Here is a 55,549-nt window from a genome sequence, read left to right as displayed (position 1 = left end):
CCGATCTGCTCGCCTGCTCCGATCCGGCGTCCCCATCGCGGGATTCGGCCATCTGCACCACAAACCGGACGATCCGCGCTCCTACCGCCTCTTCGACGTAGCGAGGGAGGCAAGTCCTCATCATCCTCACATGGACTTGCTGTTGGAACTATCGGCGGCAATCGACGACATCAAAGGCCGGCACGTGACGATCAACGCCACAGGTGCGATAGGCGCGTTGCTGCTCGACGCGGGCCTGCCTCTCCAGGCCATACGCTGCTTCTCGGTCGTCGCGCGCGCCGGCGGGCTCACGGCGCACCTCATCGAAGAAAAAACCAAACCCGCTGCACGCGCGCTGTGGCGGGCGGGCCGCGACGCCGTGCCCTACGTTCCTCCTGGAAAAGGAGAGCCATGATGACGGAAACCCGCGTCACCGTTAGCCTGCGCGGCCGCATTGCCGTGTTGACCATGCAGGATGCTCAACACCACAACGCCCTCGGACCCGAACAAGTCGATGCCCTGCTGCAGGGGCTGCGCCAGAGCGGAGACAAAGGCGCGCGGGCGATCGTAATCGTTTCCGCCGACAAGCACTTCTGCGCCGGCGCGGACATTCGCGCGCTGCTCAATGGCGACTTGCTCGACGCACGCCGCCCCCCTCCGCCCAATGCTCCCATGATGCTGTTCCGGGCGCTCGTGGACGATCCGCGGCCCGTGATTCTCGGCATAGACGGGCTCGCAATGGGAGGAGGCACAGAAATGACTTTGGTGGCCGATCTCGTGCTAGCGACTGAGCGGGCGCGCTTTCGCCTGCCCGAGCTTGGCTTGGGCGTCCTGCCTCGGACGGCACTCGCCCGACTACCCGAGATCGTCGGGCGCCGCAAAGCCATGGAGCTGATTCTCACGCGGCGGATGTTCGATGCGCACGAGGCGCATGCCATGGGCTTGGTTAACCGACTGGTTGCACCAGAAACACTGCTCGATACGGCGGTAGCCGTCGCGGAAGAAATCGTGGCGGCTCCGCCGGCAGCGCTGGCAGCAGCCAAGCAATCGCTGGGCCGCGTCGACCCCGCAGACTGGCAGGCCATGCACGAAATGCTCGGCCTCATGGACCCGGAAGAATGGCGGGAAGGATTTACCGCCTTCCTCGAGAAGCGCAATCCGGAGTACGACCGATTTTGGGCGGGACGGGACTGAACATCGCCCCCCGCCCCTTCGCGCTCGTCAGATCACATACAAATCCACATACTCGTGTACCGGCATCGCCTCGAGGGTCTTCTGGTCCAACGAGACGTCTAGGATCGCCTGTTGCTGCTTGGGCGGGAAGCGGCGCGCCAGGTTGGTCCGGAACTTGGCCTCTAGCAGAGGTATGCCTTCCTTGCGGCGGCGCTTGTGGCCGATCGGGTATTCGCAGACGATCTCTTTGAGTTTCTTGCCGTCTTTGAATTCCACGGTCAGCGCGTTGGCGATGGAGCGCTTGTCGGGATCGTGGTAGTCCTTGGTGAAGGCAGGATCCTCGACGCAGACGATCTTGTCGCGCAGCTGGTCGATGCGCGGGTCTTTGGCGACTTCGTCTTCGTAATCCGCCGCGGTCAACCGGCCGAAGAGAATGGGCACGGCGACCATGTATTGGATGCAGTGGTCGCGGTCGGCGGGATTGTTGAGCGGCCCCTTCTTGTCGATGATGCGGATGCAGGCCTCGTGCGTGCGGATGGTGATTTTCTTGATGTCCTCTGCGCTGCGGCCCTGCTTCTTGAGCTGTTTGTGGATTTCCATGGCGCACTCCACCGCGGTCTGGGCGTGGAATTCGGCCGGGTAGGAAATCTTGAACAGCACGTTTTCCATGACGTAGCTGCCGTAGGGGCGCTGGAATTTGAACGGCTGGCCCTTGAACAGCACGTCGTAAAAGCCCCAGGTCTTTGCGGTCAGCACCGACGGGTAGCCCATTTCCCCGGTACGGGCGATGAGCGCGAGCCGCACGGCCCGGCTGGTGGCATCGCCTGCGGCCCAGCTCTTGCGCGAGCCGGTGTTGGGCGCGTGGCGGTAGGTTCGCAGGCTGTGGCCGTCCACCCAAGCCAGCGACACCGCATTGATCAGTTCCTCGCGGTTCAGCCCGAGCAATTGGCCGACCACGGCGGTCGAGGCCACCTTGACCAGCACGACGTGATCCAGCCCCACTCGGTTGAAGGAGTTTTCCAGGGCGATGCAGCCCTGGATCTCGTGGGCCTTGATCATGGCTGTGAGCACGTCTTTCATCAGCAGCGGCCTCTTGCCTGCGGCCACGGCCTGGCGCGAGAGCCAGTCGGCCGTCGCCAGGATGCCCCCGAGGTTATCCGAGGGGTGGCCCCACTCGGCGGCCAGCCACGTGTCGTTGAAGTCCAGCCAGCGGATCATCGCGCCGATGTTGAAGGCGGCCTGGACCGGGTCGAGCTGGAACTGGGTGCCAGGTACTTTCGCGCCATTCGGCACCACGGTGCCGGGCACGATGGGGCCGAGCAGCTTGGTGCACGCCGGGTACTCGAGCGCCTCCAGGCCGCAGCCCAGCGTATCGATCAGGCAATTGCGCGCGGTCTCGTAGGCGAGCTTGCTGGTAATGCGTTTTTTCAGGACGTAGTCGACGATGTCGACGAGCACTTGGTCGGGTTTGGGTCGTTGGTTGCTTATCGCGGCAGACATGGAGTTTCCCCTGCGCATCGCGACGCCCGTGATAGCCTGCGATTCGGCGCCGCCGGTGCGCAGGCCCTGGGGTGCGCGATACGCGCATTGCGGGTAGGTTGACGGTAATTACTTGCGCTTGGCCAGCGGCACGAACTTGCGGTTTTCGGGGCCGACGTAGTTGGCGCTGGGGCGAATGATCTTGTTGTCAATGCGCTGTTCGATGATGTGCGCGGACCATCCCGCGGTGCGCGCGATCACGAACAGGGGCGTGAACATGGCAGTCGGCACCCCCATCAGGTGATAGCTCACGGCGCTGAACCAATCGAGGTTGGGGAACATCTTCTTGACGTCCCACATCACGGTCTCCAGGCGCTCGGCGATCTCGAACAGCTTGGTGTTCCCGGACTCTTTGGACAAGCGCCGGGCCACTTCCTTGATGACCTGGTTGCGCGGGTCGGACACCGTGTAGACGGGATGCCCGAAGCCGATGACGACTTCCTTGTTCTCGACCCGGCGCCGGATGTCCGCTTCAGCCTCGTCCGGGGTCTCGTAGCGGCTCTGCACCTCGAAGGCCACCTCGTTCGCGCCGCCGTGCTTGGGGCCGCGCAGTGCGCCGATGGCGCCGGTGATGGCCGAGTACATGTCGGACCCGGTGCCGGCGATCACGCGCGCCGTAAAGGTGGAGGCGTTGAACTCGTGCTCCGCGTACAGGTTCAGCGAGGTGTGCATCGCGCGCACCCACGACGCCGGGGCCGGTTTGCCGTGCAGCAGGTGCAGGAAGTGTGCCCCGATGCTGTCGTCGTCGGTTTCCACCTCGATGCGTTCACCGCGGTGGCTGTAGTGATACCAGTAAAGCAGCATGGAGCCGAGTGAGGCCATCAGGCGGTCGGCGATGTCGCGTGCCCCCGGCAGGTTGTGGTCGTCCTTTTCGGGAAGCACGCAGCCGAGCGCCGAGACCCCGGTGCGCATGACGTCCATGGGATGGCTGGCAGCCGGTAGCCATTCCAGCGCGGCCTTGACGTTGGCGGGCAGGCCTCGCCAAGCCTTGAGCTTGGCCTTGTAGGCTGCCAATTCGGTGCGGTTAGGCAGCTTGCCGTGCACCAGCAGGTAGGCGATCTCTTCGAATTCGCATTCGTCCGCGATGTCGAGAATGTCGTAGCCGCGATAGTGCAGGTCGTTGCCGCTGCGCCCGACGGTGCACAAGGCGGTGTTGCCCGCCATCACGCCTGACAGCGCCACCGACTTCTTTGGCTTGGGGCCGGAAGCAGGCTGGTCTTTCTGGTTGGATACCGTTGCGCTCATCGTCTCACTCGCTCCTTTCAGCAGTTATTCGTGCGGGGGACTCATCACTTCTTGCTCTTGAACAAGTCGTCCAGGTGTTGCTCGAACGCGTGGTAGCCGATGCGATCGTATAGCTCTTCCCGCGTCTGCATCATGTCGATCACGTTCCGCTGGTGCCCGTCGCGGCGGATTGCCGTGTACACCGTCTCGGCGGCTTTGTTCATGGCCCGGAACGCAGAGAGCGGGTACAGCACCATGGAGACGTCGGCGCTGCGCAGCTCGTCGACCGAGAACAGCGGCGTCTTGCCGAACTCGGTGATGTTGGCGAGCACGGGCACCTTCACGGCTTCGGCGAACTTGCGGTACGTCTCGAGGTCGTACGCCGCCTCGGGGAAGATGCCGTCGGCACCCGCTTCCACGCAGGCCAGCGCGCGCTCGATGGCGGCATCCAGGCCCTCGACGGCGATGGCATCGGTACGGGCGATGAGGAAAAAGTCCGGGTCCGTCTTGGCGTCGGCCGCCGCCTTCACGCGATCGACCATCTCCGCGGCCGAGACGATTTCTTTGCCGGGACGATGGCCGCACCGCTTGGCGCCGACCTGGTCTTCGATGTGGCACGCGGCCGCGCCGAACTTGATGAGGCTCTTGATCGTCCGGGCAATATTGAAGGCGGAGGGACCAAAACCGGTGTCGATGTCCACCATCAGGGGCAGGTCACAGACATCGGTGATGCGGCGCACGTCGGTCAGCACGTCATCCAACGTGTTGATGCCGAGGTCGGGTAGCCCCAGCGAACCGGCCGCCACGCCGCCGCCGGAAAGATAGATCGCACGGAAACCCGCGCGCTTGGCCAGCAGCGCATGGTTGGCATTGATGGTGCCGATGACTTGCAATGGATGCTCGTCTTGCAGCGCCTGCCGGAAGCGGGCGCCCGGGGAAGTCGGTTGGGCCATGATGAAACTCGTTTGGTGGAAATGCCAGCTTACTGCAAAGACTGTGCCACGCCACGCTCGTCTACCGCCGATGGCCTCGCACGGGCCGCAATTCCCGGGGCTCCTTGCGTTTGCCCCCCCGGGGCCGCCCTCCGCCACTGCGCTTGGCGCGCACCTAGCCATTTCAAATTTGAAATCCCTATAATCAAATCTGATACCAACTCCGCGATCCGACCATGCCCTCCGTCGCCGCCCTCCCCACCCGCTCTGCGCGTCCTACGATATGGGCCATGGGCATCAGCCGCGTGGCACGCGCCTTCGCCGAGCTCACGCCCGCCTACGCGAGCCAGGCCGATTTCCGCATCGTCGACGAAGGGTTCGAGCAGGCCGCCCGCTCCATCAACGAAGCGGCCAAGCGCGGACGGGTCGATGCCGTGGTGGCCGGAGGCTCGAACGGCGCCTACCTGCGACAGCACGTCGACGTCCCCGTGATCCTGATCAAGGTCACCGGCTTCGACGTCATGCATGCGCTGACCACTGCCAAGCAATTGTCGAATCGAATCGCTTTGGTCACGCACGCGTCCACCTTTCCCGAAACGGAGGCGTTCAAGCAGGCCTTCGGCCTGGACTTCCCCAGCCACAGCTACGTGACCGTGGAAGACGCCGCGGCCCAGGTCAAGGCGCTCAAGCGCGCCGGCATGGAGGTCATCGTCGGGCCGGGCCTGGTTTCGGACCTCGCCGAACAGCAGGGCCTGGCCGGCGTTTTCCTCTATTCCACCAACTCGATACGCGTGGCGCTGGAAGACGCCATCGAGGCCGCGCGGCTGGCCCGCATCGAACAGCGCCGGCGCGAGTACCTGAATACGGTGCTGTCACACCTGAACGAAGGCGTGGTGGCGGTCGATGCGGAAGGCCGGGTGCAATCCCTAAATCCGCCCATGGAGCGCCTCCTGGGCGTGCGGCAGGACCAAATCATCGGCCGCCTGCTGGAAGAGGAAGTGCCGGCCATCTCGCTCGATGGCCCACTGCGGCACGGCCAGAAGGAGCTGGAAACCATCCAGAAGGTCAATGACAAGGTCTTGATCCTCAACCGCATTCCCATCCAGAGCGGCGGCGAACTCCTGGGCGCCATCGTGACCGCCCAAGACGCGAAGGCCATCCAGCGGGTAGACCGCAACCTGCGCACGGGTGCCACGGTGCGCCCGGCCGGCACGCGCTACGAATTGGATGACCTACTGGGCAGCTCGCCCGCGATCCAGCGCGTACGCGAACTGGCCAGGCTGTATGCCGATGTGAGCTCGACGGTGCTGATCGAAGGCGAGAGCGGCACGGGCAAGGAAGTCCTCGCCCAGGGCATGCACCGTGCCAGCCCGCGGCGCGACTTCCCCTTCGTCGCCATCAACTGCGCAGCCTTTCCCGAGCCGCTGCTCGAAAGCGAATTGTTCGGGTATGAAGAAGGCGCGTTCAGCGGCGCGCGCAAGGGCGGCAAGACGGGTTTGTTCGAAGCTGCGCACAATGGCACCATTTTCCTCGACGAGATCGGCGACATGCCGCTCGCGTTGCAGGTCCGGCTGCTGCGCGTGCTGCAAGAGAAGCAGGTGCTGCCCATCGGTGCCTTGGAACCCGTTTCCGTCAACGTCCGGGTCATCGCGGCCACCCACCGCGACCTGCACGCCATGGTGCGCAACGGCGAATTCCGCCGCGACCTCTTCTACCGGCTCAACATCCTGCGCATCGCCATGCCGCCCCTGCGCGAACGAGAGGGCGACATCGAAGAATTGGCGGAAGTCCTCTACCAGCGGGCGCAGCGGCGCCTCGGCATCGCGCGACCCGTGCGCCTCCCCGCCTTCGTCAAGGCGCTGTGCATGAAGTACGACTGGCCCGGCAACCTGCGCGAGATGGAAAACGTGCTCGAGCGCGTGGCTGTCTCGCACGCAGGCCGCAAGGTCAGCCGCAAGGAACTGGAGCTGGAATTGGAAATCACGGTCCCGGAGCTCTACGGTGCGAGAAACCGCGAGGCCGGGCCTGCACAAGAGGCGACTTTCGCGCCGCTCGAGGAAGTCGCCCGTGCCAGCGAGGCGGCGCATATCCGGCGCGTCTTGCAGGCTTGCAACGGCGACCGGGCAGCAGCTTGCCGGATTTTGGGCATCAGCCCCGCGACGCTGTGGCGCAAGCTCAAGGGCGGGGACGAGGCGGAACGCGCGAGCCGCTCCTGACTTCGCCCCGCCGCACGACGATCAGCAGAACGCCTGGATGCCCGTCTGCGCGCGCCCCAGGATCAGGGCGTGGATGTCGTGCGTGCCCTCGTAGGTGTTGACCACCTCAAGGTTGACCAGGTGGCGGATGACACCGAACTCGTCGGAGATGCCGTTGCCCCCGAGCATGTCGCGGGCCAGCCGGGCGACGTCCAGCGCCTTGCCGCAGGAGTTGCGCTTCATGATGGAAGTAATTTCCACGGCGGCGGTGCCTTCGTCCTTCATGCGGCCCAGGCGCAGGCAGCCTTGCAGGCCGAGCGTGATTTCCGTCTGCATGTCAGCCAGCTTCTTCTGGATCAATTGGTTAGCGGCCAGCGGACGGCCGAACTGCTTGCGATCCAGCACGTACTGGCGGGCGGTGTGCCAGCAGTACTCGGCGGCACCCAGCGCGCCCCAGGCGATCCCATAGCGGGCGGAGTTCAGGCAAGTAAACGGGCCGCGCAGCCCCTTCACGTTAGGCAACAGGTTCTCTTCGGGCACGAAGACCTCGTCCATGACGATTTCGCCGGTAATGGACGTACGCAGCCCCACCTTGCCGTGGATCGCGGGTGCCGACAGCCCTTTCCAGCCCTTTTCGAGGATGAAGCCGCGGATATTGTCTTGGCCGTCTTCTTCCTTGAGCTTGGCCCAGACGACGAACACGTCGGCGATCGGGGAATTGGTGATCCACATCTTGCTGCCCGTCAGGCGGTAGCCGCCGTCGACCTTGGTGGCACGCGTGACCATGGAGCCGGGGTCAGAGCCGTGGTTGGGTTCGGTCAGGCCAAAGCAGCCGATCAACTCGCCCGTCGCGAGCTTGGGCAGGTATTTCTGTTTTTGCGCTTCGGTGCCGAACTCGTAGATGGGCACCATGACGAGCGACGACTGCACGCTCATCATCGAACGATAGCCAGAGTCGACGCGTTCGACTTCCCGCGCGATCAGTCCATAGCTCACGTAGTTCAGCCCCGGTCCGCCGTATTGCTCCGGAATCGTCGGCCCGAGCAAGCCGAGCTCGCCCATTTCGCGGAAGATGGCCGGGTCGGTTTTCTCATGGCGGAAGGATTCCAGCACGCGCGGCATGAGCTTGTCCTGGCAGTACGCGGCGGCGGCTTCCTTGACCATGCGCTCTTCGTCGGTGAGCTGCTGGTCGAGCAACAGGGGATCGGCCCAGTTGAAAGAGGCGGGCTTGTGCATAAGTTTCATGTCTCGCAAGAAGTTGTCGGAACAGGAGAGAGCCGCGGGCAACGAAACCTGGCCATCCAGGCCTCAACCCATGCGCAATACACGCACGATAAACGCAATCGGCGTCGGCGCCAAACGAGTTCTTTTCATCAACCTGTGCGTTTTCTGCACTTGGTAAAGTACGGGCATGGAATATCCGCGAGACCGATGATGCGCCGCAAACTTCCCAGCACGGCCGCGCTGGTCGCCTTCGAGGCGGCCGCGCGTCACCAGAGTTTCACCAAGGCGGCGGCGGAGCTGTCGCTGACCCAAAGCGCCATATGCCGGCAGATCGCCGGGCTCGAGTCCTTCCTCGGGCTGAAACTGTTCCGCCGGACCAAGCGAGGCGTGGCGCTGACCCAGGCCGGCCAGACCTATGGGGAGGTCGTCGCGCGCAGGCTGGACGAAGTCGAGCGCGACACCCTGGACATCATGGCCCGGCGCGGCGAGGGCGGCGTGCTGGAGCTGGCATCCGTCCCCACCTTTGCCACGCGCTGGCTGGTGCCCCGGCTGGGGGACTTCGAGCGCCAGGCACCGAACATCGTGATCAACATCACGCCCCAGAGTCGCCCTTTCCTGTTCGAAGGCACGCCCTTCGACGCTGCCATCTACGCGGGCGACGGCCCGTGGCCCGGCACGGAAGCCGTTTTCCTGATGCCGGAAAAACTGGTGCCGGTTTGCTCTCCCAAGCTGCTTGGGGTGCGCAAGCGCATCATGCCCGAGCAATTCTCGGCCTATCGCCTGCTGCAGCAGAGCACCCGGCCGTACGCATGGCGCCAATGGTTCGCCGCCCAGAACGTCAGCCACCCGCACGACTTGAGCGGACCGAAATACGAGCTGTTCTCCATGCTGGTCGAGGCGGCCATCCACGGGCAAGGCATTGCGCTGGTGCCGCGCCTGATCGTGGAGCAGGAGCTCGCCTCCGGGCGCCTGATCATCGCCTGCGAGCGCGAATCCGTGCGGGACAAGAATTACTACCTGGTATTGCCGGAATGGAAGACCGACCACGAGCCGCTGCGCCTGTTCGCCCAATGGGTAGCCGACCAGGCCGCCCGTTATCGTGAACAGCATGGATTGGAAGGCGAAACGCCTCCGAGCCCGCGCCGCCGGGCGGGAGCCGCCGCGGCATGAACGCCCGCCGCAGCGCGCCCACGAAAAAGCCCCCCGGCCTTGCGGCGCGGGGGGCTTGGAGGCGTCGCCTAGGCGCGGACGAAGCTCATTGCCCTTCGAGGAAGCTCTTGAGCTTGTCGGCCCGGCTCGGGTGACGCAGCTTGCGCAGGGCCTTGGCTTCGATCTGGCGGATGCGCTCGCGCGTCACGTCGAACTGCTTGCCCACTTCCTCCAGCGTCTGGTCGGTGCTCATTTCGATGCCGAACCGCATGCGCAGCACCTTGGCTTCGCGCGGCGTCAGCGAATCCAGCACTTCCTTCACGACGCTGCGCATGGATTCGTGCAGCGCGGCGTCCGACGGCGCCAGGGTGGTGGTGTCTTCGATGAAGTCGCCCAGGTGCGAATCGTCGTCGTCGCCGATGGGCGTTTCCATCGAGATCGGCTCCTTGGCGATCTTGAGGATCTTCCGGATTTTGTCTTCCGGCATGTCCATCTTTTGCGCCAACGTCGCCGGATCGGGTTCCGCGCCGGTTTCCTGCAAGATCTGGCGGCTGATCCGGTTCATCTTGTTGATCGTCTCGATCATGTGCACCGGAATGCGGATGGTGCGCGCTTGGTCGGCGATCGAACGCGTGATGGCCTGCCGGATCCACCAGGTCGCATAGGTCGAGAACTTGTAGCCGCGGCGGTATTCGAATTTGTCCACCGCCTTCATCAAGCCGATGTTGCCTTCCTGGATCAGGTCCAGGAACTGCAGGCCCCGGTTGGTGTACTTCTTGGCGATGGAAATCACCAGCCGCAGGTTGGCCTCCGTCATTTCGCGCTTGGCCTTGCGGGCCTTGGCCTCGCCGGTGGCCATCTGCTTGTTGACCTCCTTCAGGTCCTTGAGCGGCAGCACCACGCGGGCCTGCAGGTCGATCAGCTTCTGCTGCAGCTCCTGGATGGCCGGGACCTGGCGCGACAAGGTCTCGGAGTACTCGTGGCCGGCGTTGACTTCGTCGATGACCCACTGCAGGTTGGTCTCGTTGCCCGGGAAGGCCTTGATGAAGTGGCTGCGCGGCATGCCGGCGCGATCCACGCAGATCTGCATGATCGCGCGTTCGAGCTGGCGCACCTCTTCGACCTGCCCGCGCAGGGTGTCGGCCAGGCGCTCGACCATCTTGGCCGTAAAGCGTATGCCCATGAGTTCCTGCAGGATGGTTTCCTGCGCGGCGACATAGGCTTCCGACTTATAGCCGTCGCGCTCGTACGCCTCCCGCATTTTCTCGAACCAGCGCTTGACGTTGTCGAACTTCTCCAGCGACTTGACGCGCAGCTCTTCGACCTGCTTGCTGCTCATGCCACCCGCAGGGGCATCGTCATCCTCGTCGTCGTCGCTCGAGCTCACGCCCGAACCGGCATATTCCTCGCCGTCGTTCGGATCGATCAGCCCATCGACGATTTCATCGATCTGGATCTCGGAATTGCGCACGCGCTCGGCATGCTCGAGGATTTCGTTGATCGTGGTCGGACACGCGGAGATCGCCATCACCATGTGCTTGAGGCCGTCCTCGATGCGCTTGGCGATCTCGATTTCCCCTTCACGGGTCAGCAGCTCGACCGACCCCATTTCACGCATGTACATGCGCACCGGATCGGTGGTGCGGCCGAAATCGGAATCCACCGTGGAGAGCGCCGCCTCGGCCTCTTCCTCGGCGTCGTCGTCGGACGAAGCCACGGGAGCATTTTCGTTCAGCAACAGGGTTTCGGCATCGGGCGCTTGGTCGTAGACCGAAATCCCCATGTCGTTGAACGTGCTGATGATGCCGTCGATGGCTTCGGCGTCGACCAGGTCATCCGGCAGGTGGTCGTTGATTTCGCCGTAGGTGAGGTAGCCGCGGTCCTTGCCGAGCTTGATCAGCTGCTTCAACCGGTTGCGGCGCGCCTCGTATTCTTCGGGCGAAACCGGGCCACGGGCGATGAGGTCCTTGGGATCTGCCTTGCCACGCTTGCCGCGCCCCTTGGGAATCTTGATTTCCGGGATGGGCTCGACATCGACGTCGTCGGTCACGTCGTCGAAATCGGCATCGGCAGGCTCGGCCTGCTTGGATTCTTTGGGCGGACGGCCCGGGCGGCGGCCTGCGGGCTTGGCCAGCATGTCGGTGAGTTTCTTCTCCGCGGCCTTCTTCTCGGCAGCAGAGGCAGCCTTCGCGGTCTTGGCGGCCTTCTTGGCTGCCTTCGCGGCCGGCTTGGCCTTCTCGGCCGGCGCCGCTGCTTCGACCGGCTCGACCACGGGCTCGAAATCAGTGTCGACCGTCCGGGCAACAGCCTTGGCGTCCAGCACCTTGGTGCGCGCCCGGCCTGCCGACCTGACCGTTACCTTGACGCCACCTGTTTCCCCGGCCTTGGACGCCGCCTTTTCCTTGGCCTTGTCTTGCCCTTCGGCTTTGGATTTGTTCACAGTCAGCGTCTTGCCTGTCGTCTTCGCCATGGTCGGTCAACCACTCCTAATATTTCATCTGGAGGCCGGCTCACCCGGCCTCCACCCTGATCCGGCGCTGCTACGCGCCGCTATCGGCCGCCGCCCGGGGGAAGCGGCGGCTAGCCAGCCGCCCGGACGCATGCCTTGCGCTGCCTAGGGGCGTGCCATCCCCGCCCCTGGCACGGCCGGCCCGACCCCATGGAGCGCCCTTCGCGGGCGCGCCCATGCGATGGATCGGGCCATCGTTTCAAACCTATACCAGAAAAACGGGGGAAAAGGTCTGCCAAGAGACCTGCGGTAAACCCTCTATTCTAGCACCCTCGGTTTCTTCAACTCCAGGATTCTTTCTGTCAAGGCAAGATATCTTGCCTTGTCCTGCGCATCTTTCAGGCCTGAAGCGGCCAGCTGCTGCTGTTCTGCGCTCAACACGTGCAGTTCCACCGCGCGCAACGCATCCCGCAATTCCCCGTCGGGATCGGGCAGCTCTTCTTCATAAATGGTGGCTGTCGAAGCCATTACAAGGGTTTGCGCCAAATCCGTGGCCTCGGCGGCCTGCAGCAACGCGCCCGCATGCTGGGCGCCGGAGCTGCGCGCCAGCGCCACCAACCCCAGCACCGCCTCATACTCGGGACTTGCCCGGAGCAGCCGCTCGGCCTCTTCGTCGATGTGCCGCACCAATGCGGGATAGGCCAAGAGCAACTGGAGCAGGCGCGCGGCAATAGGCGTCACCCTGGGGCGCGGGCCAGCATAACCTTGGGGACGATCGTCTCCATAACGACCATTGCGGTCGCGAAACCGCCCTCCACTCCTGAACCGGCCAGGCCGGAAACCGCCGGCCGCAGCCCCTCCCGGTCGCGGGTGAAACTCCGGCGACGGCTCGTAGAAATCGCCATCGGGTGGCTCGAGGTCGGGAACCCAGCCCGCGTCTTCCGGGCCGCCCTGCGCCGAGGCGCCTCTTACCTCAGAGCGCGCCGCAGCCGGCGAAGTTCCCCGCACCTGCGCCGGTGTCTGCACCAGCGGACCACTCGGGACGTCCTGCAAAGGCACGAGCTGGGCGAGCTCTTCCGTGGTCAGCCGGGTGAGTTGCGCCAACTCCCGCTGCACCTGCAGGCGCAGCGCACACGCCGGCATGGCCTGCAACAGGGGCCGGGCTTCGTGCACGCAGCGCGCCCTGCCCTCGGCCTCCCCCAGCTCATGGCGCTCGGCCAGCTCGCCCAACATGAATTGCGACAAAGGCATGGCTTCACGCAAAGCCTTCCGAAACCGCTCCGCCCCGAACTCGCGCACGTACGAATCGGGATCGTGGTCGTCGGGCAAGAACAGGAAGCGGATCGAGACGTCGTCGCGCAACAGCGGCAGGCAGGCCTCGAGCGCGCGCCACGCGGCCTTGCGGCCGGCCTTGTCGCCATCGAAGCTGAAAATCACGCTGTCGCTCGCCCGCAGCAGCTTTTGCACGTGGGTCGGCGTGGTGGACGTTCCAAGCGTGGCGACGGCGCATTCCACGCCGTGCTGCGCCAACGCCACCACGTCCATGTAGCCCTCCACGACCACCACCATCCCCTCCTTGCGGATGGCGTGCCGGGCTTCCCACAAGCCGTACAGCTCCGAGCCCTTGGAGAAGATCGGGGTTTCGGGGGAGTTGAGATACTTGGGCTCGCCCTTGCCGATGATGCGCCCGCCGAACCCGATCAAATGGCCGCGCGCATTGCGGATGGGAAAGGTCACGCGCTCCCGGAAGCGGTCGTAGCGTCGCCCATCCTCGCTCTGGATCACGAGTCCCGCTTCGACCAACAGCGGATCGTCGTATTCGGGCAACACTGCAGCCAGCCCCTGGCGCTCGGGCCCCGCCCAGCCCAACCCGAAGCGCGCGGCGATTTCCCCCGAAACCCCGCGGCCTTTCAGGTAGGCGATCGCCGCCTGCGCCGAGCGCAACTGCTGCCGGTACCAATTGTTGGCCACCTCCAGCACCTGGCTGTGCCGCGAAACCATGGCCTCGCGCTGTTGCCGGGCTGCCCTCTGGCGGGGGCTGCGATCCTCCTCGGGCACCTGCATGCCCACCATGCCGGCAAGGCTCCGGACGGCATCGGGGAACGAGGCGCCGGTGTGTTCCATCAGGAAACGGATGGCCGTTCCATGCGCGCCACAGCCGAAACAGTGATAGAACTGCTTGCTCGGGCTAACCGTAAAAGACGGGGTTTTTTCGCTGTGAAAGGGGCACAACCCCAATAAATTGGCCCCAGCCTTGCGCAACTGGACGTGCTGGCCCACCACGTCGACGATGTCGACCCGGGCCAGCAGGTCCTGGATGAATGACTCTGGGATCATGCGCGCAAGGCGGGCGTTCGGGGAACCGCCTCGCGGCTCAGCCCAGGCGCGCCTTGATCAGCTTCGACACCTCGGCCATGTCGGCGCGGCCGGCGAGCTTGGGCTTGACCAGCCCCATGATCTTGCCCATGGCCGCGCCACCGCTGATTCCCTGGGCCGAAACTTCAGCCACTGCGGCGTCGATGACAGCCGCCACTTCTTCTTCGGAAGCCGCTTGCGGCAGGAATTCCTGCAATACCGCCATCTCGGCACGCTCCTGGGCGGCCGAATCCGCGCGGCCTGCCTGCTCAAACGATGCAATGGACTCGCGCCGCTGCTTCACCTGCTTCTCGACGATGGCGATGATCTCGGCATCCCCCAGCTCCCGGCGCTCGTCGACCTCCTTCTGTTTGATCGCGGCCGCCAGCAGGCGCAGGGTGCCGAGGCGCTCGGTGGCCTTGGCGCGCATGGCGTTCTTGATTTCGTCGGACAAGCGGGCTTTGAGGGTATCTGCAGTCATGGAGATTCCGCGAGGGTGAAGAGTTTCGAGCGTCTCGGGTGGACACCGAAAAATAACAACAAGAACGCCAAAAGCCGCCCGGCTGGCGCCGTAGCGGCTTTGATAAATCTGCGAAACTACCGGAAAGCTTACCTGCGCTCCGTGCGCAGCAGCAATCAGTACAAGCGCTTGGGCAGCTGTTGGCTGCGGATACGCTTGTAGTGGCGCTTGACGGCGGCGGCGTGCTTGCGCTTGCGCTCTGCCGTGGGCTTTTCGTAAAACTCGCGCGAGCGCAGTTCGGTCAGCAGGCCAGTCTTTTCAATGGTGCGCTTGAAACGACGCAGGGCGACCTCAAACGGCTCATTTTCTTTAACGCGAATTGTCGGCATGTAACGATTGCCTCGGGGCTGCTAAGGGTTGATCGAGCCTGCCACTATAGCAGATTTTTCTGCCGCTTGCCAAATGCTCGTGCTGCCCGGGTGCTACACTGCGGCCTAGGGTTAACTCGCAACCATCGCGTCCCGCGGCTTTACATGATCGTTCTCGGCTTCGAAAGTTCCTGCGACGAAACCGGCGTGGCCGTCGTCAGCACCGAACGCGGGCTCCTCGCCCACGCCCTGCATTCCCAGGTCGACATGCACCAGGAATACGGCGGCGTCGTCCCGGAACTGGCTTCCCGCGATCATGTGCGACGCGTGCTGCCGCTCACCCGGCAGGCGCTCGACGCCGCGAACCTGACGCTCGACGACATCGACGCCATCGCCTATACCGCAGGCCCTGGCCTGGCCGGGGCGCTGCTAGTCGGTGCCAGCGTGGCACAGGCGATCGCTTGGGCGCGCAACCTCCCCTCCATTCCCATCCATCATCTCGAAGGGCACTTACTCTCCCCCTTGCTCGCCTCGCCGCGCCCGGCATTCCCGTTCGTGGCGCTGCTGGTGTCGGGCGGACACACCCAGCTGATGCGGGTCGACGGCATCGGCCGCTACGAGCTGCTCGGCGAGACCCTGGACGATGCGGCGGGCGAGGCGTTCGACAAGACCGCAAAACTGCTCGGCCTCGGGTACCCCGGCGGCCCGGCGCTCTCCAAGCTGGCTGAATCCGGAAACCCTGAGCGATTCGACCTGCCCCGCCCCAAGCTGCACAGCCCCGACCTCGATTTCAGCTTCAGCGGACTCAAGACGGCTGTGCTGACGCGCATGAAAACCCTGGACCCGGACGACGCCCAGGCACGGGCCGACTTGGCCGCGGCCACGCAAGACGCCATCGTCTCCGTGCTGGTGGCGAAATCGGTCAAGGCGCTTGAGGCGACCGGGCTGAAACGACTCGTGATCGCAGGCGGGGTCGGCGCCAACAAGCTACTACGCCAGCGGCTCGCGGCACGGCTGGAACGGCTGAAGGCCCAGGCATTTTTCCCGCCGCTGGAGTTGTGCACCGACAATGGCGCCATGATCGCGTTTGCCGCCGCGCTGCGCCTACAGGCCGGCCTGGCCGACCCGAACGCGCGCCACAGCGGGTTCACGGTCCAGCCGCGCTGGGATCTCGGCTCGGGCTGAGCGAGGTCGCCCGCATCGGGGAGCCCCGGACTCAGGGCGCGGGAACGGGGCCAGTGCCCCCAACGGAACGAGCCGTGGCACGCGGAAGGCGCGCCAGCACTCGATCAAACCGACTTTTTCTCGCCTATGCGCCGCTCTTTGCCTGCCAGCAGGTTGGCAATGTTCTTTTGGTGGCGGTAGATCAGCAACAGCGCCATCACGCCGATGGCCGTGCCGATGCGGGCGTCGGCCGTCCACGCGACCCCATGGCCGAACACGTAATAAATGGGCGCGAAGACGGCGGCCACGATGGCGGCAAGCGAGGAATAGCGGAAGAAGAAGGCAACGATCAGCCAGGTTGCGAAGGTCGCGGCGCCCAGCCAGGGCTCGATGCCAATCAGCACGCCCAGGGCGGTTGCCACGCCCTTGCCACCCTGGAAGCGGAAGAACACCGGGTACAGGTGGCCGATGAACACCGCCAGCACCACGAGGGCGATCGTCGTTTCCCCGATGCCCAGGCGCGGCGCATAGGCCTGCGCCAGCCACACTGCGAGCCAGCCCTTGAACGCATCCCCGGCGAGCGTAAGTGCCGCGGCAGCCTTGTTGCCCGAACGCAGGACGTTGGTGGCCCCGGGATTCTTGGAACCATAGGTGCGCGGATCGGCCAACCCCATGACGCGGCTGATGATGACCGCGAACGATACGGACCCAATCAAGTAGGCAATTGCGACGGCGGCGATGGTGATCATGGGAAACGGATCCTCGGGCCGGGACGGCCCCGATGCAGTGACAAAAGCATGACAGGCGGCGATTCTACCGGTTGGCCCTCGCGCTGTCCCGTTGCAGTGCGGACGCTCGCACCTAGCCGGGCCCGTCCTCCCGCGACCGCATCACAGCGCCGCCGAGACGGGGACGGCATCCAGCAAGCGCACCAGCTCGCGCGGATCGATGCCCACGAGATAGCCGCGCCGCCCGCCATTGATGAGGATGCGCGGTAATTCGAGCACGGTGGCCTCGACATACACCGGCATGGACTTGCGGGTACCGAACGGCGAGGTCCCACCGACCAGGTAGCCGGAATGGCGCTGGGCGACCTCGGGCTTGCACGGCGCCACTTTCTTGACGCCGATTTGCCGGGCCAGGTTCTTGGTGGACACTTCCCTGTCGCCGTGCATGAGGATCACCAGCGGCTTGGCGTCTTCGTCCTCCATGATCAGAGTCTTGATCACGGCATGTTCGTCCACACCCAATTGGCGCGCGGATTCGGCCGTGCCGCCGTGCTCTACGTATTCGTAAGGGTGTTCGGTGAACGCAACGCCATGCTTGCGCAGGAACTGGGTGGCGGGCGTCTCGGAAACGTGCTTGGATTTACTCATTGGGTCAGCCGGCCTCGCCGGCACGGTGAATAGGGCGCTAACCGCGAGGATGGTGGCGGGCGTGCAAGAGTTTAAGCCGCTCGCGCGCGATGTGCGTGTAGATCTGAGTGGTCGAGATATCTGCGTGGCCCAGCAGCATTTGCACCACGCGCAGGTCCGCGCCATGGTTGAGCAGATGTGTGGCGAAGGCGTGGCGCAGCACGTGCGGCGACAAGGCCGCGCGTATGCCTGCGCGGACGGCGTACTTCTTGACGATGAGCCAGAAGCTCTGGCGCGTCATGGGCTCTGCCCTCGCCGTGACGAAGAGCGCATCGCTGCTGCGCCCGGCCAGTAGCGCCGGCCGCGCCTGCCCCAAGTAGCGCTCGATCCAGTGCGCCGCCTCGGCCCCCAGGGGCACCAGGCGGTCTTTGCCGCCCTTGCCCATGACGACGCGCACCACCCCATCGTTGAGCCCCACGTCGAGCGACTTGAGCGCAACCAGCTCGGACACGCGCAGCCCCGTGGCATACAGGGTCTCCAGCATGGCGCGGTCGCGCAGCCCCAACTCGGTGTTTACGTCCGGCGCAGCCAGCAGGGCTTCCACCTGGGCCTCGGACAAGGTTTTCGGCAAGCGCGGCGGCTGCTTGGCGGCGCGCAGGGTCAGGCACGGATCGGCCTCGACGCGGTGTTCCCGCAGCGCCCATTGGAAATAACGCCGTAAAGTCGCCAGCCTTCGATTGGCGGTGGTGGCCTTGCTATGAGGATGAACCGCCGCGAACCAGGCCTCGATGTCATGGCCCAGGGCGCGATCGAGCGCCGAGCCGCGCGTTTCCCTGAGCCATGCGTCGAAGGCCATCAGGTCTTGCCGGTAGGCGCGCAGGGTATTGTCGGACAGCCCATCCTCCAGCCACATCGCCTCGATGAAGGCAGCAATGCCGGGATCATCCCCGGGCCGCACCACCCCTTGCCGGCCCTTGGGCTTGTCGCGCGCGGCGCTCATGCCCTGCCTCCGCGCCGAGCCGTGGCGCCGCCGCCCGCTGGCGCGAGGAGTGCCACTTCCAATATCGCAAGGACTTCATCACCTTCGGTCGACGCGTAGGCGGCGGCCGACCGCTCCCGGCGCGCCCCGTCCAACCGGCCTTCCAGCAACAAGGTAGCAAAGCCATGCACCGCGGACCAAGCCAGCACCAGGCGGCGCTCGAAGTCGGCACCCTCCGCGCGCACGCCCCGCTCGGCCAACGCGGCCGAGAGTGCACCAGCCAAGTGCCCGGCCGCCTCGCGCCCGGCTTCTCCGAGTTCGGAGTCCCCAGGCGATAGGCGATCGTGGCGGAACATCAACTGGAACTGGGCGCGGTGGGCAATGGCGAAGTCGATATAGGCCCGGCCCACCGCCCGCAATTGCGATTGGGCGCCGGGCGGCGCGGCATCGCGATAGGCCTGCATGAGCGCAGACAACCGACGGAATCCGGCGGTGGCGAACGCCGTGAGCAGCCCGGATGCGTCGCCGAAATGATGGGCCGGCGCGGCATGGGAGACGCCGGCTCGCCGCGCGCACTCACGCAGGGTAAACCCTTCGAGGCCGCGCTCCTCGAGCAAGGATTGCGCCGCATCCAGCAAGGCCTGTCGGAGATCGCCGTGGTGATATGTGCGGGTACGGGAAGAGGAGGCACGCCCGCGACCGTGCTGAGAGGAATCGACTGCCATGACCCATCTTCGCAAACAAATTTTTACGGCGTCAAATTGGAGAACGACTTGACACTGTAAACATTAATGGTATCGTGGATCTACTCAATCTAGACAGTGTCAACACCATGACTATCGATTCCGTGCTCGCGTGGCTACACCATCTCTGTTTTCTCGGCATGGCGGCGGCACTGGCCATGCAGTGGGCGCTGCTGGCCCCCTCCCGTCCCGGCCTGCCCCTGGCGATGCTCGGCCGCACCGACGCCTGGTACGGCGGCCTGGCCGGGCTGCTGCTGGTCATCGGCATCGCGCGGGTCGTGTGGGGCGCCAAAGGGCCGGATTTCTACCTGGCCAGTCCACTCTTCTGGGCCAAGATGGGGCTATTCGCGGCGGTGGGCGCAGTTTCCGTGCTTCCCACCCTCCACTATCTGCGCTGGCGCAAGCAGGCTGGCAGGACGGAAGGCTTTCAGCCGGGCGAACCCGAGGTCGCGAAGGTGCGTATCGCCATCCAGCTGCAGGCGCTCGGCTGGCTCGCCCTGCCCCTCCTGGCCGCCGCCATGGCCCGGGGCCTGGACCGGTAGGCCCGCAGGACACGGCTTCCGGTTCGACGGAAAGAAAAAAGCCGCAGGCGGCAACCGCACGCGGCCATGCAGTATCGCGCGGGAGGGGCAGCCGCCACGACGGCCCCCTCGCCCCGTGAGGCCTTATTCCAGCCGGATGTTCTGTTTCTTCACGACTTCGCGCGCTTTGTTGAGTTCTTTCTCGATCTCCGCGCGGAACTCCTCGGGCGTGTTGCCCACCGGGGCGGCGCCCTGCTTGGCCAGGGTTTCCTTGACTTGAGGATCGGCCAGCACTTTCACGGCGGCGGCGCGCAGCTTGTCGACGATCTCTTTCGGCGTGCCAGCCGGGGCGAGCAACCCATACCAGGCCGGATCGTTCATCAGGGGCAGCCCCAGCTCCTTGAACGTCGGCACGTCAGGCAGGCCGTCGACCCGTTCCTTCCATGCCACGGCCAGGGCGCGCAGCCGGCCTGCCTGGATGTTGGGCATGGACGAAGGCAGGTTGTCGAACAGCATCTGCACCTGGCCGCCTACCACGTCGGCGATGGCGGGGCCCGATCCGCGATAGGGAATGTGGACAATCTTGGCGCCCGTTCCCAGTTGGAAGAGCTCGCCGAGGAAGTGGTTGATGCTGCAAGTGCCTGAGGTGGCGAACGAGAATTTGCCGGGCTCCTTCTTGGCTAGCTCGAGGAAAGACTTGAAATCGTTGGCCGGAACCTTGGGGTTGACGGCCAGCACGTTCGCGGTGTGGGCGAAATTGGTGACCGGCTGGAAGTCTTTGAGCGGATCGTAGCCCAGCTTGGCATTGCAGGCCGGGTTGATGGCCATGGTGGAAACCGTGGCGATGCTCAGGGTGTAGCCGTCCGGTGCCGCCCGCGCTGCTTCCGTGGCGCCGATCGACCCGCCGCCTCCACCCCGGTTTTCGATGACGAAGGGCTGGCCGAGCTCCTTGCCCATGCGTTCGCCGACCAGCCGGGCGATGATGTCGGTCGAGCCGCCAGGGGCGAACGGCACGATGACGCGCACGGGCCGGTTCGGATAGGACTGCGCGAAAGCCACGCCAGGTACCGCAATGAATGTGGTGACTGCGGCTGCCATTCCCGCCAGTGAGGCGGCAATTCTTCTTGCTTTCATGCGTGCTCCTCTTTGGAGTTGGTTGTCATCCTTCACTACGGCCCTGGGGCGAGGGACGAGGTCGCGCCTTCGCCCGCCCTCATCCGCCAGGCGGCGGATGCATCCTGGTCTCGTGGACCAGGGGGGCTGGATCAAGAGCCTTGCTCCACAGAATAGCAAACCGCTCCGACGCGCTGTTTATGTCTCCCTGCTGGTTTTCCCCAGCCGGTCAGCCGGCCGCCGCTTCCTGCCGAGCCAGCGCCCAGCGCACGTGCTCACGTACCAATTCGCTCGGATGATCGGCGCGGGAGAGCAGGGCTGCCCGCACTTCCGCGCTCGGCCGGGCATTGCCCAGCGCAACCGCCACGTTCCGCAGCCAGCGTTCATAACCGATGCGACGGATGGCGCTTCCCTGGGTGCGGGCATCGAAATCCTTTTCGGTCCAGGCGAACAGCGCCACCAGCTGCGCGGCTTCTAGCCCGTGGCGCGGCGCGAAATCGGGAACCGCGGATGCGCGGGCGTACTTGTTCCAAGGGCAAGCCATCTGGCAGTCGTCGCAACCGTACACGCGGGTACCGATGGCCGGCCTGAGCGCCTCCGGAATGCTTCCCCGCAATTCGATGGTGAGATAGGAAATGCAGCGCCGGGCGTCCAGTACATACGGCGCGACAATCGCGCCGGTAGGACAGGCATCGATGCAGCGCCGGCACTGCCCGCAATGCGGCGTTTGCAGCTGGTCGGCCGGCAACGGCAGGTCGGTCAGGATTTCACCCAGGAAGAACCAGCTCCCGTCGCGCGAAAGCAACAAGGTGTGCTTGCCCCGCCACCCGATCCCGGCCTTGCGCGCCAGCTCGACCTCCATGACGGGAGCAGAATCGGTAAAAACGCGATAGCCGAATGGGCCGATATGCCCGGCGATGCGGTCTGCCAGGCGCTGGAGGCGTTGCCGCAACACCTTGTGGTAGTCGCGGCCCAGCGCATAGGTCGCCACCACGCCGGTGGCGCCATCGGCCAGCGCCTTCCGCTGGCTGGCGGCAAGCGCCGGTCCGTCCAGTGGGGCGTAATCCATGCGCACCATGATGGCCGACCGCGCATTGGGCACCAATTGCGACGGATCGCGCCGCAGCGGCAGATGGCGCTCCATATAATCCATCTCGCCATGCATGCCCTCGCCTACCCAGGCCGTGAGCCGGTCGGCCGCCTCGGCCAGATCCAGATCGGCGATTCCCACTGCGGAAAAACCCAGTTCCCGCCCCCATCGTCGCACGGCCGCAACCAGGCCGTCGGGATCGATGTGGGAGGAAGAAGACGCGGAAAAATCGGGCGGCGATGCTGACATACTGCGATGGTAGCCCATGCCCCTGAACGACGCCCTGCACACCGCCATGCCCGAATCCCGACACCTGCACCTGCCCGACGAAGCCGCGACCGAAGCACTGGCCGCCAGCCTGGCCCCCCTGGCCGCCAAGGGGCTCCGCATTCACCTGCACGGCGACCTTGGCGCCGGAAAAACCACTTTCGCCCGGGCACTGTTGCGTGCAGTCGGCGTAACGGGCCGGATCAAGAGTCCAACCTTCACTTTGGTTGAACCTTATAAAGTTTCGAACTTATACTGCTATCACTTTGATTTTTATCGTTTTACCGATCCACGCGAGTGGCTCGACGCCGGATTCCGGGACGCGCTGCGCGATGACGCCCTCGTGCTCATCGAGTGGGCCGAACGCGCAGGCGGCGCACTTCCGGCTCCGGACCTGGACATCGCGCTGTCTTATGAAGGCGCAGGACGTGGGGCGACGCTACGCGCCCACACCGCAAAAGGACAGGCATGGCTGAACACGATTTCTCCCGACACGATGCACTAGAGCCCGACCAGCCGGCCGGCGCGTCGGCCTCGTCCTATGCCCAGGCCCAGGGCGTCCTGGCGCCGTCCGGGGTTTCCCGCCGGCGCCTCGTGGCCGGCTTGGCCGCCACTTTGTTCGTTCCCCTGGTTCCCACCGCCGCACGGGCCGCAGAGCTGGTAGCGGTGCGTTTGTGGCCGGCTCCGGACTACACCCGGCTCACGCTGGAACTGGATGCCGAGCTCAAGACCGAACACTTCGTGCTGGACAACCCCCATCGCGTCGTACTGGACATCGAAGGCGTGGAACTGAACGCCGCGCTGCGCGACGTGGTGGCGAAGGTCCGGCCGGACGATCCCTATATCGCCAGCATCCGGGTCGGCCAGAACCGGCCCAATGTCGTCCGGCTGGTGCTCGACCTCAAGCAGGAGACCGTGCCGCAGCTCTTCAGCCTCAAGCCGGTCGGCGAATACAAGCACCGGCTGGTGTTGGACCTCTATCCCAAGGTGGAGCGAGACCCCCTCCTGGCGCTGGCGAACCAGGACGACGACGATCCGATCCTGAAAATGCTCGAGCGCCTGCAATCCGAGCAGAACGCCGCGCGGGGCACGGGGCCGGCCATCGAAGGCGCGCCGATCCCGGACGCCGCCCCGCAGCCTGCGCCGCCCCGGCGCCGCGCCGAGCAACAGCCCATCTCGCGCATGATCACCGTGGCCATCGACCCGGGCCACGGCGGTGAAGATCCGGGGGCGATCGGACGCGGCGGCACGCGCGAGAAAGACGTCGTCCTGAAGATTGCGCGCATCCTCAAGGCCAAGATCGATCAGCAGCCCAACATGCGCGCCATGCTCACGCGCGACGGCGACTATTTCGTGCCGCTCCACGTCCGCGTGGCCAAGGCCAGGCGGGTGCAGGCCGATCTTTTCGTGTCAGTGCATGCCGATGCGTGGATCAAGCCCACGGCCCGGGGCTCGTCGGTGTTTGCCTTGTCCGAAAGCGGCGCCAGCAGCAGCGCCGCCCGCTGGCTGGCCGCCAAGGAAAACGCCTCCGACCTCATCGGCGGCGTCAACATTGGTTCGCACGACAAGCAAATCGCCCGCGTGCTGCTCGACCTGTCGACGACAGCCCAGATCAACGACTCCCTCAAGCTGGGCCGCGCCGTCCTGGATGAGCTCTCGACCATCAACCGGCTGCACAAGCCGCGGGTCGAACAGGCTGGCTTTGCCGTGCTGAAAGCGCCGGACATTCCCTCCATCCTCATCGAGACCGCTTTCATCAGCAATCCGGAAGAGGAAAAGCGGCTGTCCGACCTGGCGTACCAAGACCGCATGGCGACGGCCATCATGCAAGGCATCCAGCGCTATTTCGCGAAGAATCCGCCGCTGTCCAGGAACAAGCTCACGTAAGGCCCCCAGCCGCCATGCGGGCGTGGGCCACTATGGGCGCGCGCCCTCGGAGCGGTTGCGCAAGTGGCGCAGGCCTTTCCAAAGCCCGCCCAACAGCAGCGGGACGATGGCGGCACCCAAGCCGACCAAGACGATGGTGTTCAGGTGTTCGCGGACCAGCGGCAGGTTGCCGAAGAAATAGCCCAGGCACACCAGCAGCACGATCCACAGCAGCGCGCCGACGACGTTGAAGAACTGGAAGCGTGCGAAGGTCATGTAGCCCACGCCGGCCACGAAGGGCGCGAAAGTCCGGACGATGGGAAGAAAGCGGGCAATGATGAGCGTCTTGCCCCCATGCTTCTCGTAGAACGCGTGGGTCTTGATCAGGGCTTCGCGGTCCAGGAAGCGGATATTCTGCGAAAAGACTTTCGGCCCGATGAAGCGGCCGACGAAGTAATTGACGGTATTCCCGCCGACCGCGGCCACGAGCAGCAGCGCAATGAGCAGCCCCAGGTGCATGCTGCCGGTCGCGGCGAACGCACCGGCGATGAACAGCAGGGAATCCCCTGGCAGGAATGGGACGACGACCAGCCCGGTCTCGGCAAAAATGATCAAAAAGAGAATCAGATAGATCCACGCCCCGTATTGGGCGACCCAGACGCCAAGTGTCTGGTCGATGTGGATCAGCATGTTCAGGAATTCGAGCATAGATGGCCGGACCTTTTTCGCGAGCGGGAAAACCGAAAGCACTATAGCCCACGCCTGCACGGTCCCGCTTGCCCCCGGCCGGTCCGATGCCCCGGCTCCGCCATCTGGGCGACCTCTATAATTCCTCCATGTCCGATCGCCGCCCCATCGCCCCCCTTCCCGACCTCCTGATCAGCCAGATTGCGGCCGGCGAAGTCATCGAGCGCCCCGCCTCGGTGCTCAAGGAATTGCTGGAAAACGCCATTGACGCCGGCGCGCGCGCCATCGACGTCAGGCTGGAAGGGGGCGGCATACGCCGGATCGCCGTCACGGACGACGGCTGCGGCATCCCGCCGGAAGAACTGCCGCTAGCGGTCGCCCGCCACGCCACGAGCAAAATCCGCTCGCTGACCGAACTCGAATCGGTCGCCTCCATGGGTTTTCGCGGCGAGGCGCTCGCCTCCATCGCCTCCGTGGCCCGCCTGACCCTCATCTCGCGCACGGCCGGCGCCGACCATGCCTGGCAATGGGAAAACGGCGACGTCGCGCCGGCCTCCGGCCCGCCGGGCACGACGATAGACGTGCGCCAGTTGTTCGACGCCGTCCCGGCCCGCCGCAAGTTCCTGAAATCGGAAGCCACGGAATTCGGCCATTGCGTGGAGGCGTTCCAACGGATCGCTCTGGCCCACTGCCACATCGCGTTCCGCCTGTTCCACCAGGACCGCGCCTACCAGCAATACTTGCCCGCCGACCCGGTGCGACGCATCCACGACGTGCTCGGGCCCGAATTCGCGCAGGGCGGCCTGCCGGTCCAGGCCGAAAGCGGCGCGATCCGCCTGCATGGCGTCGTATCCCGGCCCACGGCTTCGCGCGCGCGCGCCGACAAGCAGTATCTGTACGTCAATGGAAGGTTCGTGCGGGACCGCACGGTGAGCCATGCGATACGCACCGCCTATGCCGACGTTCTGCATGGCGATCGGCAGCCTGCCTACGTGCTCTTCCTCGATCTCGATCCCGCCGCGGTAGACGTCAACGTCCATCCGGCCAAACACGAGGTCCGCTTCCGCGACAGCGGCGCAGTGCACCGTTTCGTCTCCCAAATCGTCGGCCAAACGCTGGCCCATGCCGCGGGCGCGGCGCCGGATATCGCGCACGTACCGGCGGTGCCGCTTGCCGGCCAGGGGGCCGCAGCGCAAGCCGACCGATTCCCCGCTGGATCGGCGGATGCCGGCGATCCGCGCCTGGCTGCACCGGCCCTCGCCTCGGCGGCGCAACTGCCCTTCAGACTCCACGATGCGGGCACGCCGGCCTACCGTCCTGACCTCGGCGCGCGTATCCTGGCACTGCACGAACCGGTGGCCCCGCGCGTCCCGTCGCCCGCTCCCGCCCCCATCCCCCAGGGCACCACGCCGCGCCCGCTTCCGGACGGCGAAGAATTCCCGCTCGGCATGGCGGTCGCGCAGATCCATGGCATCTATGTGCTCGCCCAGAACGCACACGGACTAGTGGTCGTAGACATGCACGCGGCGCACGAGCGCATCGTGTACGAGCAACTCAAGAACGCGCTCGACGCCCGGCGCATGCCCACGCAGAACCTATTGGTGCCGGTGGTTTTCCGGGCCTCGGAAAGCGACGTGGCGCTCGTGGAGGAACAGGAGGAGGCCCTTTCCAGCATCGGTTTCGAGCTGCGCCCGGCCGGTCCAGCCTCGATCGCGGTGCGTGCGGTTCCGGCGCCCCTGGCGCATGCGGACATCGAAACGCTGGCACGCGAAGTGCTGCGCGACTTCGCCGAGGTCGGCGCGACACGGCTGCTGACGGAACAACGCAACGAACTGCTCGCCACGATGGCCTGCCACGGCGCCGTCCGCGCCAACCGCCGCCTGAGCCTGGACGAAATGAACGCACTCCTGCGGCAGATGGAAGCGACCGAGCGCGCCGACCAATGCAACCACGGCCGTCCGACCTGGGTACAGCTCAGCGTGACCGACCTCGACCGGCTGTTCCTGCGCGGCCGCTGATCCCGACATGCCTCAACCCATGACCGATACGCAGCTTCCGGTGCTGTGTCTGATGGGCCCCACCGCGGCCGGCAAGAGTGCGGCCACCCTGGCCCTGGCCGAGCGCTGGCCCATCGAAATCATCAACGTGGACTCTGCCACGATTTACCGCGGCATGGACATCGGCACCGCCAAGCCTGGCGCCGCCGAACGCGAGCGCGTGGCCCAGCATTTGCTCGACATCCGCGACCCGGCGGAAACCTTCTCCGCGGGCCAGTTTCGCAGCGAGGCGCTGCGCCTGATCGCCGACATCCGGCGCCGCGGACGCATTCCCGTGCTGGCTGGCGGCACCATGCTGTATTTCAAGGCGCTCAGGGAAGGCTTGGACAGCCTGCCCCAAGGCGACGCACTCTTGCGTGCGCAGCTCAACGCCCGGGCCGCGGAAATCGGCTGGCCGGCCATGCATGCGGAACTGGCCAGGATCGATCCGGCCACGGCCGCGCGGCTTTCGCCCAACGACAGCCAGCGCATCCAGCGCGCGCTCGAAATCCACGCATTGACGGGCCAGCCGATGTCCGCGCTGCTCACCGGCCACCGCGGCGCCGCCGCTGCGCTGCGCACCGTAGACGTGAGCCTCGAGCCGTCCGATCGCGCGGGTCTGCACGCGCGCATCGAGCAACGCTTCGACGCCATGCTGGAGGCGGGACTGATCGACGAAGTGCGGCGCCTGCGTGCGCGCCGCGACTTGAGTCCAGAGCTTCCCTCGATACGCTGCGTCGGCTACCGCCAGGTTTGGAGCTATTTGGAGGGCACCATCCATGGCGCCGAGATGCGCGCCCAGGCCATCGCCGCCACCCGGCAATTGGCAAAACGCCAAATCACGTGGCTGCGCGCGCTTCCCGACAGGATAGTCGTGGATTGCCTGGCCCCGGACAGCATCGGGCGCCTCGTCGCCGCGGTCGCTCCCACCCTTGACGCCCAATTCGCTGCCCTAGGCTGAAAAAAAGCCGCCATGCCAACGGAAGGACGGCGGGCGAGGCGCGCGTGCGTCCCGCCTCTGGCCCTGCTATGCTCAATGCTGGCGCGGCCCTTTGCCGCGCTTTGCGCTTTCGACGAAACGATTCATGAACAGGTACTGGAGCCGCGTCACTCAGCAACTGACGCCCTACGTCCCCGGCGAACAACCGCAGATCGACGGACTGATCAAACTCAATACCAACGAGAATCCGTATCCGCCTTCGCCTCGCGTGCTGGAAGCCATCCGCGATGCAGCCGGCGAAGCGCTGCGACGCTATCCCGACCCCGAGGCCACGTCCTTCAAGGCGGCGGTAGCAAGCTTCCACGGAGTCCCGGCCGATCACGTTTTCGCGGGCAACAGCTCTGACGAAGTGCTGGCGCACGTTTTCGTGGGCCTGCTCAAGCACGACCTGCCGCTCCTCTTTCCGGACATCACCTACAGCTTCTACCCGGTTTACTGCGGGCTGTACGGCATTGAATACTGCACCGTCCCGCTAACGGCGGACCTCTCCATCCGCGTGCAGGATTACGGCATTCCGAACGGCGGGATCATCTTCCCCAACCCGAACGCCCCCACCGGCCGCCTGCTGCCGCTGGACGACATCGAGGCCTTGCTGAAGGCCCACCCGGACTCGCCCGTGGTCATCGACGAGGCCTATATCGATTTCGGCGGCACCTCGGCCGTTTCTCTGGTCAGGACCTACCCGAACCTGCTGGTGGTCCAAACGCTGTCCAAGTCGCGGTCCCTGGCCGGCCTGCGCGTGGGCTATGCCATCGGCCAGCCGCACCTGATAGAAGGCCTGGAGCGCGTCAAGGGCAGCTTCAACTCATACCCGCTCGACCGGCTTGCGATCGCCGGCGCCACGGCCGCGATGGAAGACGTCGCCTATTTCGAGCAGACCCGCCGCGCCATCATGGCGTCGCGCACGCGCCTGGCGGAACAGCTGGCGCAGCTCGGCTTCGAAGTACTCCCCTCGGCGGCCAACTTTGTCTTTGCGCGCCACCCGGCGCACGATGGTGCCGCGCTGTTCAGGGGGCTGCGCGAGCGCAAAGTGCTGGTGCGCCACTTCAAGCAGCCCCGCATCGACCAATACCTGCGCATCACCATAGGAACCGACGCGGAGTGCGACGCGCTGGTTGCGGCGCTGCGCGAGATCCTGGGTTAAGGCCACGGGGCCGGACGCCCCGGGCGCCAGAGGCGGGGCCCCGCTCGCCCCGCCGCTTCGTCAGACGACGACCGTTTGCGCGGCACCCGGCTGCTGCTCGACGATCTCGCCAATGCGGTAGACCGTCTCGCCCTGCTCGCGCAGGGTCGCCGCCACGGCGTCGGCCTCCTGGGCCGAGACCACGAGGACCATGCCGATCCCGCAGTTGAACACGCGATGCATTTCGGCATCGGCCACACCGCCCTCGCGTTGCAGCCAAGCGAAGAGCTCCGGCATGTTCCAAGCATCGCGGTGCAGGCGGGCAGCCAGCCCGGGCTGCAGGATGCGCGGCACGTTGTCCAGCAAGCCGCCGCCCGTGATGTGGGCCAGGCCCTTGATGTCGTGCTTGGCGATGGCCGCCAGCACCTGCTTGACATAGATGCGGGTGGGAGCCATGACGACGTCGCGCAGGGGCTGGCCGTGGAAATCCTGGTCCGGTTGGGCGCCGGCGCGCTCGAGGATCTTGCGGACCAGCGAGTAGCCATTTGAATGGGCTCCGCTGGAAGCCAGCCCCAGGACCGCGTCGCCGACCTGGATGCGGCGGCCGTCGATGGCCTTGGATTTTTCCACGGCGCCAACGGCAAACCCCGCCAGGTCATACTCGCCATCGGGATACATGCCCGGCATTTCGGCCGTTTCGCCGCCGATCAATGCGCATCCGGCCAGCTCACAGCCCTTGGCGATGCCGCCGATCACGGTCGCGGCCGTGTCCACCGAGAGCCGGCCGCAGGCGAAATAATCGAGGAAAAACAAAGGCTCGGCGCCCTGCACGAGAATGTCGTTGACGCTCATCGCCACGAGGTCGATGCCCACCGTGTCGTGCTTGTTCCACGAAAACGCGAGCCGCAGCTTGGTGCCGACGCCGTCCGTGCCGGAGACCAGCACGGGCTCGCGGTATTTCTTCGGCACTTCAAACAACGCCCCGAACCCGCCTATGCCGGCCAGCACCCCTTCGCGCAGGGTGCGCTTGGCGAGTGGCTTGATGCGTTCGACCAGGGCATCCCCCGCATCGATGTCGACGCCCGCGTCACGATAAGTCAAGGAAGAAGCGCTGGGTTGTTGTGCGGACATGGAATGGACCGAAAATAGTGGGTTGGGCTCGCCCCGGGGGCGCGTTCTCGTTCGCCGGGCGGGAGGAAGCGGTATCTCGTTTCTGGCCGGCGCAGGCCCGCCGCAGGCGGGCGCGACCCCGCGACGCGGGCGATCGCAGCAAAAAAACAGCCAGGGAACGCCTGAAAGCTATAATTTTACGATGATTGGTATTTCCACGCAGATCAAAGGGTCTTACGGCGGGAAGGATCCCGCCGGCCGCCCTGCGTCAGCTACGAACCGCGCTGCCGCATTTGCGTTTCTTTCCTGCCTGCGCAGCCTTGCCCGGCCCGACCTGTCGCCTTCCAACGCCATGATCGTCCGACGCTGCGGGTCTTATTAGCCGCATTTCATGAAGCAGTTGCTACTCGACGTGCTCGCCGCGCCGGCACCGACCCTGGAAAACTACGTCCCAGGCCCCAATACCGAGGCCCTGGAGACGCTGCGCACCTTGCCGCCGGGCCGCGCCGTGTACCTGTGGGGTCCCGCGGGCTGCGGGCGCACGCACTTGCTGCGCGCCTTGTCTGCGCATGCCGGGGCCGTCTACCTCGACAGCCGCAGCCCGGTGTCGGCCTACAAGCGCGCCGCCCAGCCCGAAGATGCCGAGGCCCGGCCCGGCCTAGTCGCGATCGATGACCTGCACCTGCTCGATGAAGCTCGCCTAGGCGCTGTCTTCACGCTATACAACCGATGGCGCGAGTTGACGGCGACGGACATGGCCCTGTCGCTGATCGTTGCCGGCGAACTGGCGCCGGGACAGCTGGAAATCCGGGAAGACCTGCGTACCCGGCTGGGATGGGACCTGGTATTCCGCCTGGATGTCCTGTCCGACGCCGAGAAAACGGACGCACTCATCCGGCAGGCCGCGAGCCGGGGGCTGAACCTCGCTCCCGAAGTGGTCAACTGGATCCTCACCCACTATGAGCGGGACATGCGGCAGCTGACCGCGTTGCTCGACGCGCTGGACCACTACTCCCTGGCAGCCAAGCGGCCTATCACGCTTCCGCTCTTGCGTGCCATGCTGGCCGAGCAACATCAATCATCCTCTCCACAACCGCATTCTTCGTTGTCATGACTCCCACGCAAGCGCCGCCCGCACGCCTCGCCCTGTTCGACCTGGACCATACGCTGCTTCCGCTCGACAGCGACTACCGATGGGCCGACTTCCTCGCCCGCAGCGGGCACGTCGGCGACCCCGCGGCGGCCTGCGCCAAGAACGAAGAATTGATGCGCCGCTACGACGCGGGCGAACTGACTGCCCTCGAATCGGCCGAGTTCATGCTCGGCCTGCTGGCGCAGAACACGCCCTACGATCTCGCGCGCTGGCACGAAGAATTCATGGCCCAAGTCATCCGGCCCGCCATCACCGACCAGGCCATCGCGTTGGTGCGTCGCCACCTGGAGGCAGGAGACCTGTGCGCCATCGCCACGTCCACCAACTCCTTCGTGACGGCACCGATCGCCCGCGCCTTCGGCATCCCGACCTTGCTAGCGACCGAACCCGAATACGTGGCCGGCCGCTTTACCGGCCGCATACAAGGCATTCCCTGCTTCCGGGAAGGGAAGGTGACGCGCGTCAACCAATGGCTGGCCGAACGCGGCTGGCAACTGTCTGATTTCCAGCAGTCTTTTTTCTATAGCGACTCGATGAACGACGTCCCGCTGCTCGAGGCGGTGACCGACCCGGTCGCCGCCAATCCCTCCGACACGCTGCGCAAGCTTGCGCGCGACCGTGGCTGGCGCATCATGGATTTGTTCGCATGATCAAGAAGCTCATCAGCAAACTCTTTACGCCACGGGCAGCGCGCCCCATCCTGAGCGTCCGGCGGCATGCACCGCAGCGCGTCCCGCAATCCAAGCATGGCATCGATCGCCGGCTCGTCTCGCGACATGCCATCAAGGTCTGCGACGTACTGCACGAGCACGGATACCAGGCCTACATCGTGGGCGGCGCGGTGCGCGACCTCATCGTCGGCGCCCAACCCAAGGATTTCGACGTGGCTACCGATGCCACGCCCGAACAAGTCCAGGCGCTGTTCCGCCGCGCCCGGATCATCGGCCGCCGGTTCCGCCTCGTGCACGTGGTGTTCGGACAGGAGATCATCGAAACGTCCACGTTCCGGGCGTCCAGCTCCGACGAGCAGACCACCGACGAGCACGGCCGCATCCTCCGCGACAATGTATTCGGCACCCTGGAAGAAGACGCGGCGCGCCGGGACTTTACGCTGAACGCGCTGTATTACGACCCGGCCACCGAGATCGTCATCGATTATCACAACGGCGTTGCCGACCTAAAGAAAAAAGTCATCAGCATCATCGGGGATCCGGCCAAGCGCTACCGTGAAGACCCGGTGCGCATGCTGCGGGGCATACGCTTTGCGGCCAAGCTCGGCTTCACCATCGCGCCGGCCACGCTCGCGCCGATCCGCGACATGGCGCATTTGATCGAGAATGTGCCGGCCTCGCGGCTGTTCGACGAAATGCTCAAGATGCTGACCTGCGGCCACGCGATGGACTGCCTGCGCCGCCTGCGCGCCGAAGGACTGCACAAGGGCCTGCTCCCGCTGCTCGACGTCGTGCTCGACCAGCCTGACGGCGAACGCTTCGTCGAGCTGGCGCTGGAACGCACGGACATGCGCGTGCGCAGCGGCAAGTCGGTCAGCCCGAGCTTCCTGTTCGCGGCGCTGCTCTGGCAACAGGTCAACCAGCGCTGGCAGCAATACCGGGCCGCTGGTGAACTCCCCATCCCGGCACTGGGCATGGCCGTGGATTCGGTATTGGACGACCAGACGGAAAAACTCGCCATACAGCGCCGCTTCGTCTCCGACATGCGCGAGATCTGGTTCATGCAGCCCCGCTTCGAGCGGCGGCAAAGCAAGGCCGCCTGGCGCATGCTGGAGCAGCCCCGCTTCCGCGCCGCCTGCGACTTCCTGCAGCTGCGCGCGGCCGCGGGCGAAGTGGACGCGCAGCTGGCGCAATGGTGGATGGATCTCGCGGACGCGAACGACGCCAAACGCGCCGCCATGCTGGACGAGCTGGCCAGGCAACCCCGTGCGTCCGGAGAAGGATCCGGCCGCAAACGCCGCCGGCGCAGCGGCCGTTCGCGTGCGGGCGGCGGAACCGAAGGCGGCGCCACGCCGGTGGCAGGATGAGCGACGCCGGCGGGCATACGGCATGGGTGGCGCTCGGCGCCAACCTGGGCGATCCGCTCGCCACGCTGCAACGCGCGCTCTCCGAGCTCGCCGCGCATCCCCACATGCGCCTGGAAGCCCGGTCGCACTTCTACCGCACCGCCCCCGTGGAATCGAGCGGGCCTGACTACGTGAACGCCGTGGTGCGCCTACGCACCGCGCTGGCGCCGCTCGACCTGCTCGACGCACTCCAGGGCATAGAACTAGCCCACGGACGCGAGCGGCCCTACCGGAACGCCCCACGCACGCTGGATCTCGACCTGCTCGCGTACGATGACCTCCAACTGGATACGCCCCGGCTCACCCTGCCCCATCCGAGGATGCACGCGCGCGCTTTCGTGCTGCGGCCGCTGGCTGACATCGACCCCGACCTGGCACTGCCACGGGGCCGCGTCCGCGATTTGCTCATGGCATGCGCAGACCAGGACGTCTCCCAGCTGGCCGACTAACCCGACCGTAGCAACGCTTGCTTACGCCGTTTCGGCCACATCCTTGCCTGGGGGACGCGATAACGCGTTATCCTGGCGGCAGGGCCATCCCCCGCGTGCTGCCATGAATCCGATACCTCTCTTCCCCCTCAGCCGGGCGCTCTACCCAGAGGGCATCCTACACCTGCGCGTCTTCGAAATCCGCTACCTCGACATGGTCAAACAGTGCATTGCCGAACAAAGCGAGTTCGGCGTCGTGCCGCTGCTGGCCGGCAACGAGGTCCGCACCCCCGAAGGGAAAGAAGTCCTCGCCGATTTCGGCACCATGGCGAAGATCGAACGCTGGGACGTGCCCATGCCGGGGCTCATGCAACTGCGCTGCGTGGGCACGACGCGTTTTCGCCTGCTCTCGAGCGAGCAGCGCAAGTACGGGCTTTGGGTCGGAGAAATCGAGTGCTTGCCCGATGATCCCCCGACACCGATACCCGAGTCCCTGCAACCCAGCGCCAACACCCTCGGACGCCTGATCGCCGACATGCAGCAAGAGCGGATACCGGTCGCCGAGATGCCATTCGCCCCGCCGTTCCGCCTGGACGAGTGCGGGTGGGTCGCCAACCGCTGGGCGGAGCTGCTGCCGCTCCTGCCGCCCCAGCAACGCCACTTGCTGGCCGACGGCGACCCGCAAAGCCGGCTGGGCCAGATCCAGGACATCCTGAAGCGACGGAAGCTACTGGTCGGCTGAAGGGGGCGGCGGGCGGCGCACGCCTATGGGCGCGCCCATCGCGACACTAGGCACCCCACCCGGACACGCGGCGTGCCGGCCCTTCTCAATGCGGCAACGGCTCCAGGCGCGGCGTAATGCCGCCTTGCGTCAGCCGCAGCTCCAGCGCGGCCCGCACTTGCGGCCATTCTTCTTCGATGATGCTGTACATGGCGGAGTCACGACGCCGCCCGTCCGGCATGATGCGATCCTTGCGCAGGATGCCTTCGAGCTTTGCGCCCAGCCTTTCGATGGCACGGCGGGATTGTGCATTCAGGGCATCGGTCTGCAATTGCACCCGCAGGCATCCCAGGTACTCGAAGGCATAGCGCAGCATCAGGTACTTGGCCTCGGTATTCACGAAGCTGCGCTGCCACGAGCCGGCGATCCAGGTATAGCCAATCTCCAGTTTGCGATGCGCGCGGTCGATGCGGCAATAGCGCGTGCTTCCGACGAGCTTGCCCCCGTCGCGCAGGGTCGTCGCAAAAGGAATGGCCTCCCCGGCATCCCGCGCCGCCAGGGCGACATCGACGTAGTTCTGGGCCGACGCCAGGTCGGCCGGAATATGGGTATACGGCGTGCGCCAGACGTCGCCGTCACGCGCCGCCTCCGCCAGGCTGGCTGCGTGCTCTCGCGTCAAAGCCTCAAGCACGACCTTCTCGCCCGCCAGCGAAATCCGCAAGGCATCCATCCTCTCCCCCGGAAAAGCGATGCGCCATTGTAGAAGCGAGCGGCCGGCAACAGCGCAGAATCGGCTTCACTCGTCGAACAGCATCCGCCATTGCGCGAGCTTTTGTTCAAAGCTATGCAGGGCTGCAGCAGGCGAGGACGAGGGGAGCCGGTATACCCGGTATCCGTGGTCGGCCAAATGGCGGCCCAGCTTCCACGAGAGCCCGCCGTTAAAGCCTATGCGCGATACACGAGGCGCGTGCTCGCGCAGATATGCGGCGAGGGGATTGGCCTGCGCATCGGTGACGCTGGCGTCGAGGCTGCCTTGGCGGCGGCAACGGGCGACCACGTCCCAGATGCCTACGCCGCGCGCGAGCAACGTGCGCAATCGGTCCGGATACGGAAGCGCGGCGAGCTCGATGCCCAGGCAGGCACCGAGCAGGCGCCAGAACTGGTTCCGCGGGTGAGCGTAATACTGGCCCTGCGCCAGCGAGGCCACGCTCGGAAAACTGCCCAGGATGAGGATGGACGTCTCGCGATCCAGCACTGGCGGAAAACCGCTGAGCGCGCCGTCACCGTTCGTCGAGCGATCTGCCTTCATGGCGCTGCCGACTGGATCCGTCCCAACTCGGACGCCAGCGAGCGGGCCCATTTGCGGGCCGGCAAACCGTAGCGCCGTTCGACCTCCTCGGCCCGGGACAACAGTGTGGACGCGTCGACGGCGAGCGGTGGGCCCGCCAAGGCGATGGCCACGCGGTTACCCTCCTCGATCTCGGGCAGCATCAACACGCGTCCCTCGAACGCTTCTTCGAGATTGCGACGATTGAGTTCAAAACTTTCGTGCGCACCGAACAGGTTGACGGTCACCACGCCAGCCTGGCGCGCATGGGCGCTGACCACGCGGCGGCAGCCGCGGTAAAACGCCACAGAGTCGCGCACCGGGCCGCGCGCCTCATGGTCGTACAAGTCCACCATCAAGACGCGGCAGCTGCCGCGGTTGGCAATGTCCTGCACCCATTCGCCGGCGTCCGCGTGCGTCACAAGAAAACGTTCGTTCTGCTCCGGCAGCCGGAAATAGGCGTGGCATGCGGCCGTCACGCGGGGATTCCATTCGACGGCGTGCACTACGCTGTCGGTGTGCTTGAGGCAGAACCGCACCAGCGAACCGGCGCCCAGCCCTAGGGCGCCGATGGCCTCGGGGCGCTCTGGTGGTTCGAGGAACAACAGCCACGCCATCATCTGGCGCGTGTATTCGAGCACCAGCGAATACGGGCTGCGCACCTTCATCGCCCCTTGTATCCAGGGGCTGCCGAAATGCAGATACCGGATCCCGTCTTCTTCGGAGAAAGTGGGATCGTCGAGTTCGCTGGGGCCGGCCGAGGCGGGACGCATCCGCCCGGCGGCGCTGCGGCGACCGCGGCTCAAGACTGGCTCAGCAGCAGGCTGTTCATCCGGCGCACGAAGGCCGCCGGGTCTTCGAGGGTGGCACCTTCTGCCAGCAAGGCCTGGTCCAGCAATAGCTTGGCCCATTGCTCGAACGCTTCGTCCGGCGCGTCTTTGATGCGCTCGATCAACGCATGGTGCGGGTTGACTTCGAGGATGGGACGCGTCTCCGGCGTGGCCTGCCCGGCCGCCTTGAGCAGGCGCTGCAGGTGCTGGCTCATTTCGTGGGTGTCCACCACGACGCAGGCAGGCGAATCGACTAGGCGGAAAGTCACGCGCACGTCCTTGACCGCATCGCCCAGCGTTTTCTTCAGGCGCTCGACCACGGGCTTGAAGGTCTCGGAGACTTCTTCCTGCTGTTTCTTCTCTTCCGCGTCGGCCATCGCACCCAGGTCCAGCCCGCCTTTGGCGATGGAGACCAGCGGCTTGCCCTCGAACTCGCGCAAGAAGGACAGCATCCATTCGTCGATGCGGTCGGTCAGCAGCAGTACCTCGATGCCTTTCTTGCGGAAGATTTCCAGGTGCGGGCTATTGCTCGCGGCGGCGAACGTCTCGGCCGTGACGTAGTAGATCTTGTCCTGCCCTTCTTTCATGCGGGAGACGTAATCGGCCAGGGAGACGGTCTGCTCGGGCACGCCCTCATGCGTCGAGGCGAAACGCAGCAGCTTGACGATGCGCTCCATGTTGGCCGCATCCTCGCCCACGCCCTCCTTGAGCACCTGGCCGAATGTCTTCCAGAAGGTCGCATAGTCTTCCTTGCGATTCTCGGCCAAGTCTTCGAGCAAGCCCAGGACGCGCTTGGCGCTGCCCTCGCGGATCGCGCGCACGTCGCGGCTCTCTTGCAAGATTTCGCGGGAAACGTTGAGGGGCAGGTCGGCCGAATCGATGACGCCGCGCACGAAGCGCAAGTACGTTGGCAGGAGCTGCTCGGCGTCATCCATGATGAAGACGCGCTTGACGTACAACTTGACGCCGTGCTTCTGGGTGCGGTCCCAGAGATCGAAGGGGGCGCGCTTGGGTATGTATAGCAGCTGGATGTACTCGGTGCGGCCTTCGACCCGGTTGTGCGTCCAGGCGAGCGGGCCTTCGAAGTCGTGCGCGACGTGCTTATAGAACTCGACGTACTGCTCTTCGGTGATGTCAGACTTGTTGCGCGTCCACAGGGCGCTTGCCTGGTTGACGGTTTCCTCTTCGTCCTTGGTCACGTATTCGGACTTCTTCTCGTCCCACTCCTCCTTCTTCATCCGGATCGGGATGGAGATGTGGTCGGAATACCGGCGCAGGATCTCGCGCAGCCTCCATGACGACAGGAATTCGTCCTCGCCTTCGCGCAGCGTCAGGATGATGTCCGTGCCGCGCTCGGCCTTCTCGGCGGGCGAAATCGTGAACTCGCCGTCGCCGGTGGACTCCCAGCGGATCGCTTGGTCCGCGGGCAGTCCCGCCCGGCGGCTGACGACGGTGACTTTCTGGGCCACGATGAAGGACGAATAGAACCCCACGCCAAACTGGCCGATCAGCTGGGCATCCTTCTGCTTGTCGCCCGTCAGTTGCTGGAAGAACTCACGCGTGCCCGAGCGGGCGATGGTTCCGAGATTGGCGATCGCCTCTTCCCGGCTCATGCCTATCCCGTTATCGGAAATCGTAATGGTGCGCGCAGCCTTGTCGAAGCCGACGCGTATCGCCAACTCCCCGCTGCCCTCCAATAGCTCGGGGCGGTCGATGGCCTCGAAGCGGAGTTTGTCGCAAGCGTCGGAGGCGTTCGAGACGAGCTCGCGCAGAAAGATTTCTTTGTTGCTGTACAGCGAATGAATCATCAAGTGCAGCAACTGCTTGACTTCGGTCTGGAAGCCCAGGGTCTCGGAGGTTTGTGCGGTCTGGCTCATGTCGTCGAAAGGCATCCTGCCCGCCCTGCACGGCGGCGGCCAGCGGCACGGCCGGCCGGGCCGCGGCGCCCGCGACGGACGGCGCAGGTGATGCACTGTGATGAAACGGAATGTTGTTGGCGGGCGACACGCCCTGGCCGCCACATGGGGGCGGCTAAAAATATTTCAAGTGTAGCCGGTCCGGATCAGGCGGCCAGGCGGCTGGTGGGAGGCACCCCGGCCATGAGGAATTCCATCTGGTCGGCCAGGATGCGGCGGTTGCGCAGGATCATGCCCTCCCAGCGATTGGGCCGGTAAGGCAGATAAAGCAGCGGCATCCCCGCCTGTTCCGGCGTGCGGTTGCCCTTGCGCTGGTTGCAGGCCCGGCAGGCGGTGACGACGTTTTCCCAGGTCGTGGTGCCCCCGCGGGACTCAGGGCGGACGTGTTCGATGGTGAGTTCCGACTCGGGGAAACAGCCGCCGCAGTAGCCGCAGATGTATCGGTCGCGCGCGAACAGCCGCTCGCGGCTGATGCTGATGGACGCCGCCCGGTCGCCGCGGAACTCACGGCCGCGCACGGCGATGATGCTGGCGGTGCTGACGGTGGAAACCTGCCCCGTCAACCGGTTGGTGCCGCCGCGGTAGGTGACCGTGGTTTCCCCCAGTTCCCATGCCACCCGGCCCGCGACGTGCAGGCTGATGGCCTTTTCGATGTCCACCCAGTGCACCGGCGTACCGGCCACATCGAGCGCGAGAACCAGATGCGCCACAGCGTCCTCCTCAACGGATTGCCTATCGCTATCTCTGACTGTTTTTTTATACAGCCCATCAATGACCAAATCAAGACAAGGCCGCGACGGGCAGGAGGGAGGTCAATCCCCGGGCGCCCGCACCAGCCAGCGGCCGTCACGCAGGATGCGGGTTTCGCCATGGCGCATGACGAAGAACTCCTCGGGCGGCACTTCGGCGTAACGCATGGCCCGGGCCAGTTCGTGCGGCGGCTGGTCCAGGGGCTCGTCGGTCAGCTCGAAGGTTCCCCAGTGGATGCCCACCGAGGCCTTGGCCCGCACCTCGCGATGCACCTGCACGGCTTCGGTCGGGTTCATGTGGTGGACGCGCATGAACCAACGCGGCGCATATCCGCCTATGGGCAGCGCCGCCAGGTCGAAGGGGCCGGCGCGCTCGCCGATGGTGGCGAGGTCCCGCGAATAGCCGAAATCGCCGCCGAACAGGAAATTAAAGGCCGGCTCCCGGGTCCGGACGGCCCACGCGCCCCACAGCGTCGCGCTGCGGTCGAAGGGGGTGCGGGCGCTCCAGTGCTGGACCGGCAGCAGCGTGAAGACGGCGTCGCCCACGATGGTCTGCCCCCACCAGTCCAAGGGCCGCAGGTCCACGGCCTCGGGCACATTCTTGCGGAACCAGACGTCCACGCCCAGCGGCACCATGAAGACCGGAGGCCCGCCCCGTTGCTTGGCAAGCGCCCTGACCGACGCGAGGTCGAGGTGATCGTAGTGGTTGTGAGAGATGACCACGGCGTCGATCCGGGGAAGGTCCTCCAGCGCGACGCCCGGGGGCTGGTGGCGCTTGGGACCGGCGAAGCTGACGGGCGAGGCCCGTTCCGAAAAGATCGGGTCGGTCAACAAATTGAACTGCCCCAGCTGCACCAGTAGCGTCGAGTGGCCGATCCAGGTGACGCGCACCTCGGAAGACGGCTCCTTGAGCCACGCGACGTCGGCCACGACCGGGGTGAGCGACTCCTCGGGAGGATGCGGCAGGCCGCGCATCCAGCGGTCGAACTGCCACCGCCAGAAATCCACCTTGCCCGGGGTAGCGTGAGAGTACAGGTTGCGGAAACCCTGCTTGGTGTGATGCGGCTGGTTGGGATCGTAGTACGGATTGACCGGAGAGCATCCTGTCAACGCCCCCGCCACCAGAACCGCCGCCAGCCACTTGCCCATCATGATTTACAACACCGGCGACAACACGGGTTGCTTGGCCTTGACGTCGAGCAGCCTTCCCTTGCGTGCCCGCTTCCCGACGTAGGCTGCCAACGCCTCACCCGCGAGAATGTCTTCATAAGGCTTGTTGCGGTAGATGCCACTGACCCGCAACCCGCCTGGCCCGACCGGGACGACCTGCGCCAGGCTGTCCTTGGCGTCGACGTCCATCAGCGTCGTGCCTCGGCCGCCGGCCGACAAGGTCTTGACCTCCGCGAGGCCGAACACCAAGAAGCGCCCCTTGGCCGACAAGAGCGCGAGCGACTCCGCCCCGTCGAACAGCGGCACCGGCCGCAGTGGCCGGTCGCCCGCATCGAGGGACATGAACTGCTTGCCGCCACGCTGGCGCGTCACCATGTCGCCCAGCCGCGTGATGAAGCCCATGCCGCGTTCCGTGGTCAGCAGCCAGCGGCCGTCGGCCGGCCCGGCGACCATGTGCTGGATATGGGTTCCCGGCTCCAGGTCGATGAGCGTCGTGACCGGAACCCCGTCCCCGCGCGCCGACGGCAATGCGTTGACCGCGACGGAATAGACGCGTCCGTTGCTGCCGATGGCGACCAGTGTGTCGGTCGTGCGGCATTCGAACGCGCCATAGAGGGCATCGCCGGCCTTGAAGGTGAACAGGCTGGCGTCGTGGCCGTGCCCCTGCCTGGCCCGCAACCAGCCCTTCTGCGACACGATGACGGTAACGGGCTCGTCGATGACTTTGGCCTCGACCGTGGCGCGCTCGGCGGCCTCGATGAGCGTGCGCCTGTCGTCGCCGTACTGCTTGGCATCGGCTTCGATTTCCTTGACGATGAGACGCTTGAGCGAAGACGGATTCGCCAGCAGGTCTTCCAGCTTGGCGCGCTCCTCCTTCAGGTCTTTCAGTTCCTGCTCGATCTTGAAGCCTTCGAGGCGCGCCAACTGCCGCAACCGCATCTCGAGGATGTCCTCGGCCTGCCGCTCCGACAGTTTGAAAGCCTGCATCAGCGCGGGCTTGGGCTCGTCCGATTCGCGGATGACCTGGATTACCTCATCCACGTTCAGGTAGACCACCATGCGGCCTTCGAGCACGTGGATGCGGTCGAGCACCTTGTCCAGCCGATACCGCGAACGCCGCGTGACGGTTTGCGTACGGAACGCCAGCCACTCCTCGAGGATCTCGCGCATGGATTTCTGGCGCGGACGGCCGTCATTGCCAACCGCCACCAGGTTGATGGGCGCGCTGCTCTCCATCGACGTATGCGCCAGCAGGGTGTTGATGAATTCGTCCCTGTCCACGCGCGAAGTCTTGGGCTCGAACACCAGGCGCACCGGCGCGTCCTTGCCGGATTCGTCGCGCACCGTATCGAGCAGGCCGAGCAGCGCCGCCTTGGTCTGCTGCTGCTCGGCGGTCAGGCTCTTCTTGCCGGCCTTGATCTTGGGATTGGTGAGCTCCTCGATTTCCTCGAGCACCTTCTGGCACGACGTCGCCGGCGGCAGCTCCGTCACCACCAGTTGCCACTGGCCGCGCGCCATTTCCTCGAACTTCCAGCGTGCACGCACCTTGATGGAGCCGCGGCCGAGGCTGAAGATCTGCGCGATCTCGGACTGGGGCGTAATGATCTGCCCACCCCCAGGGTAATCGGGGCCGGGCAGCAATGCGTAGAGCTCTTCGTCCGGGAGCTTGGGGTTCTTCAACAGCGCGACTGCCGCCTGGGCGACCTCTCGCAGGTTGTGGGGCGGGATCTCCGTCGCCATCCCCACCGCGATGCCCGACGCGCCATTGAGCAGCACCATGGGCAAGCGCGCAGGCAGCTGCTTGGGCTCCTGGTGCGAGCCGTCGTAGTTCGGGACGAAATCGACCGTGCCTTCGTCGAGCTCGTCCAGCAGAAGGCGGGCGATAGGGGTGAGCCGGGCCTCGGTATAACGCATGGCGGCCGCGCCATCGCCGTCACGCGAACCGAAGTTGCCCTGGCCGTCGATGAGCGGATAGCGCAGCGAAAACGACTGCGCCATGCGCACCAGCGCATCGTACGCGGCCTGGTCGCCGTGCGGGTGATATTTGCCGAGCACGTCGCCCACGACGCGCGCCGACTTCACGTGCTTGGCGTTGGGGCCCAGCCCCATGGCCTGCATGGCGTACAGGATGCGCCGCTGCACCGGCTTCTGGCCGTCGCTCACATCGGGCAGCGCGCGCCCCTTCACTACCGACACTGCATAATCGAGATAGGCCTGCTCGGCGTAGCGCGCCAGCGTGATCGCGTCGTCGCCGCCCGGCGCCTCGAACAAGCCGGGTTGTCGTTCATCCGTCATTAAATATCCACCTCGGCCAAGTCACCTTTTTCTTCCAGCCACGAACGCCGCTGCGCGGCCTCGCCCTTGCCCATCAACATGTCGAAGATGCGCGTGGTCTCCTCGGCGCTGAGATCGCCGTAGCCCACCGGCAGCAGGCGCCGGGTATCAGGGTTCATCGTGGTTTCCCAAAGTTGCTCGGGGCTCATCTCGCCCAGGCCCTTGAAGCGGCTGATGGTCCAGGACCCTTCGCGCACGCCCTCCTTGCGCAGCTTGTCTTCCACCGCGGCCAGCTCGCCCTGGTCCAGGCAATAGAGCTTGCGCGGCGGGCGCTTGCCCTGCGCCGGCACGTCCACCCGGAAAAGCGGGGGACGCGCGACGTACACGTGGCCGGCTTCGACCAGCTTCGGGAAATGGCGGAAGAACAGCGTGAGCAGCAGCACCTGGATGTGCGAGCCATCCACGTCGGCATCGGACAGAATGCAGATGCGGCCGTAGCGCAGGCCGGAAAGATCTGGATCGTCTCCCGGGCCGTGCGGATCGACGCCTATCGCCACGGCAATGTCGTGGATCTCATTGTTGGCGAACAGGCGGTCCCGTTCGACTTCCCATGCGTTAAGCACCTTGCCGCGCAGCGGCAGGATGGCCTGGAATTCTTTGTCGCGGCCCATCTTGGCCGATCCGCCGGCCGAATCCCCTTCGACCAGGAAGACCTCAGTGCGCGAGACGTCGGTGCTTTCACAGTCGGTGAGCTTGCCAGGCAGCACCGCCACGCCCGAACTCTTGCGCTTTTCGACTTTCTGCGTGGCCCGCACGCGCGACTGCGCCTGCCGGATGACGAGCTCGGCCAGCTTCTTGCCGTACTCCACGTGCGAGTTGAGCCAGAGCTCCAGCGCCGGCTTGCAAAAGCCGCCCACCAAGCGCACCGCATCGCGGCTGTTCAGCCTTTCCTTGATCTGGCCCTGGAATTGGGGATCGAGCACCTTGGCCGAAAGGACGAAGCTCGCCCGGGCGAAGACGTCTTCGGGCAGCAGCTTGACGCCCTTGGGGCTGAGGTTGTGCAGTTCGATGAAACTCTTGACCGCGTTGAACAGGCCGTCGCGCAGTCCTGCTTCATGCGTGCCGCCCGCAGGCGTGGGGATTAGGTTGACGTAGGACTCCCTCACCACGTTGCCGTCTTCGGTCCAGGCCACGACCCATTGTGCGCCCTCGCCTTCGGAAAAGCTCTCGTGGTCGGCGCCGGCATATTGCTCCCCTTCGAACAGGGGAATCAGCAGTTCTGCACCCGCCAGGGCTTCGGTCAGGTAGCCGCGCAGGCCCTGCTCGTAGAGCCAGCTTTGCGTCTCGCCCGTTTTTTCCACATGGAGCGTCACCTTCACGCCGGGCAACAGCACGGCCTTGCTGCGAAGCAGGCGGGTCAGCTCTCCGAGGGGGATGACGCTACTGTCGAAGTACTTGGGATCGGGCCAGCAGCGCACGCGGGTGCCGCTCTTCTTGCGGGCGGGATCGGAAACCTGCGCAAGTTCCTCGACCACGTCGCCGTGCTCGAAAACCAGCCGGTGCGCCTGGCCGTCGCGCCAGACGGTCACTTCGAGCCTCGACGACAAGGCATTGGTGACGGAGACGCCGACGCCGTGCAGGCCGCCGGAAAAGGAATACGCGCCGCCGCCCTGTTTGTCGAATTTGCCGCCGGCGTGCAAACGCGTGAACACCAGCTCGACGACGGGTGCGTTTTCTTCGGGATGCATGCCCACGGGTATGCCCCGGCCTTCATCCTCCACCGTCACGCTGCCATCGGCGTGCAGCGTGACCTGCAGGTGCTTGCCATAGCCGGCCAGGGCCTCGTCCGCTGCGTTGTCGACGACCTCCTGCACGATGTGCAGCGGGTTTTCGGTTCGCGTATACATGCCCGGGCGCTGTTTGACGGGCTCCAACCCCTTCAGCACCCGGATGGAAGCTTCGTTGTAACGAGTAGCCAAGTTTTCCCCAGCAACTGAAAAATGAAGGCCTATTGTACGGAGGGACGAAAACCTGGCCCCGCCGTACCGGATGCGCCCACCTCAATAGCCGCACAGGGCCATGAGCGCATCCCAGCCGACCACCAGTTCGGGTCGCAAATAGCCCAGGAAGGCTACCGCAAGCACGGCGCCCAGCAAAGTATAAGCAAGCAGCGCGCGCCATCTCCCGCGAATAAAACGGCCGGGAAAGCGGCTGCTCGGCGACTTCATGCGGCCGTCCTCGCCGGTACGAGGGCCTGCTCGCGCACTGGCAGGCAAAGCGCTGCGGCGACCAAGCCCAGCCCAACGGACAACCACCAGACCACGTCGTAACTGCCCGTCGCCACGTACAGTTTGCCGCCCAGCCACACGCCGACGAAACTGCCGATCTGGTGGCCGAAAAACACGATGCCAGACAGGGTCGCGGCATAACGCATGCCGTAGATTTGGCCGACGAGCCCCGTCGTCAGGGGAACCGTGCCCAGCCACACCAACCCCATCAGCGCCGAGAACACGTACAGCAGGGCCGGCGTAAGCGGCAGGAACAGGAGCAGCAAGATCGCGGCCGAGCGCGTCGCGTACAGCAAGGCGAGCAAATGCTTCTTGCTGTGGCGTCCGCCCATCCTGCCCGCCCAGTATGACCCGATCACGTTGAACAAACCGATCAGGGCGATGGCCATCGCGCCGCTGGATGCGTTCAGGCCACCATCGACGACAAAGGCGGGAAGGTGGAGAGTGATGAAGGCGGTGTGGAACCCGCACACCGCGTAGCTCCAGAACAGGAAATGGTAGGAGCGATCACCGAAGGCTTCGCGCACGGCGGCACCCAGGGACTGGGCGCCGGCCACATGTGCGGGCCGGCCGGTCAGCCGGGAAGCCAGGGGCAGCGCCAGCAAGATCATGGCGGACAAAGCCCACAGCGCCCCGGTCCAGTCGAATCGGTCGATCAGCCATTGGCCCACCGGCGTCACGACGAACTGCCCCATCGAGCCCCCGGCACTGGCAAAGCCCATGGCGGTACTGCGTCGTTCCAGCGGCACGGCGCGCGCCACGACGGGAAGCAGTACCGCGAACGTAGTACCCGCCTGGCCCAGGCCCACCAGCACGCCCGCGCTCAGGTACAGCATGGGCTCGGAGCTCGCATAGCGCGTGCCGATGAGCCCGAGCGCATACAACGACGCGGAAATCACGATGGTGCGGCCTGACCCCCACTTGTCCGCCACCGACCCCATCAGGATCGCAGACAGGCCCCAAACCAAATTTTGGATGGCGAAAGCAAGGGAAAAAACGTCGCGCCCCCAACCGTGCGCCAGCCCCATGGGCTGCATGAGCAAGCCAAAGGTGGCGCGCGCCCCCATGGAGAACAACAGGACAAAGGACGCGTACACGACGACGCGGTCGACGGAGACGGAGGAGGGGCTGTGGTTGGGCGATGACGACATGAGAGGATGACCTAGCTGCCATGGCGGCGCGTTGGAGGCCCGCGCCTGTGAGCCATGGTCTCCAGGATTGTAGCGTCGGGGCAGTTCGCCCGCCGCCCCGGAACCGCCGGGGAAGGCGGCCCTGCCCCGGCCCCTCCCGACGGTTACCTGCGGGCGGCAGCGCGCGCCTCGACGCGCTCCTGGCGCGCCAAGAGCCTGCGCGCGCGCTCGATCACCGGGATGTCGATCATCTTGCCATCCAACTGGAACGACGCGCGCCCCTCCGCCTGGGCCTGGTCCGCCGCCGCGATGACGCGCTTGGCGTAGGCCAGTTCGTCCGGCCGCGGGCCGTATTCCTCATTCACGATCGCGACCTGCCCGGGATGGACGCAGCTCGCGCCATCGAAACCGAACTGCCGCGACCGGCGGACCATGGCACGGAATTTTTCCCAGTCGGAGAAGTCGGCCACCGTCCCGATGTACCCCAGGGGCATGACGCCGGCCGCGCGCGCGGCGAGGATCATGCGCTGCTTGGGCATGAGCAGGGCTTCGTCGGTCGGCTCGAAGCCGCCGTTCAAGGCGAAGTCCTCGCCACCGATGTTCATGGCCGCCACGCGCGGCGATGCGCGCGCGATGTCGGTCATCTGCTCGAACGCCTCGGGAGTCTCGATCATCAGCAGGAACCGCGTCTTGCCGAGCGGCAGGCCCCGCTCGGATTCCAGCTCGGTCACCAGCTCGTCGAGCAGGCGCACGTGCGAAGGGCCGTCCACCTTGGTGATGGCGATGCCGTCGACCTCGGCGCACACGCTGGCCTCGATGTCGCGCACGCATAGGGCGAGCGGCCGGTTCACACGCACCAGCACGTCGGCACCGCCCTGCCGCACGTGGGCGGCGGCGCTCGCCACGGCGCCGCGCGCCGCCTCCTTTTCACCGGCCGGCACGCTGTCTTCCAGGTCCAGCAGGATGGCGTCCGCGCCACGGGTGTGCGCCTTCTCGATGAAGCGCGGCACGTTCGCCGGCACATACAGCAACGACCGCCACACCGGCAGGTCGCGTCGTTTGGCCATCTCGGCCATGCTCGTCGTCATGTCTTCCTCCCCTACTCACGCTGCGGCCGGATGCGCCGCCCGGGTCGCCACCCCTTGCAAGGTGGTCTTGCCGCTCTCGGTCACCACGCGGAATGCAATCGTGCCCGGTTCATCGCCGGTACGGCTTTCAACGTGGAACACCTCGCCTTCGAACAGCGGCGCCGTGTTGCGCGTCGATATGCGCGCCAACCGCACGCCCTCCCAGGCCTCGTAGAGGTGTTCCGTCGCGCACAACGTGGACAGCCCGCCATTGACGACCAGCCCGGGATACCCTTCCACCTGCGTGGCATAGGGCTGGTCGTAGTGGATGCGATGGCCGTTGAAGCAGAGCGCACTGTAGCGAAACAGCATGACCGTATCCGCGACGATGGGATCGGAGCGCCGCTCGGCCTGGAATTCCGGCGCACCCTTGGCAGCCCCTTGCTTGCCCAGCGTGCTGTCGCGATACACCACGTCCTGCTCTTCGATCACCGCCGTGCCTGCCGCATTGCTGACCACGTGGCGCACGGTCACGAACACCAATGGGCCGGAACTGCCTTGCTTGGGCGTGACCGAGGCGATGGTCGAAACACGCTCAAGCTCGTCGCCGATGCGAATGGGCGCGACGAACTCGATGCGCTTGCCCGCAAACATGCGCTTGGGCAGCGGCACGGGCGGAAGGAAATCGCCCAGCGCGGGATGCCCATCGCGGCCCAGCTGCGAGCGTGGCACCACGCGCGGAAACAAGACGCTGTACCACATCTGCGGCAGTTCGTCCCCGCGGGCGAACGAGGTGCCGCGCCGCGCTTCCAGGGTGGCCGACAGGCGCTCAGCCAGCTGGGGCGTGACGACATCGGCATTGGTCTCGCTTCGGCCAACCCAGGCTTGCAGCGCTTCGAGCGCCGAGGAAGAAGGATCTGAAGTCACGGTGATGCCTCGCTGGAATGACAGAGTGATGTGCGCATCGTAGAGTCATTCTCCGTTTCCGGGAAATGATAAATTGGGCAAGTCCATTCCAAATGGGAATTACCTTCCTTCCATTGCCTTGCCTTTCATGAAGCTCCAGCAAATCCGGGCCTTCTGCGCCGTCGTGGATCACGACATGAACGTTTCGCGGGCGGCCCGCAGCCTGAACACCACGCAGTCGGCAGTCAGCAAGCAGCTCGGACAGCTGGAAGAAAGCCTCGGCGTCGCACTGCTGGTCCGGGCCAAGAGCCGCATCCTCGGACTGTCCGACGTCGGCCGGCAGGTGTTGCATTGCATGCGCGGCATCCTGGCCGCCACTGAGGATATCTCCCACATTGTGTCGGACCACCGGCGCGAAGCGAGCGGGCGGCTCGCCATCGCGACCACGCATACGCATGCGCGCTATGCCTTGCAGGACATCATCGCCGCATTTGCCAAGCGCCACCCCGGCGTCGGATTGCACCTGGTGCAGGCGACGCCCTCGGAAATCGCCGACCTAGTCGCTGCCGGGGAAATGGACCTCGGCCTTTCGACGGCACCGATCGTCCTGCCGCCCTCGCTCGCAAGCATTCCGTGCTATGAACTCAAACACGTGCTGGTCGGGGAACGCGGGCATCCCGTCTTCGGTACGCGGCCGTTGACGCTGCAAGCCATCGCCCGGCATCCGCTCATCACCTATAGCGAACAGCACCTCATCGGCCGCCGCGTCAACGAGGCATTCGAATCCGCAGGGCTGGCCCCGCAAATCGCCATGCGCGGCACGGATGTCGAAATCATGAAGAGCTATGCCGCCGCCGGCCTCGGCCTCGCCGTGATTCCCCACATTGCCTACTCCCGCCACCGCGATCGAAGCCTGGACGCCCGTCCGGTCGATCATCTATTCCCGACCAGCACCGTGTACGTGCTGGTCCGGCGCGGTGCCTACTGGCCCCGCCACTTGTACGAATTCATCGGCAAGCTCGCGCCCGGCCTCACGCCGGCCTCGATCGACGAGGCACTGCTACGCGCGGCCCCTCCGACGCACTGACGACAGCCGGTTCAACCCAGCCAATGAATGCTACACTCCCGCTCGGGCCGAGGCCGTCAAGCCCGATGGTCCGGTTTTCCGGTGCATCGACGGGAAACCCAGCATTCATGCGGGTCGCGGCGGTTGCCGGTTGTGTCGCTCGCCATAGTTCAATGGATAGAACGGGGCCCTCCTAAGGCTCAGATGCAGGTTCGATTCCTGCTGGCGAGGCCATGCGCATGCTGTCACGCCCGGATGTGCGCCGCATCGCCCAGCGCCGTTTCGAGCGGAGTAATCATGGACCTGTTCCGCGTCAAGACCATAGACAGCATGATGGAGCAGCGCCGCCAGGCGGGCCTGCGCAAATCCTTATCCACCTTCGATCTCATCATGCTGGGCGTGGGCGCAGTCGTGGGGTCCGGCATCTTCATACTTACGGGCGCAGGCAGCCTCATTGCCGGCCCTGCCCTCTCCCTCTCCTTCGTGCTTGCTGCCGTGGCGTGTTTCTTCTCGGCCCTCTCGTATGCCGAGTTTTCTTCGTCGCTACCGGTCTCCGGCTCGGTCTATACGTACGTCTATGCGACGTTGGGCGAACTGCCCGCCTGGCTAATCGGGTGGATACTGATATTGGAATTCGGCCTGGCCGCCTCGGCCGTCGCGGCCGGATGGTCGGGGTACCTCCAGTCACTCATCGCCAGCCTGGGCATGCACCTGCCGGAGGCCTTGCGCGCCGCCCCCGGCGCGATCCCCGGCCGCGACACCCTCTTCAACTTGCCGGCATTCCTCGTGCTCTTCGCGGTCACCGCGCTGCTCTCCGTCGGCATACGCGAATCCAAGCGCGTCAACAACATCATGGTCTTGATCAAGATCGCGGTGATCGTGCTGTTCATCGCCGCCGGTGCAATGCACGTACGGACCGAGAACTGGACACCCTACATGCCCTATGGCATGAGCGGTGTCTTCGCGGGCGCGGCCCTGATGTTCTACGCCTTCATCGGCTTCGACGCGGTCGCTTCCTCGGCCGAGGAAGTCCGGAATCCACAGCGTTCGTTGCCCCTGGGCATCCTCGGCTCGCTGTTGATATGCGCCGTGCTGTACGTACTGGTGACGCTCGTCATGACCGGCATCGTCCCCTACCGGGATTTCGCCGCCGACCCCGATCACCCCGTTTCGCTGGCATTGCAGCGCACCGGCCAGATGGGGCTGGCGGGCGTAGTCGACATAGGCGCGATCCTTGGCATGACGACCGTCATCCTGGTCATGAGCTATGGCTTGACCCGCATTCTCTATGCCATGGCGCGCGACGGTCTGCTGCCCCGCAGGCTGTCCGTCCTGCATCCCCGCTTTGCGACGCCGTTCAGCCTCACTTGGTCGGTGGGGCTCGTGTTCGCCCTGATCGCGGGCCTCGTGCCGCTCGCCGTACTGGCGGAACTGATCAACATCGGCACGCTGACCGCCTTCTCACTCATCTCCTTGGCGGTCATCGTGCTGCGCAAGACCCAGCCCGACTTGCCACGGGGATTCCGCTGCCCCGGCGTGCCCTTCGTGCCGCTCGCGGCGGTAGCCTGCTGCGTATTCCTCATCGCCCACCTCAACCGCTTCACGTGGGTCGCGTTCAGCCTGTGGGTGCTCGTGGGCCTGGCGGTGTACTTCCTCTACTCGCGCCGGCACGCCGTGCTGGCGCAACCCGCCGGCAGCACCGAGGGCTGAGGCCCCGGAAGGCAGGCCCCGCCAAGTAGGGGCCCGCGCCACCCTCACACCAGCTGGGGCACCTCGAACGCCCGGACCGGCGGAACCTCGCCTTCCCATTTTCGTATGTCCACCAACGCCGACAACGCGCTGGGCGCCTGGGTCAGGCGCGACGTGCCCACGTCCACGGTCAGCACGTTGGGGTTGCCGTGCCGATCCAGCGCCGCGCCATCAGGGTCGAACCACGCGCCCGTGGACATGATGGCCACGCCGGGCATCACGCCCGCGCTGACCACGGCCGCAGCGATGCACGCTCCCCGGTCGTTGAACACCCGGACCAGGTCGCCGTTCGCAATGCCCCGGCTGACGGCGTCCTGCTCCGACATGTGCACGCGTTCGCGGCCGTGGATCTTGGCCGAGACCGAGACCTCGCCGGCGTCCAACTGCGAATGGAGCTTGTCCCCGGGCTGGGAGGTCACCAGGTGCAGCGGGTAACGCGCCGACGCTGCGGCGCCCAGCCATTCCACCGGCTCGACCCAGGCCGGGTGCGGCGGGCAGTCGTCGTAGCCGAAGGCAGCGATGCGTTCGGAATAGATTTCGATCTTGCCGGACGGCGTCTGGAGCGGGTGGGCTTGCGGATCCCGGCGGAAATCCTCGAACAGGACGAATTCGCGCGAGGGCTCGGGCAGTTCCAGGAAACCAGCCTGCCAGAACGCCTCGAAGTCAGGAGCATCGAAACCCGCCTCGCGCCAGTTCGCGGCGAGCTCGCCATAGATGTGGCGCAGCCACTGGGACTCGTCGCGCCCCTCGGTAAAAGCCGCTTCATAGCCCGCCATGGCGGCGAGCTCGCGGTAGATGTCAAAATCGTTCCGGCTGTGCGCATGGGGCGGCAGGGCCTGGTGCATGGCCAGCACGAAACGGTCGCGCGAGGACCCGCCGATATCGTTGCGCTCGAGCGTGGTCGTGGCGGGCAACACGATGTCGGCGCGCCGGGCGGTCGGCGTCCACCAGCTCTCATGGACGATGATGGTCTCGGGCCGGCTCCATGCCCGCATGAGCCGGTTCAGGTCCTGGTGGTGATGAAAGGGGTTGCCGCCTGCCCAATACACCAGCCGGATGTCGGGATAGGTGTCTCGCTTCCCGTTGAATTCGAACGGCTCGCCCGGATGCAGCAACATGTCGGCGATGCGCGCCACGGGGATGGAGCGGCCGGTGGGGTTGCGACCGGCGCTCATTTCAGGTGCGGCGACGCCGGGCCTGGGATTGCCCACCCCGTTCATGGAACCGTGGCCGAATGCGAAGCCGCCGCCGGGCAGGCCGACCTGCCCCAGCGCCGCGGCCAGCGCGATGACGGCCCAATAGGGCTGTTCCCCACGATGGGCGCGCTGCAGGGACCAGGTGCAGGTGATCAGCGTGCGAACGGAAGCCGCCCGGCGGGCGAGCTCGCGCATGACGTCCGCCGGCACGCCGCATATGCCGGCGGCCCACTCGGCGCTCTTGGCCGTGCCGTCGGCCTTGCCAAGCACATAGTCCGCGAAACGGTCGAAGCCCGTGCAGTGGGTGCGGACGAAGCCGGCGTCATGGCGCTGCTCGGTCAGCAGCGTATGCACCATCGCCAGCATCATCGCGGTGTCGGTATTCGGCCTGATCGGAATCCAGCGCGCCGGCAAGCCGTCCGGTACGTCCGCCTGCGTCGGGCTGATGACGACGAATTCGATGCCGGCGCGGCGCGCGCGCTCGAGCCAGCGCGGCGTCGAATGCTCGCCCGCGCCGCCCGACGTGATCTGGGTATTGCGCAAGGGCAGCCCGCCAAAGGCGATGAACAGCCGCGTATGCGCTTCTACACTCTTCCAGTCGGTGACGCGGCCGGTCACGGGCGCATAGGTTCCTATCACGTGCGGCAGGAGGAACTGCGCGGCGCCCCAGCTGTAATTGCCCGCCTGCATCACGCAGCCCCCGCCGGCGTTCAGGAAACGGTGCGTCAGGGTGCGCGCATGATGCAGGCGGCCCGCAGAGGACCACCCGTAAGAGCCGCCGAAAATGGCGGCGTCGCCGTGTTGGCTCCGCACGCGCGCGAGCTCCTCGGACACGAGCTTGAGCGCGACGTCCCAGTCCACTTCGACGAAGGGTTCCGAGCCGCGGGCCGAGCCGTCGGACCGGGCACGGTCGCGCAGCCAGCCTTGCCGCACGGCAGGCCGGGCGATGCGCAGCGGCGAATGGATCATGCCCGGCATGGACCGCAGGATGGGCGACGGCGCGGGATCATGGGGGAATGGTTCGCAGGCGCGCAGACGCCCCCCCTCCACGACGGCCGTAAAGGCGCCCCAGTGCGACAGGGAGGGAAAACGTTGGGTCTCAGGCATGGCACAACTCACGAACGGATGAGGACACCGGAATAAAAGCGGAGCTCAGACGTAGTCCAGCGGCAAGGCAGTCGTGTACTTCAGCTCTTCCATCGCGAAACTCGAACTCACGTCGAACAGCTCCACGATCTGTATCAGCTTTTTGTACACCATATCGAAGCCTTGGATGTCGGGCACCACCACCTTGAGCAAATAATCGATCTCCCCGCTCATCCGGTAGAACTCCACCACTTCGGGCATGTCCCGGACGCCGGCCGCGAACTTCTGCAGCCACTGGAGATCGTGGTGGTTGGTCTTGATCGCCACGAACACGGTGACGCCCACGCCCAGCTTGCGACTATCGAGCAGGCACACTTGCTTGCGTATCACCCCCTCCTGCGTCATGCGCTGAATGCGCTTCCAACATGCGGTGGGCGACAGGCTGACCCGTTCGGCGATCTCATTCACCGAGAGGGTCGCATCCTCCTGCAGGATAGAAAGGATATTTCTATCTTTTTTGTCCATTGGAAATTCACAACCATTCTAGATCCTGGTAGAGAAATAATTTTCTCTTTTTTCGGGGAAACCAGCTAGATTAAGAAAAAAATTTAATGCCCTTCGCACCTACACTTTTTATGCTGGCGCGGCGACGAGCCGCGCTGCGACGAGGCGGAGCGCCAAGCCGTCCTCCGCCCATTTGCAAACAAGGACAGCAGCAGCAATGAACGAAAAGACCAAACTGGTCACAGCAGGCAGACACCCCGAGCGTTTCGCCGGACTCGTCAACACCCCCATCTTCCGTGGCTCGACGATCCTGCACGGATCGATGGCCGAGTGGGAAGACAAGAAAAAGCGGCGCGCGGCCGACGAACCCGGCGCCACGACCTACGGCCGCTTCGGCACGCCGACGCACCACGCGCTAGAAGAGGCCGTAGCCGAACTGGAAGGAGGGTACCGCTCGCAGGTCTTCCCGTCGGGGCTTGCCGCCTGCACGACGGCGCTGATGTCCCTGCTGTCCGCCGGCGATCATGTACTGCTGACCGACAGCGCCTATTCGCCCACCCGCGGCTTCCTGACGCGCGTGCTGGGCCGTTTCGGCGTCGAGACCACGATTTACGACCCCACCGCCGGGGCCGGGATCGAGGCCCAGATGCGCCCGAATACGCGCGTGGTGTATGTGGAGTCCCCAGGCTCCGAGACCTTCGAAGTACAGGACATCCCCGCCATCGCGACCGTCGCCCACCGCCATGGCGCCAAAGTGGTCATGGACAATACCTGGGGCACCCCCCTGTTCTTCAAGCCCTTCGAACACGGCGTGGACGTCTCGATCCAGGCTGCGACCAAGTACATCGTGGGCCACTCCGACGCGATGCTGGGCATCGTGACTTGCACGCAGGAAACCTGGCCCCTGGTCAAGCGCACGACGCAGGACCTCGGCCAGACGGCGGGCCCGGACGACGTCTATCTTGCGCTGCGGGGGCTACGCACCATGAGCGTGCGCCTCGCCCAGCACTGGAAATCCGGGGTCGAGGTCGCCTCGTGGCTGGAAACGCGCCCGGAAGTCGAAAAGGTGCTGCACCCCGCCCTGCCGAGCCATCCCGGCCACGCGCTGTGGAAACGCGATTTCAAGGGCGCGAGCGGCCTGTTCGCCATGGTGCTCAGGCCGGCGTCGCCCGCTGCGGTGGAAGCATTCATCGACAGCCTGCAGTTGTTCGGGATCGGCGTCTCCTGGGGCGGCTATGAAAGCCTGATCATTCCGTTCAACCCGTCGGGCGACCGCACGACGGCCAAGTGGCCCTACGCCGGCCAGGCCCTGCGGTTGCACATCGGCCTCGAAGACCCGGCAGACCTGATCGCCGACCTGGAACGGGGATTTGCGGAAATGGCCGCGGTCGAATCGGTTGCGATGCGCAAGCGGGCCTGACGGCCCGCAACCCGCGGGGTATCATGTAACAGTTATTGAATCGGTGGAATTGCCATGGCCAAGATGAAAATCGAAGGGTCGTTCGTCGCCCTCATCACTCCTTTCAACAAAGACGGCAGCGTCGATTTCGAAGGATTCCGCACGCTGCTGAAGTTCCATGAAGACAACGGCACGGCCGCCGTCCTGATCATGGGCTCGACGGGCGAGGTGTCGATGCTGTCGCAGCAAGAGCGCCAGCAAATCATCGTCGAGACCGCCAAGATGAAGACCGGGAAGATGAAGTTCTTCTACGGCTGCACCGGCAACAATACGGCCACGACCATCGACTACCTGCGCTTTGCGCACGCCAACGGCGCCGACGGCGCGATCCTGGCGGCGCCTGCCTATATCT

Annotated in this window: 50 protein-coding genes and 1 tRNA gene (1 of these 51 running past the window's edge); 21 read left to right on the top strand and 30 right to left on the bottom strand. The window is 65.5% G+C overall.

What is annotated here, in order from left to right; all coding sequences use genetic code 11:
• Positions 1–394: citrate/2-methylcitrate synthase (locus Q0319_RS02295; RefSeq protein WP_299450642.1), on the top strand; the 394-nt coding region annotated here is incomplete at its 5' end.
• Positions 391–1,173 (top strand): enoyl-CoA hydratase/isomerase family protein, encoded by a 783-nt coding sequence (locus Q0319_RS02290; protein ID WP_299450640.1) that lies wholly within the window; start codon positions 391–393, stop codon positions 1,171–1,173. The genes Q0319_RS02295 and Q0319_RS02290, both read left to right, overlap by 4 nt.
• 27 nt (positions 1,174–1,200) lie before the next feature.
• Here Q0319_RS02290 and Q0319_RS02285 read toward each other — a convergent pair whose 3' ends face one another.
• The 3 genes from Q0319_RS02285 to prpB form a co-directional block, all read right to left on the bottom strand.
• On the bottom strand, positions 1,201–2,652 hold the full coding sequence (locus tag Q0319_RS02285; RefSeq protein WP_296468066.1) for a bifunctional 2-methylcitrate dehydratase/aconitate hydratase: 1,452 nt from the start codon (positions 2,650–2,652) through the stop codon (positions 1,201–1,203).
• A 108-nt stretch (positions 2,653–2,760) separates the two neighbouring features.
• Complete coding sequence (gene prpC / locus Q0319_RS02280; protein ID WP_296468069.1) at positions 2,761–3,936, bottom strand: 2-methylcitrate synthase; 1,176 nt, start codon at positions 3,934–3,936, stop codon at positions 2,761–2,763.
• Positions 3,937–3,980: 44 nt separating this feature from the next.
• Positions 3,981–4,868, bottom strand: coding sequence for a methylisocitrate lyase (gene prpB / locus Q0319_RS02275; protein ID WP_299450636.1), 888 nt, complete (start codon positions 4,866–4,868; stop codon positions 3,981–3,983).
• A 215-nt stretch (positions 4,869–5,083) separates the two neighbouring features.
• Here prpB and prpR point away from each other — a divergent pair, with 215 nt between their 5' ends.
• A complete protein-coding gene (prpR, locus tag Q0319_RS02270) occupies positions 5,084–7,063 on the top strand; it encodes a propionate catabolism operon regulatory protein PrpR (protein ID WP_299450634.1) in 1,980 nt (659 codons plus the stop codon).
• Positions 7,064–7,084: 21 nt separating this feature from the next.
• On the opposite strand, the gene Q0319_RS02265 is transcribed toward prpR, so the two are convergent.
• The gene (locus Q0319_RS02265; protein WP_296468076.1) at positions 7,085–8,278 is read right to left on the bottom strand and encodes an acyl-CoA dehydrogenase; all 1,194 of its coding nucleotides are present in this window, start codon (positions 8,276–8,278) and stop codon (positions 7,085–7,087) included.
• Positions 8,279–8,473: 195 nt separating this feature from the next.
• Here Q0319_RS02265 and Q0319_RS02260 point away from each other — a divergent pair, with 195 nt between their 5' ends.
• Positions 8,474–9,436 carry a LysR family transcriptional regulator gene (locus Q0319_RS02260; RefSeq protein WP_363322230.1) on the top strand — a complete coding sequence of 321 codons (963 nt, stop codon included), beginning with the start codon at positions 8,474–8,476 and terminating at the stop codon, positions 9,434–9,436.
• An 85-nt stretch (positions 9,437–9,521) separates the two neighbouring features.
• Here Q0319_RS02260 and rpoD read toward each other — a convergent pair whose 3' ends face one another.
• From rpoD to rpsU, 4 genes are all read right to left on the bottom strand, one after another.
• Complete coding sequence (gene rpoD / locus Q0319_RS02255) at positions 9,522–11,885, bottom strand: RNA polymerase sigma factor RpoD (protein ID WP_296468074.1); 2,364 nt, start codon at positions 11,883–11,885, stop codon at positions 9,522–9,524.
• Positions 11,886–12,182: 297 nt separating this feature from the next.
• The gene (gene dnaG, locus Q0319_RS02250) at positions 12,183–14,201 is read right to left on the bottom strand and encodes a DNA primase (RefSeq protein WP_299450630.1); all 2,019 of its coding nucleotides are present in this window, start codon (positions 14,199–14,201) and stop codon (positions 12,183–12,185) included.
• A 37-nt stretch (positions 14,202–14,238) separates the two neighbouring features.
• A complete protein-coding gene (locus Q0319_RS02245; RefSeq protein ID WP_296471371.1) occupies positions 14,239–14,700 on the bottom strand; it encodes a GatB/YqeY domain-containing protein in 462 nt (153 codons plus the stop codon).
• Between the two features lie 155 nt (positions 14,701–14,855).
• A complete protein-coding gene (gene rpsU, locus Q0319_RS02240; RefSeq protein ID WP_087782307.1) occupies positions 14,856–15,068 on the bottom strand; it encodes a 30S ribosomal protein S21 in 213 nt (70 codons plus the stop codon).
• 144 nt (positions 15,069–15,212) lie between these two features.
• On the opposite strand from rpsU, the gene tsaD reads away from it, so the two are divergent.
• Positions 15,213–16,232 (top strand): tRNA (adenosine(37)-N6)-threonylcarbamoyltransferase complex transferase subunit TsaD, encoded by a 1,020-nt coding sequence (tsaD, locus tag Q0319_RS02235; protein WP_299450627.1) that lies wholly within the window; start codon positions 15,213–15,215, stop codon positions 16,230–16,232.
• Between the two features lie 104 nt (positions 16,233–16,336).
• Here tsaD and plsY read toward each other — a convergent pair whose 3' ends face one another.
• The 4 genes from plsY to Q0319_RS02215 form a co-directional block, all read right to left on the bottom strand.
• Positions 16,337–16,960 carry a glycerol-3-phosphate 1-O-acyltransferase PlsY gene (gene plsY / locus Q0319_RS02230; RefSeq protein WP_296463613.1) on the bottom strand — a complete coding sequence of 208 codons (624 nt, stop codon included), beginning with the start codon at positions 16,958–16,960 and terminating at the stop codon, positions 16,337–16,339.
• Between the two features lie 141 nt (positions 16,961–17,101).
• On the bottom strand, positions 17,102–17,587 hold the full coding sequence (gene ybaK / locus Q0319_RS02225; protein ID WP_296463611.1) for a Cys-tRNA(Pro) deacylase: 486 nt from the start codon (positions 17,585–17,587) through the stop codon (positions 17,102–17,104).
• A 37-nt stretch (positions 17,588–17,624) separates the two neighbouring features.
• Positions 17,625–18,566 carry a site-specific tyrosine recombinase XerD gene (gene xerD / locus Q0319_RS02220; RefSeq protein ID WP_296463609.1) on the bottom strand — a complete coding sequence of 314 codons (942 nt, stop codon included), beginning with the start codon at positions 18,564–18,566 and terminating at the stop codon, positions 17,625–17,627.
• Positions 18,563–19,270 (bottom strand): TetR/AcrR family transcriptional regulator, encoded by a 708-nt coding sequence (locus Q0319_RS02215; protein WP_296463607.1) that lies wholly within the window; start codon positions 19,268–19,270, stop codon positions 18,563–18,565. The genes xerD and Q0319_RS02215 overlap by 4 nt, the downstream gene beginning before the upstream one ends.
• 107 nt (positions 19,271–19,377) lie before the next feature.
• On the opposite strand from Q0319_RS02215, the gene Q0319_RS02210 reads away from it, so the two are divergent.
• The gene (locus Q0319_RS02210) at positions 19,378–19,830 is read left to right on the top strand and encodes a DUF2214 family protein (protein WP_296463605.1); all 453 of its coding nucleotides are present in this window, start codon (positions 19,378–19,380) and stop codon (positions 19,828–19,830) included.
• A 123-nt stretch (positions 19,831–19,953) separates the two neighbouring features.
• Here Q0319_RS02210 and Q0319_RS02205 read toward each other — a convergent pair whose 3' ends face one another.
• Complete coding sequence (locus Q0319_RS02205) at positions 19,954–20,907, bottom strand: tripartite tricarboxylate transporter substrate binding protein BugE (RefSeq protein ID WP_299450652.1); 954 nt, start codon at positions 20,905–20,907, stop codon at positions 19,954–19,956.
• A 244-nt stretch (positions 20,908–21,151) separates the two neighbouring features.
• Positions 21,152–22,261: a tRNA epoxyqueuosine(34) reductase QueG gene (gene queG, locus Q0319_RS02200; RefSeq protein WP_299450620.1), complete on the bottom strand. Its 1,110-nt coding sequence runs from the start codon at positions 22,259–22,261 to the stop codon at positions 21,152–21,154.
• Between the two features lie 16 nt (positions 22,262–22,277).
• On the opposite strand from queG, the gene tsaE reads away from it, so the two are divergent.
• Together tsaE and Q0319_RS02190 are read left to right on the top strand one after the other, a co-directional pair.
• Positions 22,278–22,784 carry a tRNA (adenosine(37)-N6)-threonylcarbamoyltransferase complex ATPase subunit type 1 TsaE gene (tsaE, locus tag Q0319_RS02195; protein WP_296463601.1) on the top strand — a complete coding sequence of 169 codons (507 nt, stop codon included), beginning with the start codon at positions 22,278–22,280 and terminating at the stop codon, positions 22,782–22,784.
• The gene (locus tag Q0319_RS02190) at positions 22,748–24,166 is read left to right on the top strand and encodes an N-acetylmuramoyl-L-alanine amidase (RefSeq protein ID WP_296463600.1); all 1,419 of its coding nucleotides are present in this window, start codon (positions 22,748–22,750) and stop codon (positions 24,164–24,166) included. The genes tsaE and Q0319_RS02190 overlap by 37 nt, the downstream gene beginning before the upstream one ends.
• Before the next feature lie 30 nt (positions 24,167–24,196).
• On the opposite strand, the gene Q0319_RS02185 is transcribed toward Q0319_RS02190, so the two are convergent.
• A complete protein-coding gene (locus Q0319_RS02185) occupies positions 24,197–24,853 on the bottom strand; it encodes a VTT domain-containing protein (RefSeq protein WP_296463598.1) in 657 nt (218 codons plus the stop codon).
• Positions 24,854–24,981: 128 nt separating this feature from the next.
• Here Q0319_RS02185 and mutL point away from each other — a divergent pair, with 128 nt between their 5' ends.
• The 3 genes from mutL to hisC all read left to right on the top strand — a co-directional run bounded on the left by mutL (position 24,982) and on the right by hisC (position 29,012).
• A complete protein-coding gene (mutL, locus tag Q0319_RS02180; protein ID WP_299450614.1) occupies positions 24,982–26,850 on the top strand; it encodes a DNA mismatch repair endonuclease MutL in 1,869 nt (622 codons plus the stop codon).
• A gap of 19 nt (positions 26,851–26,869) precedes the next feature.
• Positions 26,870–27,829 (top strand): tRNA (adenosine(37)-N6)-dimethylallyltransferase MiaA, encoded by a 960-nt coding sequence (gene miaA / locus Q0319_RS02175; protein ID WP_296463618.1) that lies wholly within the window; start codon positions 26,870–26,872, stop codon positions 27,827–27,829.
• 124 nt (positions 27,830–27,953) lie between these two features.
• Positions 27,954–29,012: a histidinol-phosphate transaminase gene (hisC, locus tag Q0319_RS02170; protein WP_296463594.1), complete on the top strand. Its 1,059-nt coding sequence runs from the start codon at positions 27,954–27,956 to the stop codon at positions 29,010–29,012.
• Positions 29,013–29,072: 60 nt separating this feature from the next.
• On the opposite strand, the gene purM is transcribed toward hisC, so the two are convergent.
• Positions 29,073–30,122 (bottom strand): phosphoribosylformylglycinamidine cyclo-ligase, encoded by a 1,050-nt coding sequence (purM, locus tag Q0319_RS02165; protein WP_299450611.1) that lies wholly within the window; start codon positions 30,120–30,122, stop codon positions 29,073–29,075.
• 370 nt (positions 30,123–30,492) lie between these two features.
• Here purM and hda point away from each other — a divergent pair, with 370 nt between their 5' ends.
• The 5 genes from hda (at position 30,493) to Q0319_RS02140 (ending at position 34,501) form a co-directional block, all read left to right on the top strand.
• Positions 30,493–31,215 (top strand): DnaA regulatory inactivator Hda, encoded by a 723-nt coding sequence (gene hda, locus Q0319_RS02160; RefSeq protein ID WP_296463590.1) that lies wholly within the window; start codon positions 30,493–30,495, stop codon positions 31,213–31,215.
• A complete protein-coding gene (locus Q0319_RS02155) occupies positions 31,212–31,904 on the top strand; it encodes an HAD family hydrolase (protein ID WP_296463587.1) in 693 nt (230 codons plus the stop codon). Before hda ends, Q0319_RS02155 begins: the two co-directional genes overlap by 4 nt.
• Positions 31,901–33,292: a polynucleotide adenylyltransferase PcnB gene (gene pcnB / locus Q0319_RS02150; RefSeq protein WP_296463585.1), complete on the top strand. Its 1,392-nt coding sequence runs from the start codon at positions 31,901–31,903 to the stop codon at positions 33,290–33,292. The genes Q0319_RS02155 and pcnB overlap by 4 nt, the downstream gene beginning before the upstream one ends.
• The gene (gene folK / locus Q0319_RS02145) at positions 33,289–33,780 is read left to right on the top strand and encodes a 2-amino-4-hydroxy-6-hydroxymethyldihydropteridine diphosphokinase (RefSeq protein WP_296463583.1); all 492 of its coding nucleotides are present in this window, start codon (positions 33,289–33,291) and stop codon (positions 33,778–33,780) included. Before pcnB ends, folK begins: the two co-directional genes overlap by 4 nt.
• A gap of 103 nt (positions 33,781–33,883) precedes the next feature.
• Positions 33,884–34,501, top strand: coding sequence for an LON peptidase substrate-binding domain-containing protein (locus tag Q0319_RS02140; RefSeq protein ID WP_296463581.1), 618 nt, complete (start codon positions 33,884–33,886; stop codon positions 34,499–34,501).
• Positions 34,502–34,586: 85 nt separating this feature from the next.
• Here the strand turns inward: Q0319_RS02140 and Q0319_RS02135 are convergent, their stop codons facing one another.
• The 12 genes from Q0319_RS02135 to Q0319_RS02080 all read right to left on the bottom strand — a co-directional run bounded on the left by Q0319_RS02135 (position 34,587) and on the right by Q0319_RS02080 (position 48,158).
• Positions 34,587–35,210 (bottom strand): GNAT family protein, encoded by a 624-nt coding sequence (locus tag Q0319_RS02135; RefSeq protein WP_299450603.1) that lies wholly within the window; start codon positions 35,208–35,210, stop codon positions 34,587–34,589.
• Positions 35,211–35,276: 66 nt separating this feature from the next.
• Positions 35,277–35,789, bottom strand: coding sequence for a DNA-deoxyinosine glycosylase (locus tag Q0319_RS02130; RefSeq protein WP_296463576.1), 513 nt, complete (start codon positions 35,787–35,789; stop codon positions 35,277–35,279).
• Positions 35,786–36,580: a spermidine synthase gene (locus Q0319_RS02125; RefSeq protein WP_299450650.1), complete on the bottom strand. Its 795-nt coding sequence runs from the start codon at positions 36,578–36,580 to the stop codon at positions 35,786–35,788. The genes Q0319_RS02130 and Q0319_RS02125 overlap by 4 nt, the downstream gene beginning before the upstream one ends.
• Positions 36,581–36,609: 29 nt before the next feature.
• Positions 36,610–38,514 carry a molecular chaperone HtpG gene (htpG, locus tag Q0319_RS02120; protein ID WP_296463574.1) on the bottom strand — a complete coding sequence of 635 codons (1,905 nt, stop codon included), beginning with the start codon at positions 38,512–38,514 and terminating at the stop codon, positions 36,610–36,612.
• 185 nt (positions 38,515–38,699) lie between these two features.
• Entirely contained in the window at positions 38,700–39,254 is a 555-nt protein-coding gene (locus Q0319_RS02115; protein ID WP_299450648.1) for an HNH endonuclease, read from the bottom strand.
• Positions 39,255–39,365: 111 nt separating this feature from the next.
• Positions 39,366–40,454: an MBL fold metallo-hydrolase gene (locus Q0319_RS02110; protein ID WP_299450599.1), complete on the bottom strand. Its 1,089-nt coding sequence runs from the start codon at positions 40,452–40,454 to the stop codon at positions 39,366–39,368.
• Between the two features lie 3 nt (positions 40,455–40,457).
• A complete protein-coding gene (gene parC / locus Q0319_RS02105; protein WP_299450596.1) occupies positions 40,458–42,767 on the bottom strand; it encodes a DNA topoisomerase IV subunit A in 2,310 nt (769 codons plus the stop codon).
• The gene (gene parE, locus Q0319_RS02100) at positions 42,767–44,725 is read right to left on the bottom strand and encodes a DNA topoisomerase IV subunit B (RefSeq protein WP_296463568.1); all 1,959 of its coding nucleotides are present in this window, start codon (positions 44,723–44,725) and stop codon (positions 42,767–42,769) included. Before parE ends, parC begins: the two co-directional genes overlap by 1 nt.
• An 81-nt stretch (positions 44,726–44,806) precedes the next feature.
• Entirely contained in the window at positions 44,807–44,974 is a 168-nt protein-coding gene (locus tag Q0319_RS02095) for a hypothetical protein (RefSeq protein ID WP_299450591.1), read from the bottom strand.
• Positions 44,971–46,185: an MFS transporter gene (locus Q0319_RS02090; protein WP_299450589.1), complete on the bottom strand. Its 1,215-nt coding sequence runs from the start codon at positions 46,183–46,185 to the stop codon at positions 44,971–44,973. The genes Q0319_RS02095 and Q0319_RS02090 overlap by 4 nt, the downstream gene beginning before the upstream one ends.
• Positions 46,186–46,328: 143 nt before the next feature.
• Positions 46,329–47,252, bottom strand: coding sequence for a CoA ester lyase (locus tag Q0319_RS02085; RefSeq protein ID WP_299450586.1), 924 nt, complete (start codon positions 47,250–47,252; stop codon positions 46,329–46,331).
• A 15-nt stretch (positions 47,253–47,267) separates the two neighbouring features.
• The gene (locus tag Q0319_RS02080) at positions 47,268–48,158 is read right to left on the bottom strand and encodes a MaoC family dehydratase N-terminal domain-containing protein (RefSeq protein ID WP_299450583.1); all 891 of its coding nucleotides are present in this window, start codon (positions 48,156–48,158) and stop codon (positions 47,268–47,270) included.
• Between the two features lie 127 nt (positions 48,159–48,285).
• On the opposite strand from Q0319_RS02080, the gene Q0319_RS02075 reads away from it, so the two are divergent.
• The 3 genes from Q0319_RS02075 to Q0319_RS02065 all read left to right on the top strand — a co-directional run bounded on the left by Q0319_RS02075 (position 48,286) and on the right by Q0319_RS02065 (position 50,913).
• Positions 48,286–49,224, top strand: coding sequence for a LysR substrate-binding domain-containing protein (locus Q0319_RS02075; protein WP_299450580.1), 939 nt, complete (start codon positions 48,286–48,288; stop codon positions 49,222–49,224).
• A gap of 138 nt (positions 49,225–49,362) precedes the next feature.
• Positions 49,363–49,437, top strand: a tRNA-Arg gene (locus Q0319_RS02070).
• 63 nt (positions 49,438–49,500) lie between these two features.
• Positions 49,501–50,913, top strand: a complete 1,413-nt coding sequence (locus Q0319_RS02065; protein ID WP_296470268.1) for an amino acid permease — start codon at positions 49,501–49,503, stop codon at positions 50,911–50,913.
• 44 nt (positions 50,914–50,957) lie between these two features.
• Here Q0319_RS02065 and Q0319_RS02060 read toward each other — a convergent pair whose 3' ends face one another.
• Entirely contained in the window at positions 50,958–53,255 is a 2,298-nt protein-coding gene (locus tag Q0319_RS02060) for a molybdopterin guanine dinucleotide-containing S/N-oxide reductase (RefSeq protein WP_296470271.1), read from the bottom strand.
• Positions 53,256–53,300: 45 nt separating this feature from the next.
• Positions 53,301–53,759, bottom strand: a complete 459-nt coding sequence (locus Q0319_RS02055) for an Lrp/AsnC family transcriptional regulator (RefSeq protein WP_296470274.1) — start codon at positions 53,757–53,759, stop codon at positions 53,301–53,303.
• Positions 53,760–53,955: 196 nt separating this feature from the next.
• Between Q0319_RS02055 and metC the strand changes: the two genes are divergently transcribed.
• Both metC and Q0319_RS02045 read left to right on the top strand, forming a co-directional pair.
• Positions 53,956–55,158 (top strand): cystathionine beta-lyase, encoded by a 1,203-nt coding sequence (metC, locus tag Q0319_RS02050; protein WP_299450576.1) that lies wholly within the window; start codon positions 53,956–53,958, stop codon positions 55,156–55,158.
• Between the two features lie 54 nt (positions 55,159–55,212).
• Positions 55,213–55,549 carry the 5' portion of a 4-hydroxy-tetrahydrodipicolinate synthase gene (locus Q0319_RS02045; protein ID WP_299450574.1) on the top strand. Its footprint extends 599 nt past the window's final position, so 337 of the gene's 936 nt are visible here — the first part of the coding sequence; its start codon is at positions 55,213–55,215; its stop codon lies off the right edge, out of view.

This window comes from uncultured Pigmentiphaga sp. (assembly GCF_937950555.1).
GTDB lineage: Bacteria > Pseudomonadota > Gammaproteobacteria > Burkholderiales > Burkholderiaceae_B > Pigmentiphaga.
The sequence above is the reverse complement of the archived record's forward strand: the minus strand, read 5'-3'. Positions and strand labels throughout refer to the sequence as shown.

Bases quoted from the DNA above. Each gene is read 5' to 3' on its own strand.
- Q0319_RS02290 (WP_299450640.1), top strand. From the start codon at position 391: ATGATGACGGAAACCCGCGTCACCGTTAGCCTGCGCGGCCGCATTGCC.
- Q0319_RS02285 (WP_296468066.1), bottom strand. From the start codon at position 2,652: ATGTCTGCCGCGATAAGCAACCAACGACCCAAACCCGACCAAGTGCTC.
- prpC (WP_296468069.1), bottom strand. From the start codon at position 3,936: ATGAGCGCAACGGTATCCAACCAGAAAGACCAGCCTGCTTCCGGCCCC.
- prpB (WP_299450636.1), bottom strand. From the start codon at position 4,868: ATGGCCCAACCGACTTCCCCGGGCGCCCGCTTCCGGCAGGCGCTGCAA.
- prpR (WP_299450634.1), top strand. From the start codon at position 5,084: ATGCCCTCCGTCGCCGCCCTCCCCACCCGCTCTGCGCGTCCTACGATA.
- Q0319_RS02265 (WP_296468076.1), bottom strand. From the start codon at position 8,278: ATGCACAAGCCCGCCTCTTTCAACTGGGCCGATCCCCTGTTGCTCGAC.
- Q0319_RS02260 (WP_363322230.1), top strand. From the start codon at position 8,474: ATGATGCGCCGCAAACTTCCCAGCACGGCCGCGCTGGTCGCCTTCGAG.
- rpoD (WP_296468074.1), bottom strand. From the start codon at position 11,885: ATGGCGAAGACGACAGGCAAGACGCTGACTGTGAACAAATCCAAAGCC.
- dnaG (WP_299450630.1), bottom strand. From the start codon at position 14,201: ATGATCCCAGAGTCATTCATCCAGGACCTGCTGGCCCGGGTCGACATC.
- Q0319_RS02245 (WP_296471371.1), bottom strand. From the start codon at position 14,700: ATGACTGCAGATACCCTCAAAGCCCGCTTGTCCGACGAAATCAAGAAC.
- rpsU (WP_087782307.1), bottom strand. From the start codon at position 15,068: ATGCCGACAATTCGCGTTAAAGAAAATGAGCCGTTTGAGGTCGCCCTG.
- tsaD (WP_299450627.1), top strand. From the start codon at position 15,213: ATGATCGTTCTCGGCTTCGAAAGTTCCTGCGACGAAACCGGCGTGGCC.
- plsY (WP_296463613.1), bottom strand. From the start codon at position 16,960: ATGATCACCATCGCCGCCGTCGCAATTGCCTACTTGATTGGGTCCGTA.
- ybaK (WP_296463611.1), bottom strand. From the start codon at position 17,587: ATGAGTAAATCCAAGCACGTTTCCGAGACGCCCGCCACCCAGTTCCTG.
- xerD (WP_296463609.1), bottom strand. From the start codon at position 18,566: ATGAGCGCCGCGCGCGACAAGCCCAAGGGCCGGCAAGGGGTGGTGCGG.
- Q0319_RS02215 (WP_296463607.1), bottom strand. From the start codon at position 19,270: ATGGCAGTCGATTCCTCTCAGCACGGTCGCGGGCGTGCCTCCTCTTCC.
- Q0319_RS02210 (WP_296463605.1), top strand. From the start codon at position 19,378: ATGACTATCGATTCCGTGCTCGCGTGGCTACACCATCTCTGTTTTCTC.
- Q0319_RS02205 (WP_299450652.1), bottom strand. From the start codon at position 20,907: ATGGCAGCCGCAGTCACCACATTCATTGCGGTACCTGGCGTGGCTTTC.
- queG (WP_299450620.1), bottom strand. From the start codon at position 22,261: ATGTCAGCATCGCCGCCCGATTTTTCCGCGTCTTCTTCCTCCCACATC.
- tsaE (WP_296463601.1), top strand. From the start codon at position 22,278: ATGCCCCTGAACGACGCCCTGCACACCGCCATGCCCGAATCCCGACAC.
- Q0319_RS02190 (WP_296463600.1), top strand. From the start codon at position 22,748: ATGGCTGAACACGATTTCTCCCGACACGATGCACTAGAGCCCGACCAG.
- Q0319_RS02185 (WP_296463598.1), bottom strand. From the start codon at position 24,853: ATGCTCGAATTCCTGAACATGCTGATCCACATCGACCAGACACTTGGC.
- mutL (WP_299450614.1), top strand. From the start codon at position 24,982: ATGTCCGATCGCCGCCCCATCGCCCCCCTTCCCGACCTCCTGATCAGC.
- miaA (WP_296463618.1), top strand. From the start codon at position 26,870: ATGACCGATACGCAGCTTCCGGTGCTGTGTCTGATGGGCCCCACCGCG.
- hisC (WP_296463594.1), top strand. From the start codon at position 27,954: ATGAACAGGTACTGGAGCCGCGTCACTCAGCAACTGACGCCCTACGTC.
- purM (WP_299450611.1), bottom strand. From the start codon at position 30,122: ATGTCCGCACAACAACCCAGCGCTTCTTCCTTGACTTATCGTGACGCG.
- hda (WP_296463590.1), top strand. From the start codon at position 30,493: ATGAAGCAGTTGCTACTCGACGTGCTCGCCGCGCCGGCACCGACCCTG.
- Q0319_RS02155 (WP_296463587.1), top strand. From the start codon at position 31,212: ATGACTCCCACGCAAGCGCCGCCCGCACGCCTCGCCCTGTTCGACCTG.
- pcnB (WP_296463585.1), top strand. From the start codon at position 31,901: ATGATCAAGAAGCTCATCAGCAAACTCTTTACGCCACGGGCAGCGCGC.
- folK (WP_296463583.1), top strand. From the start codon at position 33,289: ATGAGCGACGCCGGCGGGCATACGGCATGGGTGGCGCTCGGCGCCAAC.
- Q0319_RS02140 (WP_296463581.1), top strand. From the start codon at position 33,884: ATGAATCCGATACCTCTCTTCCCCCTCAGCCGGGCGCTCTACCCAGAG.
- Q0319_RS02135 (WP_299450603.1), bottom strand. From the start codon at position 35,210: ATGGATGCCTTGCGGATTTCGCTGGCGGGCGAGAAGGTCGTGCTTGAG.
- Q0319_RS02130 (WP_296463576.1), bottom strand. From the start codon at position 35,789: ATGAAGGCAGATCGCTCGACGAACGGTGACGGCGCGCTCAGCGGTTTT.
- Q0319_RS02125 (WP_299450650.1), bottom strand. From the start codon at position 36,580: ATGCGTCCCGCCTCGGCCGGCCCCAGCGAACTCGACGATCCCACTTTC.
- htpG (WP_296463574.1), bottom strand. From the start codon at position 38,514: ATGAGCCAGACCGCACAAACCTCCGAGACCCTGGGCTTCCAGACCGAA.
- Q0319_RS02110 (WP_299450599.1), bottom strand. From the start codon at position 40,454: ATGATGGGCAAGTGGCTGGCGGCGGTTCTGGTGGCGGGGGCGTTGACA.
- parC (WP_299450596.1), bottom strand. From the start codon at position 42,767: ATGACGGATGAACGACAACCCGGCTTGTTCGAGGCGCCGGGCGGCGAC.
- Q0319_RS02095 (WP_299450591.1), bottom strand. From the start codon at position 44,974: ATGAAGTCGCCGAGCAGCCGCTTTCCCGGCCGTTTTATTCGCGGGAGA.
- Q0319_RS02090 (WP_299450589.1), bottom strand. From the start codon at position 46,185: ATGTCGTCATCGCCCAACCACAGCCCCTCCTCCGTCTCCGTCGACCGC.
- Q0319_RS02085 (WP_299450586.1), bottom strand. From the start codon at position 47,252: ATGACGACGAGCATGGCCGAGATGGCCAAACGACGCGACCTGCCGGTG.
- Q0319_RS02075 (WP_299450580.1), top strand. From the start codon at position 48,286: ATGAAGCTCCAGCAAATCCGGGCCTTCTGCGCCGTCGTGGATCACGAC.
- Q0319_RS02065 (WP_296470268.1), top strand. From the start codon at position 49,501: ATGGACCTGTTCCGCGTCAAGACCATAGACAGCATGATGGAGCAGCGC.
- Q0319_RS02060 (WP_296470271.1), bottom strand. From the start codon at position 53,255: ATGCCTGAGACCCAACGTTTTCCCTCCCTGTCGCACTGGGGCGCCTTT.
- Q0319_RS02055 (WP_296470274.1), bottom strand. From the start codon at position 53,759: ATGGACAAAAAAGATAGAAATATCCTTTCTATCCTGCAGGAGGATGCG.
- metC (WP_299450576.1), top strand. From the start codon at position 53,956: ATGAACGAAAAGACCAAACTGGTCACAGCAGGCAGACACCCCGAGCGT.